The following is a 57,671-nucleotide window of genomic DNA, read 5'->3' on the forward strand; positions in this document are numbered from 1 at the left end:
ATGGCGGCGGCGATCGCCGCGGCGGTGGGCTCTGGCACCTCCACGCTCGCGGCGATCGGTCGGCCCTTCTGGCGATCGCCGATCAGCACAGAGGGGGTCCCGAGGACCGGCGCCTCCAAGACGGTGCTGGAGGAGTTCCCCGCGACGACGGCAGCCGCCCTCATGGCGCTGAGATAGCCGCGCTGTCCGAACGATTCAACATAGTCGACGCGCTCGGGGTGTTCGGACACGAAGCGCGCGATCCGTTCCCGGACCGCATCCGTGCCGATGTCCGAGTTTGACCCCGTGATGACGATGTGGAGCTCGTCTACCGCGAGCAATCCGTCGAGGAGCTCCTCGACGAGGTGCTCGGCCGGTGCCACGTCCATGATCGCCGGATGGAAGGTGACGAGCGCCGTCGGCTCGGGCAGCCGGATGCCGAACCGTTCCTCGACGTCACGGCGCGGCATCGGCTCGAAGGTCTCCAGGATGTCGACGATCGGCGCGCCGAAGAAGAAGACCCGTCGCGGGTCCTCCCCCAGCTGGATGACCCGCGTGCGGTGCTCAGGCGTCGAGGTGAAGTGCAGGTACGACATCTTGGTGATCGAGTGGCGGAGTGCGTCGTCCATCGCCCCCTCGGTGAGCTCCCCGCCATGGATGTGCGCGACCGGAACCGAGAGGATCGTCGCGGCCGTCGCGACGGCGTAGGCCTCCAGACGATCCCCCAGCACCACGACCACGTCGGGGCCGATGTCCGCCAGCGCCCGCGCATACTCGGGCAGGGCGCGGCCGACGTCCGCGGCGGCAGCGAGAGCGCTATCGTCGCCCGACCAGATCGGAACCGCCGCGGCGACGGTGAACCCGTCCCGCTCGATCTCGGACACCGTCCTCCCGAAGGAGTCCGTGAGATGAGTGCCCGTGACGATGATCCGGAGGTCGAGCTGCGGGTCGTCATCGATCGCCCGGAGCAATCCGCGCAGCAGCCCGTAGTCCGCACGGGTGCCGGTGACGACGGCGATCGTCCTCATGCCGCTGCCAGCGTCGGCGAACTCGGAATGCACACGACGGACGCGTGCAGGGCTTCAGCCACGGGCACCCGGGCGTGCGGCAGCTCACGATAGGGCGCTTGGGCGTGCAGCAGATTCCAGAACGGCCGGCACTGCAGGCCGGCGTCGTTGGTCGCCTCGAGGAACTCATCGCGGCGCGCGATGTCGCCGTCCACGCGAACCGCGCACAGCCAGTAGTTGCTCACGGTCCCCTCCGGCTCGTCGAGGAACTCGATGCCATCGACGTCGGCGAAGGCGGAGCGGTAGCGAGCCGCCAGCCGGCGTTTGTCGGCGAGGAAGCGAGGCAGGCGTTCGAGCTGCGCGACGCCGAGGGCGGCGTTGAGGTTGGGCATCCGGTAGTTGTACGCGACCTCGTCGTGCTCGAACTCCCAGCGGTGCGGCAGCTTCGCCGTCGTGGTGAGGTGGCGCGCCCTGTGGGCGAGCTCGTCGTCGTCGGTGAGGATCATCCCGCCGCCACCGGTCGTGAGGATCTTGTTCCCGTTGAAGCTGAGAATGCCCATCCGGCCGAACCTGCCTGTGTGGACGCCGTCGACCCGGCTGCCGAGCGACTCGGCGGCATCCTCGACCACGGGAACGCCGTACTCGGTCGCGAGCGCGACGAGCTCGACGATGCGCATCGGGTGGCCGAGCGTGTGCATCGGCACGATGGCGGCGATGCGTCGTCCGGTGACGGCGTTCACCAGGCCCTCGGACGTGGATCGCGCGGAGCGGAGCACGTCCGAGACGGCATCGACAGACAACCCAGCGGACATCTCATCGCTGTCGACGAAGTACGGCTGGGCGCCCGCATGCGAGACCGCGTTCGCGGTGGCCACGAAGGACAGGGTCGGGACGATCACGTCGTCGCCCGCGCCGACTCCGACCAGTTCGAGCGCGACCTGCAAGGCCGACGTTCCGTTGGACACCGCGATCGCGTGACGGGCACCGGTGAACTCGGCGATGCCCCGCTCGAACTCGGTCACGAAAGCGCCGACACTCGAGACGAAGGTCGAGTCGAGGCATTCCTGCACCCGCAGCTTCTCGACCTCGGTGATGTCGGGGACGTGCAGGCCGACGAAAGGCTCATCGCCCACCACGCGGCGGATCGTGCGGACGAAATCTGCGGGGGTGATCATACGACGTACGCGTCGGTGCGGTAGCGCGCCAGGTTGCCCGGGTCGGTGAACCACTCGGCGGTGGCGCGCAGGCCCTCGCGGAAGCCGTCCACACCCTCGTACCGGGGCGCCCACCCCAGGATCTCGCGCGCCTTCGCGTTGTCGGAGAAAAGCCGCTCCACCTCCGAGTTCGCCGGGCGCAGCCGCGCGGGATCCTCGGTGGCCACGGCATCGACGCCCATCACCTCGGCGATGAGATCGAACGTCTGCCCGATGGAGACCTCGAAGCCAACACCGAGGTTGATCACCTCTCCGACGCCGGCGGTGCTGGTCAGCGCCGTCGTGAATCCGGCGACCGTGTCCGGGACATAGGTGAAGTCGCGGGTCGGAGTGAGTGCCCCGAGCTGGACCTCCCGCTTGCCGGCGGCGAGCTGGCTGATGATCGTGGGGACCCCGGCGGGGCCGGCCTGCCGCGGCCCGAGGGTGTTGAACGGGCGGATCGTCACCGCGGGGAGCCCGAACGACGAGTGGTACGCGTTCACCATCTGGTCCGCCGCGATTTTGGATGCGGAGTAAGGCGACTGCCCCTGCAGCGGGTGCCCCTCATCCATCGGTACGTACCGGGCGGTGCCGTAGACCTCGCTGGTCGACGTGTGGATGAAGCGGCTCACGTCAGCGGCACGCGCTGCATTGAGCAGGTTGAGCGTGCCCTGGATGTTCGTCTGCACATACAGGTCAGGAGCCGCGTACGAGTAGGGGATGGCGATGAGCGCGGCGAGATGCAGGACCGCATCACGGTCACTGACCGCCGACATCATCAGCGCAGGATCACGGACATCACCAGGCAGGAACTCGATCTCTTTCGCGACCTCGTCCGCGATGCCATCGAGCCAACCGCGCGAGTCGAACGAGTTGTACAGCACCAGGGCTCGGACGTCGTGACCATCTCTGACGAGCTGCTCCGCGAGGTGCGATCCGATGAATCCGTCAGCTCCTGTGAGCAGTACCTTCATGCCGCCAGTCTATCGGACCTCCTCCTTCTCACCTGCTGAACGAAAGCGTGCCGTTGGCGAAGGTCTGCGTGCAGGTGGTCGCGGTGCAGATCTCCGGGCCGGTCGGCCAACCGAGGTCTCCGCGGATCCATCCCCGAGCGCTGTAGAGCTTCATCATCGCCGCGGAGGTCGCGAACGTACCGTGAGTCGAAGAATGGATCCATCCGCCCGTGAAGCCCTGAGCGAAGCCGTTCCCGTTGGGATCCGAGACGACCTGCAGATCGGTCGAGGCGTAACCGAGCGCACTCTTCGCACCACCCATGGACGTATAGAGGTTCTGGATCGCCGCGTTCTCGTTCGTGAGGAACACGTCATCCTTCGATCCCGTGAGGCGGATGGTGCCTCCGGTGAAAGCCTGCTGACAGATGTCCCCGCCGCACGTCTCTGCGCCGACCGGCCACCCGAGCGCGCCGCGGAGCCAGCCAGCGTCGCTGTAGGCGTCCATCACCGCCGTGGAGGATGTGAACGTTCCCGCCGCGGACGAGTGGATCCAGCCGCCCGTGAACTTCTGGGCGAAGCCGTTTCCGTTCTTGTCGGAGACGGTCTGGACCGCGGCGAGAGGGTGACCCATCGGTCCGCCGGCCCCGCCGGCGGCCTGATACACCTTCTGGATCGCCGCATTCTGATTGGTCAGGATCGCGACCGCAGGCGAGCCCGCCTCGTAGCGGATCGAGCCGCCCATGAACGGTTGCCCGCACGAGCCGTTCTCGCACTTCTCCGGACCGATCGGCCAGCCCAACGGACCCCGAAGCCAGCCGGCGGCGCTGTACGCCTTCATGACCGTCGCGGAGGACGAGTACGACCCGTGCGAGGACGAGTGGATCCAGCCACCGGCGAACTTTTGGGAGAGCCCGTTCCCGTTCTTGTCGGTCACGGTTGTCTCCGCGCCCGTCGGCCATCCGAGGGATCCCCGGATCCAGCCCGCGGCGCTGTACGCCGACATGACCGCCGAGGAGGAGGCGAACGATCCGGCTGCCGAGGAGTGCACCCAACCGCCGGCGAACTGCTGCGTGAGGCCGTTGCCATTGGGGTCGGTGACGGCCTTCTCTTCGGCGATCGGCCAGCCGAGGGAGCCGCGCACCCATCCAGCTGCACTGTAGCCCGACATGATGGACGACGAGGACGAGAAGGTCCCCTTCGCCGACGAGTGAATCCACCCCTTCGCGAACTTCTGGGCGTCACCGTTGCCCTGAGGATCCGTGACGTGTTGCACGAGGGCGGCAGGCGCGCCGATCCATCCCGCTGTACCGCCGATCGCGTCGTGCAGGGTCCGGATCGCTGCGGCCACCTTGGTGCCGTCCGAACCCGCACTCGGTACCGTCAGGGTGCCCTTCGCGAAGGCCTGCGTGCAGCCCAAGTCCGTGCACTTCTCCGCGCCGGTGGGCCAGCCCAGGCTCCCGCGGATCCATCCTGACGCCGAGTAGAGCGTCATGATCGGCGACGAGCTCGCGAAGGTCCCGTAAGCGCTCGAGTGGATCCATCCACCCGCGAACTGCTGGGCGAAGCCGTTTCCGTTCTTGTCCGTCACTGTCTGGACGGACTTCAGCGGGTAGCCGAGCGGTCCTGTCACACCACCGGACGCGTCGTATACCGCCTTGATCGCGGTGTTGGTGACACTCGCCGCGGGACCCGCCGAGCCGCCCTTCGTGTACTGGAGCGCACCGCGCTGGAACGGCTGCGTGCAGACGTCTCCCGCGCACTTCTCCGGCCCGGTGGGCCAACCGAATGCGCCACGGACCCAGCCCGCCTTGCTGTACGCCGTCATGATCGTCGTCGACGAGACGAAGGTGCCTGCTGCGGAGGAATGGATCCAGCCTCCGTCGAAGCGCTGCGCCTTTCCGTTGCCGTTCGGGTCCACCACGGTCTGCGTCGCCGCCGCGGCATATCCGAGGTCGCCGTCCGACCCGCCCTGCGCGGCGTAGACAACGCGGATGCTCGCGTCGTCGACGGACGGCACGACGTACGCGGCCTTCCCCGTGTCGTACCTGATCGTTCCCCCGGCGAAGGTCTGCAGGCACCGTCCGGACGCGCAGCTCTCCGCACCCGTCGGCCACCCGAGGGAGCCGCGCAGCCAGCCTGCGGCGCTGTACGCCTTCATCACGGTGGACGACGACGCGTACGTTCCTTTGTCGGAGGAGTGGATCCACCCCTTGTCGAACTGCTGGGAGATGCCGTTGCCGTTCGGATCCGTGATCGCCTTGGGGGTCACGGCCGGATACCCGAGCTTGCCACCGAGGCCGCCCTGCGCGGCATAGGCGGTGTAGACGTCGCCGTACACCGTCAGAGCTCCGAGCGCCCGGGTCCAGGTGATCAGCCCCTTCGCGTAGTTCCACGTGCACCGCGTCGTCGAGGCCGTGCACGAAGGCTTGGAGCCCGCCGCTCCCAGGACGCCCGCGGCGCCGCCGAGCTTCGTGTAGAGCTGGTTGATCGTGAACACGGGGTCCACGGCCTGCGTGGAACCGAACCAATCCGTGAAGTAGTTGTAGAAGTTCCGGTTGCCGTAGGACGAGCAGCTGTTGCCTGTGCCGTATCCGGCCTTCAACGCCGCAGAGTTCGGCTGGTAGGGCGTGTAGTAGTAGAGCGCCGAAGTCGCCTTGTTGGCGACACGGACGGGTGCCGAGCCGCACGACGAGTTCGGGTGCCAGAGGATGTTCCAGGTGCGCCCCGGCGCGTACCACTGGAACCACTTGCCCTCCATGTAGATCTGCATCTGGCGCGCGGCACCGTAGATCTGGTGGAAGAAGCCGATGTAGTTCGGGTCGCACGGCGCGGTGTCCGGGCAGCCCTGCCCGAGCGCGATCCGGTACCGCCAGGCGCTCGGCCAGGTGTGGGTCACGAGCCCCTGCTCCTTCTGGAGCATGACGATGAGCACCTGCGGGTTGATGTTGCAGGCCTGGGCCACGCGATAGATGATGCGCGCAGCGGACTCGTTCGCAGCACCGGAGTATCCGCTGCAGTACTGGTCCCCCGGACGGGTGACCGTGTTCATGCGGAAGTCCTTGAGACAGACGATCGGCTCGTTGTTCTCGTCCCGTCCGCCGAGGCAGCGGGAGACCTTGCTGTTGAAGAAGGTCTGGATCTGCGCTTCGGTCATCGTGCTCTTGTTGGTGAACACGGCGTCGCTGATGATGTTGCCCGGCGTGAACCCGACCAGAGTGGTCTTGACCAGCCCGGTCTGCGCGGGATCGGCGGCGGTACGCGCGACGGTCGGTGCGACGGAGGTCGCGGCGGAGGCGGCGGTGGCGGGGACCACCGTGCCGATCACCAGGGCGGAGGCAGCGAGGAAACAGGTGAGAAGGCGGGTGACCTTCGTGGTGTTTCGAGAGCGTGGGGCACGTCGAGACATGTGACCAGTGTGACGGAAGTTGCGGGATGATGCCACTGTTGCCACGGAAACGCGATCAGCTCCCGGCGTGTCGCGTGGATGCGAAGCTGGCGTTCAGGTGATCAGAGGTCTGCGTGCAGACTCCACACCCGCTCCGCGGCACTCGCCCAGGAGAAGGCCCGCGACCGGTCGGCGGCGAGCACGCGCAGGCGCTCCCTTCCGGCGCCCGCCGCGTCCTCGATCGCCTCCGGCAGCGCCTCCTCGGCGACCACCGCTCCCCCGTCGGCGAGGACGTCGTGATGACACCCGGACTCCACGGCCACGACGGGGACGCCCAGCGACATCGCTTCCACAGCGCGCCAGGGCCATCCGGTGACGGCGTCGGTGGATACGAAGACGCGAGCCCCGGCGACGACGGCGGCGCGGTCCGACACCTCGAGGGTCCCTCGGACGTGCGCACGGCGCTCGGGCAGTCCGGCGGCGGCGGCGATCTCGGCGATACGCGGTTCCGTGCCTTCCGCCGCTCCGATCACCACGGCGTCGAGACCGGCCGCGACCGCCCCGCGGAAACCGGCGGCCAGGGTGTCCTGCGGGCCGGACAGGACGAGGTACTCCGACGGCAGGCCGAGTGCGTCGCGTCGCGACGTGGCGTCCGCCGGGAGGACGAGACCCTGGGGTGGAGCCCCGGCGATGACGCGGATGCGGTCGCCGAGCTTCACGAGGCCGGACAGCCGCTGCGCCATCGAATGCGAGGGGACGACCACGGCATCCGCATGTTTCACGGCACGTCGGAGCATCCCGCGCTGCCAGGCGACGGCGCCCCTGGACAGTTGGGACGGCGCCTCCCAGGCCCGCAGATCCCACAGCGTGACGGTTGTCTGGTCGTTGTCGTGCACGCGGTCATGACGCACCAGCGGAGCGAGCAGCGTGGGTGCGTGGATGAGGCCGCCGCCGACGCCAGGGGCGATACCGAGCTGCCAGGACGCGGCGAGCTCACGGCGGCCGACCGCGAGGGTGCGCACCTCTCCGATGCCGCGCAGGTCGACGTCCGCCCCCGACGGCACGATCGCGTCGACCGTGCAGTTCGGTGGGGCCGTCTGGACGAGCCCGGCGGCGAGATCTCGCGACGCCGCCGCCTGATCGGGGTCGACGACGTGCACGAGCTGATCCAGAACAACACGCAGTCGAGCACCCATGCGATCAGGCTAACCGCGGGATGCCGACGACCCCGGGAGCGCATCACCTGTCCACACCGCTACTCAGCGTTCCCACAGCATCGGGAGCGCGGCGGGCAGCCTCGCCGTGCTTGAATGCCAGGGTGAGCGATGGTCGCCTTCCCGTCCGCCGCCGATGGGTCGGGTGGACCGTCGGCCTCGTCCTCGTGTTCCTCGTCCTCGCACTGGGCTGGGTCACGGTGCGCGGCATCGGCGCGGTCGACAACCTCCAGCAGATCTCGAAAGCGACCAGTCAGCTCAAGCAGTCCATCGCCGATGGCGATCTCGATGGGGCAGCCCCGGTCGCCGCCCGCATCTCCCGCAACGCGGAGTCGGCCCGATCGCTGACGGGAGACCCGATCTGGCAGGCGTTCGCTGTGCTGCCCTGGATCGGCCCGAACTTCCGCGCGGTGAGCGAGGTCGCCGAGATCGCCGACGACGTCTCCAGGGACGCCCTGGGTCCGCTGCTCGACGTCGCCGACGACGTCGACCTCACGAGCCTCGGCTTCGCGGGCGGGGCGATCGACCTCGCCCCCTTCGCGGCCGTCGAGAAGCCGCTCGGCACCGCGAGCGCGGCGTTGACCGTGGCGGAGGAGCGGGCCCGCCGCATCGACGCCGACGCCACCCTTCCGCCGCTCGCTGACGCGGTGCGGGAGATGCGCGGCGCCGTCACCCAGGCCGCCACGGCGGTCGGTGCGCTGCACGGCGCCTCCGTCCTGCTGCCGACCATGCTCGGCGGCGAGGGCCCCCGCACCTACGTCCTCGCGATGCAGAACAACGCAGAGCTGCGGTCATCGGGCGGCATCATCGGCTCGATCGCGCTCCTGCGCGCGGAGAACGGCAAGGTCACGCTGCAGCGGCAGGCGTCGACGCGCGACTTCCCCCCGCTGGACACGGCGCTGCCGGTCAGCGACAGCACCGTCGCGCTCTTCGAGGACCGCCCCGGCCGTTATCTGCAGAACATCACCAGCATCCCCGACTTCCGTGAAGCGGGGCAGACCATCGCCGCCCGGTGGGAGGGGCGCTACGGGGGGAAGGTCGACGGGGTGATCGCGGTGGACGCCGTGGTCGCCGCACACCTCATGCGAGCCACCGGGGATCTCTCCTTCGGACCCTTCACGGCGACTGCGGACACCGTGACCGATCTGCTCCTCTCGGAGATCTACGCGGCGATCCCCGATCCCGCGGCTCAGGACGCGATCTTCGCCCAGGCCGCCGGCGGGCTGTTCTCGGCCGCTCTGTCCCACGCGGAGCCGCAGGCCCTCGTCCGTGCTCTCGCCGACGCCGCCGGCGAAGGCCGCATCCGGATCTGGAGCGCGCACGAGTCGGAGGAGTCGCTCCTCGCCGCCAGCGCGCTCGGCGGCGCCATGCCGCAGGACGACGAGGACGCCGCGGTGGTCGGCGTCCTGATCAACGACGGGACCGGCGGGAAGATGGACTACTACACCCGCGCCTCGATCGCGACGGCGGTGGGGACCTGCGCGGGGGTGCCGACGACCCAGGTGCGCGTCACCTGGTCGAACACGGCCCCCGCCGACGCCGCCACTTCTCTGCCTCCGTACGTCACCGGCGACGGCATCTACGGCGTGCCGGCCGGCAGCGTGCGCACCCTGATCGCCGTCTACGGTCCGGACCGTGCCCTGCCGTCGCATATCGACCGGGACGGCAAGGAGGAGGGCGTGCAGACGACGACCATCGGCGATCGCTCCGTCGTGCAGCACGAGGTGCTCCTCGCCCCCGGCGCCTCCACCACGATCACCGTGGAGTTCCAGGGCGAGGGCGCCGGAGCGCGCCTCACCGAGGTGCAGCACACCCCGTTGATCGTCGCCCCGAAGCTGACCCGCGACACCCTGCAGTGCGGCTCGTGACAATCGCCGACGGATGAGGTACTGTCATCTCACTGGGGAATAACCGGGGTCCGTGAACCTGCCGTGGGGGCAGAGGACTCCGCGCAGTCGGACGCAGGGGTGTGTCCGGAGGCGATTCCGCGTGAAATTCTGGGGAGAAATCATGCTGAAGAAACTGGCTGCCATCAGCCTTACCGCTGGCGCGCTCATCTTGGCCGCGCCGACCGTCGCCTCTGCGGCACCGAGCGACTCCTACCCCTCGCCTCCAGGCGCGAAGGTGGGCGACGCGATCATCGACACCTGTGAGGTCTCGACCGTCGCCTTCGGCGCCGGGTACTTCGAGCCCTCGGAGACCGTCGGAGTGTCCGTCTCGGGGCAGAACGCCGGCGCCGCCGCCATCTCGGGCAACACCGCCGCATCCGACGGCAGCCTGAGGGTCACGTTCCGCCCGCCCTCCGACGGGCAGGGGGCCTACGCCCTCGACTTCGCCGGTTCCCGGGCCTACACCGCGACGGTGACGGTGTCTCACGGGAACGCCGCCGCTTCCAGCTGCGACCACGATCCCGGCACCGCCGCGCCCGCCGGGACCGAGCTCCCGCTCACCGGCGGCACGGAGCTCGCCCTCACCGGTGGATCGGTGTCGCCGTGGATCATCGGCGGCGGAGCAGTCGCTCTGGTCGCCGGTGGTGCGCTCGTCGCCGTCGGAGCCGCGCGTCGCAAGCGCGCCTGAGTCGCGCGCCGCATGCGCGCCTGAGCCAGGTCGCCGCCTTGCGCGGTGGCCGGCTGGACGACGGTGATCCCTCCCCCTCCGATCACCGTCGTCTGGCGAATCCGGTCATGCACCGGACGGCCCACGGGCGATGTTCCCGGGAGCATCGCCCGTGGGCTGCGTCGTTCCCCGCTGTCTCAGGGAGCCGGAACCGGGGTCTCCGTCGGCGGGTGCAGCTTCTGCTGCATGAGCTCGTGGATGAAGTCGTAGTTCGGGTCGAACTCGTCGACGCCGTTCTCGGGTGTCAGCTCGACGGTCTGGACCGGCTGCTCCTTGGCCTTCAGCATGAGGTCGAAGAACTCCGGCAGCTTGCCCTGCGGAAGATCGGTGCTGATGAGTGCCGTGCCCGCAGCGGCCACCTCGTTGAATCGGGTGAGGACGGTCTGCGGAGTGAACTGGGCGAGGATCGCCTCCTGCAGTTCGCGCTGCCGCTTCATGCGGTCCCAGTCGCTGGTCGTGTACCGCGAGCGGGCGTACCACTGAGCCGTGTCGCCGTCCATGTGATGCTGCCCGGGCTCGATCCAGCCGATCGCCCATTCGTTCACGTCCGTGCCGGACCAGCCCTCCGGCGGGCCGCCCTTGGGCAGGCGCTCCGTGACGGTGATGTCGACGCCGCCGAGGGCATCCACGAGGTCGGCGAAGCCGTGCATGTCGACGAAGACGTAGTACGGGATCTCGATGCCGAGCACGCCCTCCGCCGCATCCTTGGTCGCCTCGATACCCGGCGCCGAGCCCGTGGCCTCCGCGTCCGGATAGAGCCCGGTCCCCTTGTCCTCCCGGCATACCTCCGCGGCGTTGCGGACATGGTTCATCCACCCGTTCCAGCCGCAGGTGGACGACCCGTGGCCCTGGAAGCCCTCGGGATAGAGCTCTTGCATCGGGCTGCCGTCGCTGAACGGCGCATGCGGGAGCTCACGCGGGATTCCGGTGATGGTCACTGCTCCGGTCTCGGCGTTGACCGAGACGACGGAGATGCTGTCGAAACGCATCGAGTCGCGGCCGTCTCCGCTGTCCGCGCCGAGCAGCAGGATGTTGTAGTAGCCGTCGCTGGGCGGGAGGCTCGGGCCGCTCTGCCCGAAGATCGCCCCGACACTGCCGCGCACAGAGCCCACCGCGGTGGCCGCGTAGCCCATGACGCCTCCGACGAGCCCCAGCAGGACGAGCGCGACGACCGGCACGAGGAACCGCGACGGCGCGGGGACCCTGACCAGGCGGACGAGGCGGAGCGTGTCGAACGTGAGGACGATCCAGAGGACCACGACTCCCACGAGGAGCACCTGCACGAGTGTGAGCAGCGCCGCCGATACGAACCCGCCACCGATCGTGAGCCAGAGGAAGACGGGGCGGGCGAACAGCACGAGCCCGACGGCGACGAGGGCCAGGAACCACGTCGTCAGGGTGACGCCGAGCCCGAATCTCCCCAACCGTCGATTACCCGCCAGGACCTGCGCAGACCCCGGCAGCAGGAAGTTGAGACCGACGAGCCACCAGGCGCGTTTCGACATGAGCCCGGCATCGGCCGTATCCGGGTGTCGCAGCGGCCGCGTCTCGATGAGCGGACGTCGCGTCGCGCGCGGGGGCGCAAGGGTCACAGCGAGCCCTTCAGCCGATCGTTCTTCTCCTCGACCTGGGCCTCGAGGTCGGCGGCGTACGCCTCGACACGGTCGGCCAGCTCGTCGTCCGCGGCACCGAGGATCCGGGCCGCGAGCAGACCCGCGTTGCGTGCGCCGCCGATCGACACCGCCGCGACCGGGATACCCGCGGGCATCTGCACGATCGACAGCAGCGAGTCCATACCGTCCAGGTATGCGAGCGGCACCGGGACCCCGACGACGGGAAGTGCCGTCATCGACGCGAGCATGCCCGGAAGGTGGGCGGCACCACCGGCGCCCGCGATGATGACACGCAGGCCGCGAGCCCGGGCTTCCCGCGCATAGGACATGAGCTTGTCCGGCGTGCGGTGGGCCGAGACGACCTCGACCTCGTGCGGGATCCCGAAATCGGTGAGCGCCTGGGACGCGTCGCTCATGACGCGCCAGTCGGAGTCGGATCCCATGACGACGCCGACCAGAGGGACGGCGGAGGAGTGCAGTGGCTCGGTCACCAGATCAGGCTACGGTCTCGCGCTGGGAGAACACCCGAGCGGCACACGTCTTTTCTCGTGCGCCGCCGCGGGAATACTCAGACGAAAGCGGCCGCGGCGGCCCTGGCCACGTACACCGCGTCGTCGAGATCGTCCCCGGCGACGTTGACGTGGCCCACCTTACGACCGGGGCGCGGTGCCTTGCCGTACGTGTGGATCTTGGCGTCCGGGTGCGCGGCCATCGCCGCCTCGAAACGGTCCCCCAGCGTGCCCTCTGCGGGCCCTCCGAGGATGTTCACCATGACCGCCCAGGACGCACGAGGTCGAGTGTCCCCCAGCGGCAGGTCCGCCACGGCACGCAGGTGCTGCTCGAACTGCCCGGTGACGGCGCCGTCCTGGCTCCAGTGCCCGCTGTTGTGCGGACGCATCGCGAGCTCGTTCACGAGGATGCGCTCGTCGTCCGTCTCGAAGAGCTCGACCGCGAGCATCCCGGTCACGCCGAGACCCTCCGCGATGCGACGACCGATGTCCTCGGCGACCTCGGCGAGACGCTCGGTCGCCGCGGGCGCCGGGGCGATCACCTCGGCGCAGACGCCATCGCGTTGCACGGTCTCGACGACCGGATACGGGATCATCTCTCCTCCAGGTCGGCGCGCGACCTGCTGGGCGAGCTCACGGACGAAGGGGACGAGCTCCTCGGCGAGCAGGGCGTCGGAGCCCTCGAGCGCATCGAGCCAGTCCTGCGCCTCAGCACCGGACCGCACGACCCGCACGCCCTTGCCGTCGTACCCGCCCCGCGGCGTCTTGACCACCGCGGCACCGTCGTGCTCGTCGAGGAAGCGCTGCAGGTCATCGGCGGAACGGACCGGCGCCCACTCCGGCTGCGGCACGCCGAGCTCCGCCAAGCGGGCGCGCATGACGAGCTTGTCCTGGGCGAACTGGAGGGCATCCGGTCCGGGATGCACCGCGATCCCCTCGGCGACGAGGGCGCGGAGCACTTCCTGCGGCACATGCTCGTGGTCGAAGGTGAGGACGTCGACGTCGGCGGCGAAGGCGCGCACGGTGTCGAGGTCCCGGTAGTCGCCGACCGCTGTGGCGGCCAGGCCCGCGGCCATGCCCTCCTCCTCGGCGAGCACCCGCAGTTCGAGACCGAGCTCGACCGCCGGAGCGATCATCATCCGTGCCAGCTGTCCTCCGCCGATCACGCCCACACGCAGCGCCATGTGCCGCCTCCATTCGTCATGCCCATTCTTCCGCACGCTCACCGGTCCGGGGAACGGCGAAGCGAACGGGCCGCGAGGCGGCCGTGAGTTCGCGCTCAGGCGATCTCGTCGCCGCTCGCCTGCGCGTCGCGATGGGCGAGGATCTGCCCGACCTCGATCTGATCTGCGAGCGTCTCGTGCACGAGGGTGACGTTCGGGACGTTCACGAGACGGAGAGGTGCGTCCACGCCGTTCGAGAGCGTGATGGTCCCGCAGCCCCACATCCGCTGCAGCGGACCCCGGCGGACACCGATCGTATAGCCGCGGGCATGCGACATCTCGCGGCGGTTGCGCGCGCCCAAGCCCTGGGCTGCGATGACACGTCGGGTCGTGATCGTCGTCGTCCGCGAGTACCAGACGATGAAGGGGATCACGACGGCGACGAGGACGACGACTCCGGCGGCGGCGAGCAGCATCCAGTCCTCGAACCCGGCCGGAAGGTTGCCGTAGAAGTAGGCGGTGGCCCCGAAGGCGGCGATGAGCACGAGCGCCGACCAGAAGAGCCGGCGAGCGTGGCCGCGGAAGCGCGCGATGAGCAGCTCCTCGGCGGGAGTGCCGGGCGGCGGCATCAGCGGGCGTCCGCCGAGCGTCACGGGCTGGGTCACACCCCCATTGTGCCCGCGATCGCCGACAACACCGTCCGCGGGACGGCGTGTCCCCGCGTCACGCGGGCCGGACGTGCACGACGTCACCCGCGGAGACCGCGTGCACCGTCCCCTCCGCCGCGACGAGCAGACGCCCCTCGTCGTCGATGCCGACGGCCACGCCCTCGAGCAGGGACCCGGCGGGGAGCGAGACGCGCACGGCTTGTCCGACCGTCGCGCACCGCGCGGTCACCGCCGCATGCAGACCGCTCGCGGTCGCGTCGTCCGCCGCGGCGAGCGCGCGGAGGTGACCGTCGAGCGCCGACACGTAGGAACGGAGCAGCTCGTCCTCGTCGACGACGACCCCCTGTACCGCGAAGGAGGTGGCCGTGGGAACCGGAAGCTGGGTCGCGGTCATGGCGGTGTTGACGCCCGCCCCGACGATCACGGCCGTCGGCGTCGCCTCGGCGAGGATGCCGCAGATCTTCCGGCCGTCGACGAGGACGTCGTTCGGCCACTTGAGGACGACGGTGGCCTCAGGAAGCTGTGCGGCGACGGCCTCGGCCATGGCCGCCCCGGCGGCGAGCGGGATCCAGCCTCGCGCTGCCGGCTCGGCAGGCAGATCGCGGAGGAGGACGCTCACCGCGAGCGCCGAACCCGCCGGGGCGATCCACCGGCGATCCAGCCGCCCCCGTCCGGCCGTCTGGTGCCGGGTCAGGAGGACCGAGAGGTGCGGCCAGGCGTCGGCGTCGTCCGCGTTTCCCCGGAGGTCGGCGTTCGTCGAGCCGGTCGCGTCGACGACCTCGAGACGTGGTAGGAGCGCAGCGGAGCGCGGGAAGTCGCTGCTCATGCGTCCTCGTCGTCCGCCTCGTCGTCGTCATCGTCCGCATCACCGCGGACGGCACCGATCTCCCGGTCGCGCCACCGCTCCCACTCCCCCATGAGCCGGTCGACGGCGGCGTGGAACTTCTGCGTCGCCACGCCGGGGGTCGTGTCGCCGAAGTAGTGGCGCACCCACATCTGCAGTCGCGCGACGGCCGCTTCGTCCTCCCGTACGCGCTCGACCTCGGCGACGATGTCGTCCGCCGCCTCCGCGGACAGCCATTCGCAGTCGGAGAGGTAGCCGGTGGTGTCGACGGCGGCCTCTTCGTCGACCGGGCGCGTGATCATGAGCGGCTTTCCCGCCGCGAGGCGGTCGTACACCATGGCCGAGATGTCCACGACGGCGACGTCGGCGGCGGCGAGCTGCCAGCCGAGCTCGGGGCCGTCGTCGTACACGTGCTGCGCGGTCGGGTCGGCGGCGTTCGCGGCGGCGATGGCCGCGACGATGCGGCGATGCGCCGCCCCGTAGGCCTCGTCGACGACACCGCTGCGCGGGTGCGGGCGGTAGATGACCCGGTGCTCGCCCGTCGCGAGCAGTCGCGCCACCAGGCGCTCGCCGTGCGAGGCGATGGAGCCGTAATGCGCGCTGGGACGATCGCCTTCCCACGTCGGGGCGTAGAGGACGACGAGACGGTCGTCCGGCGTATACGGGAGCGAGCCGGAGTAGTGGTCCGCCTGGGGGCGTCCGATCTCGATGGTCCGGCTCTCCACGTCGTAGTCCCACAGCGTCCGCGACAGCCGATCCCTGGCCGCCTGACCGGCGACGAAGGCGTAGTCATAGGCCTTGTACTGATTCGTGGTCATGTACATCTTGTCGGACTCGCCGTGGTTGATGAACACATGCCAGCGACGGCCGTACCGGAACATCTGGAAGTTACGGGTGTTCTGATTCACGTAGAGGACCACCCGGATGTCCTGTGTGGCGAGGAATCGCTCGAGGTCGCGCACCTTCGGCACGAACGCGACGGGCGGGCCGTCCTCCTCCAGCAGCTTCTCCGCGCCGGTCGCCTGGCGCGCGAGGACCACCACGGGCCACCGCTCGGCGAGCGCGGCCAGCGGGCGGTACCACTGCCGCATCTGGTACATGTTGACCGCACCGTCGGCGAAGTACACGGCGACCCGGAAGTGATCTGCCGGGTACGGCGCCTGATCCGCCAGCCGGCGGCGGACACGCTGCACCGCGGAGCGCGAAGCGAGCGCCCGCCGCAGGAGACGGTATGCCTTCTTCGCGTCAGACAGTGCACCCATCCCTTCAGGATAGTTCGTCCGCTCGCGGCCCCCGCTGAGCCGCGACGACGGCGCTCTGCCTGGGAGAGCGGGGCAGGAGCGGCGTGACATGATCGACGTGTGCCAGCCAACGGATCCCCCGCCCCCGTCACCGGGGTGTCCTTCGTGATGCCGGTGCTCAACGAACGCGCCTACCTGGAGCACGCGGTCGCGTCGGTGCTCGCTCAGGAGGTCGGGGTTCCGGCCGAGCTCGTCCTCGCGCTGGGACCGTCGTCGGACGGCACCACGGCCCTCGCCCGCCGACTGGCCGCTGCCGACGACCGGATACGCCTCGTGGACAACCCCGCCGCGCACATCCCGGTCGGACTCAACGCCGCGATCCGGGCCAGCCGCTACCCCACCGTCATCCGGGTCGATGCGCACTCCGAGCTCGCCCCCGGCTACGCGGCCCGTGCCCTGCAGACGCTGCAGCGCACGGGGGCGGCCAACGTCGGCGGCGTGATGCACGCCGAGGGTCGGACTCCCTTCCAGAAGGCCGTCGCCCGGTTGTACAACTCCCCCGTCGGCCTGGGCGGCGGCGCGTATCACGGTGGCCGCGTCGAGGGCGAGGCGGAATCCGCCTACCTCGGCGTGATGCGGCGGGAGGTGCTCGATGAGGTCGGCTTGTTCGACGAGACGATCCGCCGCGGCGAGGACTGGGAGCTGAACCTGCGCATCCGTCAGGCCGGCCACCGGGTGTGGTTCGATCCCGAGCTGTCGGTGACCTACTGGCCGCGGGAGAGCTGGCTGCGACTGGCCAGACAGTTCCGCGCGACCGGTGCCTGGCGAGGGGAGCTGGTGCGCCGCTTCGGCCGCCGCAACAGTCTGCGCTACTTCGCCCCGCCGGTGCTCCTGCTGTTCGTCGTGCTCGCCGTCGTCCTCGGCATCCTGCAGCTCACCGGCGCGGTGTCCGGCACCGCCTCGCTCATCGCCTCTGGCCTGGTCTACGTCCCGCTCGCGCTCTACGTCCTGCTCGTGGTCGGCGTGGCTCTCTCGCCGGGCGGGGGTGGCCTGCGGCAACGCCTGTGGACGCTCCTCGTGCTGCCCACGATGCACCTCTCGTGGGGCCTCGGCTTCCTCGGCGGCGTGCTGCGCGGAGCCGGCGACACGGTGGACGCATCGCGGCTCGGCACGCGGAACACTCCCCTGCCCTGAACGCGGACGGCTACGGGGTGACGAATCCGAGGTCGAGGATCCGGTCGACCACCCGCTGCGCGGCCCGGCCGTCGTCGAGCGCGTTGAACTGCCGCTGCCACGCGGCATAGCGTTCCGCGTACCGTTCCCGGTGCCCCTGGTCGTCCAGCGCGGCCACGAGCTCGTCCTGCGTACGGACCAGCGGGCCCGGCGCGCGTTCCGCGAGATCGAAGTAGAACCCGCGGAGCTGACCGCGATAGTGGTCGAGGTCGGGCACGAGGAAGTACATCGGCTTGCCGGTCACCGAGAAGTCGAACATGACGGAGGAGTAGTCCGTGACGAGGGCGTCGGCGGCGAGCAGGAGCTGCGACGTCTCGGGGTATCCCGTCACGTCGATCACCCGCGCGCCGGCACGGTCCCTGCCCTCCCCCAGCGTGCGCGAGTGACCGCGCACGAGCACGACGGCGTTGGTCTGCCGCGCCAGGAGTTCCGGATCGACGAAGTCGACCATCTCCGCACGGTCGTCACGCCACGTCGGGGCGTAGAGCAGCACGCGTTCGTCGGCGCCGATGCCGAGCGCCGCGCGCACGGCGACCGGATCCCCGGTGCGCAGCGCATCGTTGCGGGGGTAGCCGTCGACCCAGATCGGCCGCCCGAAGAACGCGTAGGCCTTGCGGAGGATGCGCGCGGAGTAGGTGTTCTGCGCCAGCAGCACGTCCCACCGCCGGGACTCCTTGACCACCGCCGCCATCCGCCGGGGGTCGAACCCCGGGCGGTGCAGCGCCAGACGCTTGAGGGGCGTGCCGTGCCAGGTCTGCAGCACCTTCTGTCCGGGCTTGCGCGCGAAGCGACGGCGCAGCCAGTCGTTCACGATGAGCAGTCGAGCAGCACCGCGGGCGCGCCACCATTCCGGGCTGCCCTCGATGACCGCTATCGCGCCGTCCGGCACCTCGACCGAGAGATCGGCGACGCTCCAGTACCGGCGCACCTGCGGAGCACGCCGCGCCAGCTCCCGATCGATGGCGCGGGGGTTGCACCCGACGCTTCGGCCGTAGAAGCTCTCGAAGAACACGGCGTTCTCCGTCCCGCCGGTCTGCGCCACATAGCGCTCCTCGAGCGTCGAGCGCCCTTCTGCCGTGTCATACACGGGATCGACGGGTGCCGCGATGCGGACGACCGCACCATCGACGGCGATCCGCACTCCCGGGAGCACGACCGGCGCGAGACGCAGCTCCGACAGATCGGCGCCGCCGATGCGCAGCTCGTACTCGCCTGATGGCAGGGGCAGCTCCGGGCCACCCCACCGGGATGCGCGGAGCGCGAACGTCGCCTTCCAGGTCTTCCCCCCGCCGGTGACGCGGGCCTCCACCCGCGCCCGCGGTCCGGCGAGCTCGGCACTCTCCGGACGCTGCCCGGTCCCTGCGATGACCAGCGCCTGTGCCGTGTCATCGATGCGGGCCGTCGTCATGCTGCTCCCTTCGGCGCGGGGATCCCCCGCGCGCGGATCGTCCGGTATACCCGACGAGTGTTCTGACCATCACGGAACGCGTGCATCTCCGCGCTGAGCGTAGCGGAACGTCGGGCAGCCTCGTCGAACGCGGCGGGGTCGCCGAGAAGCGACGCCAGCCGGACGAGCGCCGCCTCCCATCCCGTCGCGACGCCTGAAGCGGCGACCTCCTCGAAGCGCCCGTAGAAGCCGCGGGTGCGGGCGTACTCCCTCACATCGGGTGCGAGGAAGACGACCGGCATGTCGAGGAGTCCCACGTCGTAGGCGAGCGAGGAGTAGTCGGTGATGAGGACGTCGACCGCGGCCAGCACCGGAGTGACGTCGCTGACGACCGTGCTGGGCAGCGCGCGCACTCGCGCCGTCGGCAGCGGCGGCGTGTAGCTGCCGTCACCGAGCGGATGCGAACGCACGAGGAGGACGGCGTCGTGCTCCTCCAGCACCCGGATGATCTGCATCCATTCCTCGGCCGTCGGCACGGAGGGGTCGGGGGCGCCGTCCCGCCACGTCGGCGCGTAGAGGACCAGTCGTCGGGCGTCGCCGATCGCGCCCACGGCCTCCACGAGCAGGGCCCGTGCATGCGCGCGGCGTTCCTGGGGCGTGCCGAGGGAGAGCACATCGACGCGCGGCTCGCCCGTGACCACGACCCGGTCGTCGCTCAGCCCGAACGCGGACTCGAGGCGCGCCCTAGCCCGGTGCGAGGCGGCGGGGAGCACGCGGATCCGCCGCGCGGCGCCGCGGTACAGCAGCCCGACGAGGCGCCGGAGGATCGGGGCGCCGGGGACGGCGGGCACCTGCGTTGTGGCCGGCGAGTCGAGGCCGATGCGCTTGAGCGGGATGCCGTGCCAGAGCTGCACGACGAAGGCGCCACCGCTGCCGTAGCGGTTCACGTCGCCGAGGCCGTGCGTCACGATCAGCACGCCGGCGCGCGCGGTCGCCCACCATCCGCGGAGCCCGCCCCGCGGGACGGTCCGCAGGCCGAGGGCCTCGGCGTCGGCCGCTTCGCGCGCCGATCCGGTCAGCCAGAGGGTGTCATGCCCCTCCCCTGCCGCATACTGCTGCAAAGCCAGAGCACCGTCGCCGACGCCGGCGCCGCATCCGAAGACCCAGCGCCGACCGCGCGGCACGACGAGGGTGCCGAGACGACCGAGGGCGTACAGCGGGATCCGGAGCAGCTTGGCCGCGTTGCCGGTGCCGAAAGAGAAGGACGCCACCCGGCGAGCCTATCGCGCGGGTGGCGTCCTTCTCTGACCGTCGGGATCAGCCGGCGAGCGTGCCGAGCGTCACCTCGATCTCACTCTGCTTGCCGTTGCGGACGTAGGTCACGTCGGCCTTGCTGTCGGCCGCCGCCGCGCGCACCTGCGCGGTCAGGTCGGTCGCGCTCGTGATGGGCACCCCGTTGAAGCTCGTCACGACGTCGCCGGCCTGGAGGCCGGCAGCCGCGGCCGCACCCCCGTCGGTGACCTCGGCGATGTACGCACCGGCCTCGGTCGCGCCCTCGACGCCGGAGGCATCACGGACCGACGCGCCCAGCAGGCCGTGGGTGGCCGCGCCGTCGGCGATGATCTCGTCCGCGACGCGCTCGGCGATGTTCGACGGGATGGCGAAGCCGATGCCGATCGAGCCCGACTCCTCGGAGCTGCCCGAGCTCGCGATCGCGACGTTGATGCCGATCAGCTCGCCCTTGCTGTTGACGAGGGCCCCACCCGAGTTGCCGTGGTTGATCGCCGCGTCCGTCTGGATCACTGCGATCGAGATCGACTCGGTGGCCTGCTGCCCGCTGTTGCCGGGGAGATCGAACTGGAACGGCCCCTCGCCCTGGCCGTCCTCCGGCGCCTGCTCCTGCGGGGCATCCTCGGACGAGGAGTCCGGCAGAGCGGAGGAGGCGATCTGGATGCTGCGGTTCAGTGCGCTCACGATGCCGGTGGTGACCGAGTTCGCCAGTCCCAGCGGGGCGCCGAGAGCTACGGCGGTGTCGCCGACGTTCAGCTTCGACGAGTCTGCGAACTTGATCGGGGTCAGGCCCTCGGCGTCGGTGAGCTTGATCACCGCGAGATCGTAGATGGGGTCGGTGCCGACCACGGTCGCCTCGTAGATGCGGCCATCGGAGGTCGTGACCCGGATCGTCGGGTCCGCCGCCGCCCCGCCGAGCGTGACGACGTGCGTGTTGGTGAGGACGTAGCCGTCCTTGCTGATGATGACGCCCGAGCCGCTGCCGGCCTCCTGGGAGCCGGCGACTTCGATGGTCACGACAGAGGGAAGAGCCTCGGTCGCGACCGCGGTGGTCTCGTTGACCGAGCCGGGGTTGTTCACCGTGACGGTCTGCGGTCCCTGCGCCGACCCGGAGGACGGCGAGTCCTGCAACCCGGTGAGCAGCGCGCCGCCACCGAAGCCGGCGACGCCACCGACGAGGGCGGCCGCGACGATGAACGCCGCGACGCGGGTGCCGCCGCGCGACTTCTCCTTCGTGGCGGCGGGGGCCGGCTCAGCCGGCGGCACCGTGCCGTCGAGCGGGCGGGTGTCCTGCGCCGGGACGCCGAATGCGGCGCCGGGGACGCCGGCCGCGGTCGGTCCGGGCGCGGCCAGCCCGTGCGGCACGGGGGCCACGGTCGGGGCGCCGGCGGCGTGCGACGCGAACGTCGGCGGCATGTGATGTCCCTGCGGGGCGGCCGGTGCGGAAGCAGCCGGGGCCACGGGGGTACCGTCGGCGGCCTGCGACGACGCACCGGACGCGGTCTCCGGGGTCTGGGGGTTCTGTGCGGCCGACACGGCGTCGTCCGACGCCGGTGCCGGGCGGTCCTGCGGGTTGTCCTGGTTCATGGTGTGCTCCTTCAACGCTCCTCCAGGATGCCCCGCATCCCTGTGCGTTCCTTATGCCGAGCTTGAGTTTCAGCTATGGCCTTAGCCTGTTCTTCATGAGTGTCATCCCCGGCGCATGGCGTCGCACGGCGGCCGGTGCCGGTCTGCTCGACGCGGACGGTTCCGTCGCGCCCACCATCTTCGCAGAGATGTCCGCCGCGGCGGCCCGAACCGGCTCGATCAATCTGGGCCAGGGCTTCCCCGACGAGGACGGCCCGGAGGCGGTGCTCACCGCCGCCTGCGACGCGATCGCCGGCGGCCTCAACCAGTACCCGCCGGGACGCGGGTTCCCCGATCTGCTTCTGGCCATCGCGGAGCATCAGCAGCGCTTCTACGGTCTGACGGTCGACCCGGACTCCGAGGTCATCGTGACGGCCGGCGCCACCGAGGCCCTCACCGCGACCCTGCTCGCCCTCATCGACGGGCCGGACGACGAGGTCGTCGTCTTCGAGCCCTACTACGACTCGTACGCCGCGGCGGTGGCGCTCGCGGGTGCTCGCCTGCGGACGGTGCCGCTGCGCGCGCCCGATTTCCAGCCCGACCTGGATCAGCTCGCGGAGGCCGTCACGGACCGGACCAGGATCATCCTCGTCAACGACCCGCACAACCCCACCGGAGCCGTCTTCGACGAGGAGGTGCGCCGTGAGGTGGTGCGTTTGGCGGCGCGGCACGACGCCGTGATCGTCACGGACGAGGTCTACGAGCACCTCACCTTCCACACCCCGCACGTCCCGATCGCCACCGTGCCCGGTGCCGCGGAGCGGACCCTCACGATCTCGTCGGCGGGGAAGACCTTCTCGACCACGGGGTGGAAGATCGGCTGGGTCCACGGTCCCGCCGCGCTCATCACGGCCGTCCTGACCGTCAAGCAGTACCTCACCTACGTCAACGGCGCCCCGTTCCAGCCCGCCGTCGCCGTCGGGCTCCGCCTCGACGACGCGTTCTTCACGGACGCGGCCGCCGTGCTCGCCCGCAAGCACGGGATCCTCGGCGACGGGCTCCGCGCAGCCGGCTTCACGGTCCACGCACCGCAGGGCGGCTACTTCACGGTGGCCGATGCGACGGCCCTCGGCGGCGCCGATGCGGCGGCCTTCTGCCGTGCCCTCCCGGACCGTGCCGGCGTCGTGGCGATCCCGCTGACCGCCTTCGTGTCCCCCGCGCAGCGTCCGGCGTATGCGGGGCTCGTGCGTTTCGCTGCATGCAAGCGCATCGATGTCCTCGAGGAGGCGGCGGCGCGCCTCGCCGGCCTGAACACGTGAGCGGGTCCGGTCAGCGCGGCACCACAGCGTAGCGACGGGCCCGCAGCGAGGGATTGGTCGCACGGACGCGGGCGATCGCCGCGCCGTCGACCACCCCGAGGGCCACTCCCGGCTCCGGCCCGATGCCCGCGCGGACGACCCCCTGCGGGTCGACGATGCGTGAGTGCCCCACGCCGATCGGCGCCGGGTGGTCCGCGGCGATCACGAACACCGTGTTCTCGATGGCGCGCGCCGCGAGCAGAGTGGTCCAGTGCTGCTCCTTGAGCGGTCCGCGCACCCACTCCGCCGGCACCACGAGCGCATCGGCGCCGGCGACCGCGAGAAGCCGCGACACCTCGGGGAACCGCAGGTCGTAGCAGGTCATCAGTCCGAAGCGCAGTCCGCCGACCTCGAACACCGCGGGCTCGCCGATGTCTCCCGGTTCCACCCAGTCCGACTCGGTCTGCCCGAAAGCGTCGTAGAGGTGCTGCTTGCGGTAGACCGCGAGGATGCCGTCGCCGCGCACGGCGACGACCGTGTTGCGCACGCGCCCCTCGTCCGAGGCCTTCTCCGTGACGCCCGCGACGATGACGACGGCGAGCTCCGCGGCCAGACCGATCAGTCCAGTCACGAACTCGCCGTCGAGATCCTCCGCATTGGCCGCGAGGCGTTCGTCCATCGGATCGACGAAGTAGCTCGAGTACTCAGGGAACACGATCAGCTTCGCCCCGAGCCGTGCGGCCTCCGTCGCCAGCTCCGCGATCCGTTCCCGGTTGGCCTCGCGGGAATCGGTGGGGGCGAACTGGCACACGGCGACGGGTACGGCGGTGTTCTCAGACATGACGCCATCCTCTCGCACCCGCCGGCGCCGCGCTCGATTCGACGCCTCCCCGGATCCGTGATAAGTTATCTCTTGTGCCGCGGGGTGGAGCAGTTCGGTAGCTCGCCGGGCTCATAACCCGGAGGTCGCAGGTTCAAATCCTGTCCCCGCAACAAAGGAAAGGCCCTCCGGCCGGGAGTGATCCCAGGCCGGAGGGCCTTTCGCATAAGGCGGGAGCCGACCTCTGCGAGTATCGAGGGGTGAACCGACCGGTCGACATCGATGAGCGGCTCGTCGCCGACCTCGTCGCGGAGCAGTTCCCCCGCTGGGCGCACCTACCCGTCCGCGCCGTGGCGCGTCAGGGATGGGACAACAGGACGTTCCGTCTCGGTCACGAGTTGTCGGTGCGACTTCCTCGTGCCGAGGGCTACGCCGCGGCCGTGCAGAAGGAGAGCAGAGCGCTCGAGTTCCTCGACGGAAGGCTTCCCGTCGCCGTTCCCTCCGTCGTGGCGCTGGGGGAACCCGGCCGGGGCTACCCGTTTCCGTGGTCGATCCGCCGATGGCTCGACGGCGATACCGTCGAGCGCGCCGGGGGGCTCGATCGCGTTCGCCTCGCCGCCGATCTCGGGACAGTTCTCCGCACCGTGAGGTCCCTGCCCGTGGACGCGGGTTCGGCGGCCGGGCGGCACTCGTTCTTCCGCGGTTCGCATCCGAGCGTCTACAGCGATGAGGTCCACGCCGCGCTCCAGCGGCTGGACGGCACCGTGGACGCGGGACTCTGCCGGAGCGTCTGGGTCGGTGCGACGAGCAGCGCGTGGGAGTCCTCGCCGGTCTGGTTCCACGGCGACGTCGCCGTGGGCAACCTGCTCGTCAGCGACGGCCGCCTGTCGGCGATGATCGACTTCGGCACCTGCGGCGTCGGCGATCCCGCCTGCGACCTCGTCATGGCATGGACGTACTTCGACGGGGACGCGCGCGACGCGTTCCGCGACGCTGTCGACCTGGACGCCGCGACCTGGCGACGGGCTCGCGGCTGGGCACTCTGGAAGGCCCTGGTGACTCTCTCCGACGGGTCAGGGCCGGGCGGCGACGACAGCCGACGCGTGCTCCACGAGGTGCTGACCAGCCCGCTCTAGGCCTGCGGCCCCCGGTCAGCGCACGACGGCGGTGGGCGCCACGAGCGCCGCGAGCACCTCGTGGCTGATGGAGCCCAGCAGGAAGCGGGCGACCGCCCCCCGTCCGTGCGAGCCGACGACGGCGAGGCTCGCGGTGGCGGCGGCGCGGTTGATGACCTCGGACGGGTATCCGCGTTCGACCCGGGGCTCGATCTCGAGATCCGGATAGGTCGAGCGCAATCCGCCGAGAGCGACGGCGAGGGTCTCCTCGGACAGCTCCTGCATGGAGGAGAGGTACTGCTCGGGATACGACCTCGCTCCGCGCGGGAGGGGGACGGGAGTCCATACCGTCACCGCGACGAGGGGCTCGCCGAGACGGTCGGCCTCGGCAGCGGCGAAAGCGACGGCAGCCTCCGAGATCGGAGACCCGTCCACCCCGACGACGACACCGCGACGGTCGCTCGTCTCGATGTCGGGGATCACCACGACGGGGCAGGAGGAGTCGGCGACGATGCGCAGCCCATGGGCGCCGCGCCGAGGGCTGTCCGCGTCATCCGGACGGAAGTCGCTTCCGATCACGAGGAGGTTCGCGCCCGCGGTGGTCGACACGAGCTGACGGACAGGGTCGCCGCGGAGCACGACGAGGTCGACGTCCAGGCCCTGATCCTTCAGCGTCTCCGCGTGCTCCTCCAGCAGACTCCGCGCCGCCGCGATCGCGGCGTCCACCACAGGGCCCTCCCCGACGGCGCCGACCGCTCCCCCGACGACGCTCGCGAGGAGCAGAGAGGCCTTCCGCGACCGCGCGCGGTGCGCCGCCCACTCCAGTGCCCGTCGTCCCGCCGACGTGTCCACCACTCCCACAACGATGCGCTCAGCCACGACACCCTCCCTGTTTCCCTCCACCCTCCCATGCCACCCCCTCCGCGCGCGATGGTCCGTCCCGGACAAAACCCTCCGCCTACTCAGGCACTCACGCCGACTCAGGCTTCCTGCCCAGAGGTCGCCTGATCTCGCGGGCCCGCCTGCTGCCGCGAGACCGCCTGTCCTGGCGCGCCGCACGCGGACGCAGGCACCCGCGCGGAATCAGGCTCACGTGCAGGGTGTCGCCTGAAGCGGCGCGAGTGCCTGATGCGGCGGACCGGCTTCCGGCGCACGGGTGCCGGGAATGCGAAAGGGCACCCCGTGGGGGTGCCCTTTCGTGTGCGTGGGGAGGATCACTCTCCCGCGGTGGCCTCCAGCTCCAGGAGCTTCTCGACGGCCGCGGTGAGGCGCTTGTCCGCCTCGCCGAACTTCTCCAGGTCGCCCTCGGCGAGAGCCGCCTGACGATCGAGCAGCGCCTGCTGCGCCTTCGCCAGGGCATCGGCCTGCTCGTCCGTCGGCGTCGGCGTGGTCGGCGTCTCCCCGGTGTCGGGATCGGTCGTGCCCGGATCGGTGGGTTCGACCTCGTCGTCCCCACCGGTCGCGCCGGAGTCGCCGCCGAACAGCGTGTCCAGCGCCTCCGTGAGCGTGTTCTCGAAGGCCACCCGGTCACCGAAGGCGACGAGCACCTTCTGCAGACGCGGCAGCTGCGTCCCCTCGGACGACTGCACGTACACCGGCTGGACGTAGAGCAGACCGCCACCGACGGGCAGGGTCAGCAGGTTGCCGTAGATGACCTCGGACTCCCCCTGCTGGAGCAGGTTGAGCTGCGGGACCACGGCCGTGTCGGAGTTGTAGGTGTTCTGCACCTGACCGGGGCCGGGCACCGTGGTGTCGGTGTCGATCTCGAGCATGCGCAGCTGCCCGTACCCCTCGGCCTTCACGCCCTTCTCGGCGCCGGCATCCGAGTCGACGGCGAGGTAGCCCATCAGCACGTCACGACTGCCGCCCGCGCCCTGGGAGGCGGGGATGAACGTGGAGAACATCGAGAACCGCGGTTCGTCCTGACCCGGCATCTGCATGGTCAGGTAATACGGCGGCTGCAGCATCGCGTCGCTGCGCGGGTCGTTCGGCGTCTGCCAGCGATTGTCCTGCTGGGCGAACGAGCCGGCCTTGTCGACGTGGTAGATGCCGAGGATGTCGCGCTGCACCTTGAACAGATCGGTCGGGTACCGGACGTGGCTCATGAGCTCGCCGGACATCTCGCTGATCGGCTTAAGGGTGGACGGGTAGACCTTCTGCCAGGTCTTCAGGACCGGGTCCTCCTCGTCCCAGGCGTACAGCGTGACCGAGCCGTCGTAGGCGTCGACCGTGGCCTTGACCGAGTTGCGGATGTAGTTGATGTCGTCGATCGCGAGCGACGGCGTCGGGACGTTCGAGTCGGCGATCGCGTCGGACAGGCTCACGCTCGTCGAGTACGGGTAGGTCGAGCTCGTCGTGTAGCCGTCCACGATCCAGACGATGCGGCCGTCCACGACGCTCGGGTACGGGTCGCTGTCGAGCTCGAGGTACGGCGCGACCTTCTGCACGCGCGTCGTCGGGTCGCGGTCGTAGAGGATCTGCGAGTCCTCGTTGACGAGGTTCGAGAACAGGATCTGCTCCGACTGGAACTTGAGCGCGTAGAGCAGCTTGGTGAAGCTGTCGCCGATCTTCGGCCCGCCGTTCCCGGAGAACGTCGTCTTCGTCTCGCTCGAGCCGTCCTTGCCCCGCGGGTAGTCGATCTCGACCGGGTCGGCCCCCTCCGGGGCGCCGACGATGGAGTACTCCGGGGAGTTCTCGCCGAAGTAGACCCGCGGCTCGAAGTCACCCTGCTCGGACAGGAAGCCCGAGGTGGGGATGCCGCGCTCGAGGAAGACGGGCTCGCCGTCGGTCGTGCGCTGGTTGCCCGCCGCGGCGACGAGGCCGTAGCCGTGCGTGTAGACCGCGACCCGGTTGTTCCAGTTGTCGCCGTCGCCGAGACCCGACATGTCGAGGTCGCGAACGGAGACGACCGTGTCCTGCTTCACCCCGTCGATCTCGTAGCGGTCGACGTCCATGTTGGTCTGGAACTGGTAGTAGCCGCGATACTGCTCGAGCTGGCGGACCGTCGGCGGGATGACCTTCGGGTCCATGATGCGGATCGATGCGGTGGTCTCGGCGTCGGCGCGGAGCTGCCCCGCCTCGGCGTCGGTCTCGGCCTCGAAAGCCGTGGTCTCCAGGTCGGCGACGCCGTAGGCCTCCTTCGTGCCGTCGATGTTCCGCTGGTAGTACTCGGCCTGATAGGCGTTCTGGTTCGGCTTCACCTGGAAGGTGGTGACCACCCAGGGGTAGCCGATGCCGATGACGAGCGAGGCCACGATCAGCAGCGCGGTCGCCGCGAGCGGGAAGCGCCAGCGGCCGATGACGGCCGTGACGAAGAAGAGGATGGCCACGACGGCGGCGATGATCGCGAGGATGCCGAGGCCGGGGATGGTCGCGTTGGCGCCCGTGTAGGCGGCACCGGTGATCCGGTCGTCCGGCTCGACGAGGGTCTTGTAGCGGTCCAGCCACAGACTCGCCGCCTGCACGAGCAGGTACAGGCCCGCGATGACCGCGAGCTGGATGCGGGCCGGCTTCGAGATGCGCAGCTCGCCCTGGCCGATGCGCACGGAGCCGTAGAGGTAGGACACGAGCGCGGTGACGAGAAGGCTCAGCAGCAGGACCGCCGAGACGAACGCGAGGAGGATCGAGTAGAACGGCATCGCGAACATGTAGAACCCGGTGTCGACCTTGAACTGCGGGTCGACCTCACCGGTCGCGACGCCGTTGGCCCAGAGCCACACGGTCTTCCAGTTGCCGGCCGCCGCGAACCCCGCGAAGAGGCCGAAGAAGATGGGCATGCCCCACATCGCGAGGCGGCGCAGCGGCTCGATGACCTCCTGGTAGCGGTCGAGCTGCGAGCTCAGCCGGACGTAGACCGGACGCAGCCGGTAGGCGAGCTGGATGACGACGAACAGCGGAACCGCCATGCCGAGGAAGCCGATGACGAACATCACCGCCGTCGCGATCCACTGCGTGGTGAGCACGCCGGTGAACCCGACCTGGTCGAACCAGAGGAATTCGGTGTAGAGCGACGCGAAGACGAAGAACGCCGCGATGAGCGCGGCGATGATCACCAGGGAGATTCCGAGGATGCGTCGGGAGGTTCGAGGCGTGGCCGGGGGCTGGGCTGGGGTCGAGGTCACCCCTCCATCCTAGGCACCGCTCGCTGTGGGCGGGCTGTCACACCGGTCACGGCGGGGTCACGACCCGCGCCGGCTCAGGTGGCCGGGACGTCGCAGGTCGGCAGGGCGTCGACGTCGCCGTCCTCGGCGATGACCTCCAGTGCCGCGAGCGATTCGTCGAGGGTCGCAGTGCGGATGACCTGCAGGCCGTCCGGCACGTGCCCCACGACCTCATCGCAGTTGGCCTCCGGCGCGAGGAAGTAGTCCGCACCGGCGTCGCGAGCACCGTAGAGCTTCTGGCGGATGCCGCCGATCGGGCCGACGGTCCCCTCGGCATCGATCGTCCCGGTGCCCGCGACCTCCTTGCCGCCGTTCAGCTCGCCCGGCGTCAGGGTGTCGATGATCCCGAGGGCGAACATCATCCCCGCGCTGGGGCCGCCGACGTTGTCGAGCTGGATCGTGACGTCGACCTCGAAGTCGTAGTCGGTGCGCAGGGTGATGCCGATGAGCCACGACGTCGTGCCTTCCTGGGTCTGCTCCTCCGGCGTGATCTCGACCGTCTGCTCGTCGCCGTCACGGCGCACCGTGAGTGCCACCGGATCGCCGCCGGCCTCCTGGATGGCTTCGCGGAGTGCAGTCGCCGAGGTGACGGGCGTGCCGTCGATCGCGGTGATCACGTCATCCGCCTGCAGCAGGCCGTCGGCCGGCGACCCTTCGACGGCGTCCACCACCACGACCTCGGCTCCGGTGTCGTAGCCGAGCTCGTTCAGCGCGGCGGCCGTGGCCTCGTGCTGCGAGTCGACCATGAGCATCGCGTTCCGCTCGTCCCGCTGCTCGGTGGTCACGCCTTCGGGGAACACCGCGTCCAGCGGCACGACGGCCCGCGACGCGTCCATCCACGCGAGGGCGAGCTCGAACCAGCTCGGCGTCCGTTCCCGGTTGCCGACAACCTGGACGGTCGTCAGGTCGAGCGTCCCGCCCGTCTCGTACGTCTCGGTCCCGTCGACGCTGATGAGCGGGACCTGCTCGCCGTCGGCGTTCTTCGCCGTGCCGAGGGTGTCGTACACGGGGCCGGGACGCTGGATCACATACGGCGACGGCAGGAAGGTGAGGACGGCGAGCGCGGCGAGCGCGACCACCAGTGCCCAGACACCGAGTCCGAGCTTCCCTGCGCGCGGTCGTTCCACAGCAATCCTCCGTCGTTCGCGAGCGGCGTACAGCGATCTGCCCGCTTCGGGGTCGCGCACTGAAACCTGTGACTAGCGTAGATGCCACGGCTTCAGACGTGCTGAGAGGGCGAGCGACATGGCAGACAACGAACCGAACCCGGAGGACTTCCAGGAGTTCCTGCGACGGATGCTCTCGAACCAGGGCGGCGGAGACATCGACCCCGAGGCGCTGCGCGACGCGTTCCAGGGAATGGACGGCTTCACCTTCGACCCGGCGATGATGCAGACGATCATGGCGCAACTCCAGGGCGCCTTCGGCGGCGACCCGTGGGAGAACTCCCTGCGGCAGGCCCTGCACATCGCGAACCGCGAGGGCCAGGGCATCGGAGACGGCTCGCGGTCCTCCCTCGCCGACTCGTTCGCTCTCGCCGGCCTCTGGCTGGGCGAGGCGACCACCATCTCCGAGCTCGCGGACCCGCCGGTGGCGATGACCCGCGGCGAATGGGTCGAGAAGACGCTCCCGGTGTGGAAGGAGATCGCGGACCCCGTGTCCACCAGCATCGCCGACGCGCTGACGGCTGCCCTCGACACCCAGGTGCCGGAGGAGATGCGCGGCGTGGTGCAGGGTGCGGGACGCCTGATGCGCGGCCTGGGCGGCTCGGTGTTCGCCGCCCAGTTCGGGCAGGTGCTCGGCAACCTCTCCCTCGAGGTCGTGTCCGGCGGCGATGTCGGCATCCCCGTGCTGCCGGCGGGCACGGCCGCCGTGATCCCGCAGAACCTCACCGCTTTCGGGGAGGGGCTCGAGATCCCCCAGGATCAGATCGCCCTCTACGTGGCGACACGCGAGCTCGCCTACGCCCGCCTGTACCGGCACGCCAAGTGGCTGCACCTGCATGTGATGGCGCAGATCACCGACTTCGCCCGGGGCGTCACGGTCGACGTCGACGCTCTGGAGGATGTGGCGAGCCGCCTCGACCCCTCGAACCCCGAGGAGCTGCGTGCGGCGATCGAGGGCGGCGCCCTGCTGCCCACGCAGACCGAGGCGCAGCGCGAAGCCCTCGCCCGGCTGGAGAACCTCATCGCGACGATCGACGGGTGGGTCGACGTCGTCACCGCGGACGCCACCTCCCGGCTGCCGGACGGCGGCAGGATCGCCGAGGCGGCACGGCGTCGGCGGGCGGTCGGCGGTCCTGCCGAGGATGCCCTGGGCGCGCTGGTCGGGCTCAAGATCCGACCACGGCGCATCCGTGAAGCCTCGGCCATGTGGCGTGCGGTCACCGACGCGGTCGGTGTCGCGGCCCGGGACTCCCTGTGGGACTACCCGGACCTCATGCCCACCGCAGAGGACATCGACGACCCGACAGCGCTGATCGCCCGCCTGCAGGCCGCTGAGCGCGGCGAGCAGCCGGAGGCCGACGAGTTCGACGAGGCCCTTGCCCGCCTGCTGGACGGCGACGACTTCTCAGAACAGACGCCCGCCGAAGGCGACGACGCGGCGCCCGACGGCGACGATCCGGAGGGCGGGCGTCCGGTCTGAGTCCTTCTCAGCCGAGCCGGGGAGCACGATCACTCTTTCTCCCCGACCTCGGGCGGAACGCCGACTTCTCCACCGATCCCTCGAATCGACCTGCGCTCCCTCGGTGATCCGCAGAATCGAGAGGTGCCGCTCACCCCGACGACCCTGACCCGTCTCGACCCCGCGCTGCCGCTGCTCTGGCGAGACGGAACGACCCTCCAGGTGGGCGACGACCCCGCCATCCGCATCCCCGCGTCCGCGCCGTGGGTCGAACGGCTCCTCAGCCGCATGCGTCGAGGATTCCGGCGCAGCGCCTTCGACGTCGTCGCCCATCGCGCGGGCGCACCGCGGGAGGACGCCCGCCGACTACTGGCCGTCCTCGAACCGGCCTTGCAGGACGAGCCCGTCCGCCCGCGCGCCGCCCGGGTCTCCGCGCTCGGGCTCACCGACACCCGCGCCGAGGGGCGGCTGTGCGAGACGCTGGCCGACGAGGGGGTCCCGCTCGCATCGGACGAGGCACCGGCCTCGACCACGGTCGCCGTCCTCCTCGTCCCCGGCGCGGCCGCGGCCGTGCAGTTCGCGCCGTTCCTCCGGACCGACCGTTCGCATCTGCCGATCGCCATCGAGCCGTCGCGCATCACGGTGGGACCGCTCGTCTCGCCCGGGCTCACCCCGTGTCTGAGCTGCCGGGATGCCGAGGACACGGCGCGCGACCCTGCCTGGCCGCTGATCCATGCTCAGCTCGTGGGCCGCGACCCCGGGCGCATCACGCTCGCCAGGGTGGCGTCGGCCGGTGCCGTCGCGGCGCACCTCCTGGCCGCGGCCGATCCGGCGCGCATCGCCAGGATCAGCGCGGACGGCGCGATCGTGTGGCGCTCGATGCGGTTTCGCGCAGAATGCCTGTGCCGCGACCCGTCGTCCCCATCTCCGCCAGGAACCGGGACGGCGCCCGTTCGCCGCGCCCTGCCGACCGCGCCCACGAGAGCTCCAGCGTGCGCGCAGCCCGCGTGATCCCGACATACGCGAGGCGTCGCTCCTCATCGACGGCCTCGAACGTCGTCGCGTACGAGATGGGGAGAGACCCCTCCGCCCACCCGGCGAGATAGACGTGCGGCCATTCGAGGCCCTTCGCCGCATGCAGGGTCGAGAGGGTCACCGTCCGCATGGTCGGCTCGTGCTGATCCTTGGCACGGGCCATGAGCTCGTCGCTGAACGACCGGAGCGTCGTCTCCGGACCCGCTTCCTCGGCAAGCCGCAGGATGGCGCGACGCGCTTCCCAGCCGTCGCGCTGCGCTCCCCCGGCCGTCGGCGGCTCCTCGGTCAGCCCCAGCTCCCGAAGCACGCGTCGCACCCCGGGCAGGAATCCGTGCTCGGTCGGCGCGACGGCGGCAGCTCGGAGCGCGAGGATCGCCTGACGCACCTCCGGCATGGCGAAGAACCGCGTGCCGCCGAGCACCGAGGTGGCGATCCCCTCGGCGGCGAGGGCCTGCTGCAGCACCGCGGACTGCGCGTGGGCCCGGTACAGCACGGCGATCTCGGCCGGCGAGGCGCCGTCGGCGATGCGGGCGGCGACGCCGGCCGCGATGCCTGCGGCCTCCTCGGCCTCCGAGTCGTAGGCCGTGATCGTCGGCGGCTCGGCGGTGAACTGCTCCCGGGCAGGGATCAGCTCCAGCGCCCCGGGGCGACCGCGCATCAGCGCGTTGGCCGCCGTCAGGATGGGAGCCTGCGACCGATAGTTGGTCTCCAGTCGTACGACGGTCGCGTCCGGATGCCGCCGTTCGAACTCGAGCAGGAACCGCTGGTCGGCTCCGGCGAAGGAGTAGATCGTCTGGCTGGCATCACCGACGACACAGATGTCGTGACGATCCCCGAGCCACAGCTCCAGAAGCCGGTTCTGCAGCGGCGACACGTCCTGGAACTCGTCGACGGTGAAGTGCCGGTACTGCTCGTGGACGGCGGCTGCGACGCGCGGCTCGGTCTCCAGCATCCCCGCGCACGCGAGCAGCACGTCCTCGAAGTCCAGTTGGTGACGCTCGTCCTTGAGCGCCTCGTAGCCGCGCATCAACTCCACGAGCTGCGTGGGGTCGACCCCGCTGACCGGGCGTCCGAGCTCGGCGTACCGGTCGATCGAGATCATCGACACCTTCCGCCACTCGATCTCCGACGCGATGTCACGCAGGGTCGCCGTTCGAGGACGCAGGCGGATGGCGTCGGCGGCCTGGCCGAGCATGCGCACCTTGTTGTCGATGATCGACGGCGCGGGAGCCCCCGCCAACGTGGGCCAGAAGAAGTTGAGCTGCGCGAGAGCGGCGGCATGGAAGGTGCGAGCGGCGACACCCTCGATCCCCAGGGCACGCAGGCGACCGCGGAGCTCGCCGGCGGCCTTCGCGGTGAAGGTCACCGCCATCACGCGCGACGGAGAATAGGCACCGGTGTCCACCCCGTGCGCGATGCGGTGGGTGATGACCCTGGTCTTGCCCGTACCGGCCCCCGCGAGCACCGCCACCGGTCCTCGCAGCACCGATGCGGCCGCTCGCTGCCGCTCGTCGAGGGCATCGAGTGCGCTCACGGGCGATCCTCGAACCAGTCGACGATGAGAGCGCGCGCGATCGACGCGGGCCCCGGCAGCCCGACGGGGCCGTCCCCGGCGAGCGCGGAACCGATCTCCGCCCGTGTGAACCAGCGCACGTCGATGATCTCCTCACCGTCGGCCCTGGCCGCCGATTCGTCCTCCACGACGGCACGGAAGCCGACCATGAGCGACCGCGGGAACGGCCACGGCTGCGAGGAGACATAGCGGAGGGCCGACAGCCGCACGCCGGACTCCTCCTCGATCTCCCGGTGCACGGTGGCTTCGAGGGACTCGCCCGCCTCGGTGAAACCCGCGAAGCAGGAGTACATGCGTCCGCCCCAGTTGGCGTTGGCGCCGAGCAGCAGCCGCTCGCCGTCCGCGCTCTCGACGGCGACGATCACGGCAGGATCGGTCCGCGGGAAGTGCTCGCGCCCGCACACCAGGCACCGCCGAGACCAGCCCGCGTTGCGCAGCTCCGTCCCTCCGCCGCAGGTGGGGCAGAACGGGGCGTCGCGGAGCCAGCCGGCCAGGGCGACGGCAGCGACCAGGACCTCGGACTCCGCCGCGTCCAGGCGCCCGCCGAGGTCGCGGAGCCCGAGCCAGGTCTCGTCGGGCGCGGTGTCGAGGGCTTCGGTCTCCGGCGGCAGCGCGGCGAGCAGGAGCGCCGTGCCGTCGGCATCCCGGCCGAGCAGCGCCCATGTCCCGTCCGCGACCTCGTCCGCGGAGACGCGCAGCAGCGCGGAGGCCGCCACACGCACACGTCCCTCCCGGACGACGACGACGCGCGAGCCCGCGTCGTCGCGCAGACGCTCGAGCACGCCCTCCTCCTCGCGGAGTTCGGCGGCGCGGTCGAAGAACGGGCGCGGAATGCTCATCGACTCCCCCTTTCACGGGCGTGGCGGAGGCGGGACCGCCCCTGAGCCGACCTACCCTGGGGGCATGGGACGCTCTCCATTCACTCTAGCCGCGGCGGTGACGGCCGCACTTCCCGGCGCGGAGGTCACGGGCACCCGGGCGCTCACCGCGGACGGCGACGGGCGCTTCGACTCCGCCGTCGCCTCCCTCGCCGACGGCCGGGAACTCGCGATCCGCGTGGCGGACGACGACGACGCGGCGCGGGAGCTGGCGGCAGAGGCCCTGGCGCTGCGCGCCCTCACCGACGGCGCGCGTGCCATGCTGCCGTTCCGCGCCCCCGGCTACATCGGCGAGACCAGGGTGGGCGAAGGGCGCGCGCTCGTGACCGAGCTGCTCCCCGGCTTCCAGATCGAGGCGTCGATGGTGCCAGCCGGACGCGGCGCGGCGGAATCCATGGGAGCCGCGATCGCCGCCGTGCACGGGCTGCCGACGTCGGTCGTCCGCGGCGCCGGACTCGTGATGCGCAGCGCCGAGGAGAGCCGCGCCGAACTGGAGCGGCTCGTCGACACCGCGGCCGCCACCGGACGCGTCCCCGCCCGCCTCACGGTGAGGTGGCGGGATGCCGTCGCCGACGACGACCTCTGGCGCTTCGAGTCGACGGTCGTCCTCGGCGGCGCGCAGGCGACGTCCTTCCTCTTCGACGACCACCCCGAGCGCGGCCCCGAGGTCACCGGCGTGATCGGCTGGCACGGTCTCGCGGTCGGCGATCCGGCACTCGATCTCTCCTGGCTGTCCGCGGCTCCCGACGCGGCGGCCGACGTGCACGGCGCCTACGCCCGCACCATGGACCGCACTCCCGACGCCGGGCTCGAGGTTCGCGCGCGCCTGCTCGCCGAACTGGAGTTCGCGCGCTGGCTCGTCCACGGCGACGCCTTGCGGCGCGAGGACATCGTGGAGGATGCCGCGGCTCTGCTCGAGGCTCTGGCCGACGGCCTGCGCCATGACGACCTCGGCGTGCCCGGCGATCGTCGCTCGGACGTCGACTCCGCGATGGACGCGCTCGACCGCGTGCCGGTGGCGGCCGCTCCGGAGGTGGACACCTCGATGCAGACCGACGCCTACAACCCCGAAGAGCTCTGGGCGGCGGAGGCGGACGACGCGGACCGCGACGCGCCGGCCGACGTGTCGGCCGACCTGGATGTGCCTGGGGGTGCACCGTCGCAACCCGACGCGGAGCACCGCGCCGCGGTGGCGAGCATCGAGACCGAGGACCTCTCCGGCGTCGCACACGCGTTCGCCGAGACGCGAGGGGGCGGACGAAGCGAGTCCTCCGCCTCCGCCTTCGCCTCGTCCCCGGCCGCGGACGACGACGACTCCGAAGAGGCTCAGCGCGCGGCGCGGGCGGCGCTCCAGCGCTGGAAGAGCTCCTCCTCGGAGTAGACGCGATCCCCGCGGATGACGAGGTCATCGGCCACGTAGTACAGCGCCACGTCGATCTCCTCCAGCGGGACGCCGAAGCGCCGATGGTACGCGAGCCGATAGAGGGCGAGCTGCAGCATCCGCTCCTCGCGCTCCTGTGGCGTCCGTGGCGCCCGCCCGGTCTTCCAGTCCACGATCTCGATCCGTCCGCCGCGGTCGGCGCGTCGGTACACCGCGTCGAGCTTGCAGATGACGATGTGCGCGTCCGCGCCTGAGTGCAGCCCCGGAAGGCCGGCTCCCAGCGCGAAGTCGATCTCGATCTCCACGGCGAGCGGCTGCAACGGTCCCCACTCGCTCCGCTCGAATGTCTCCTGCAGCGCAGCGAGGTCGGCGGCGTCCGCCGCAGCCCCGGATGCGGAAGCGCCCGGGGTGCTGTCGCCCTCGGGCTCGTCCTCGTCGATCTCCCAGAGCGCCTCGTCGACCCGGGTTCCCACACCGACGAGTTCGGAGCGCTGCTCGACCCACGCGTGGAACAGGGTCCCCAGACGGGTCTGACGGTACGGACGCTCCGGCATCGGACGCACGAGCGAGGACAGGGTGCCGGTGTAGTCGGTGACGTAGTCCTTGAACCGCGACGCGGGAACCCGGGTCGGGGCTTGCGCGTCCGTCCCGCGTTGGCGGGCCGCGCGCTCGTCCAGCAGCCGACGCAGTTCCTCCGTCGGCACGACGGCGTCGTCCTGGAGGGCCTCTTCGACGACTGCGGCCGCGGCACCGACCACCCCGCGCCGTCCTCCGAGCGGATCGAGCGGCCAGTGCAGCGTGGCCCCGGGGCCGTCGTACGGGTTCTCGTCCGGATCGACCGGCGGGATCTCGTCGAGCCCGAGGACGTCGATGGCCTCCAGCAGGTACGGACTCGGGGTGCGTGGTGCCTTCTGACCCGCCCAGTGCGCCCCGCTGAGCAGCAGGTCGCTCTTCGCTCGGGTGATCGCCACGTAGGCGAGACGGCGCTCCTCCTGCCGCTGGTACTCCCGGTAGGCGTCCTTGAACCGCTTGAGCGCGCCGCCGTGCGGGTTCGCCTTCGTCGCGCCGCCCGACAGCGACGCCTGGGCGAGCTTCTGCCGCTTGCCGGGGTCGGTCTCGCCCTCCATCGCCTCCTCCGGATCCCAGACGAAGCGCGGAAGCGCGTCGCGGTCTCCGCGCAGCGCGAAGGGCACCACGCCGAACCCGAACCACCCGGAGGTGTCGGACACCCGCCCCGGCAGCTCGTCGACGACGAGGCGCACGACGGCGACGGCATCCCACTCCAGGCCCTTCGACCCGTGGATCGTGAGCAGCTGCACGACGCCGGCCTCCGGCGGCTCCGGACGGGGCATGAGCTCGTCGGTGCTCTCCGCCTTGTCGAGCCAGGCCAGCAGGCTGCCGATGGTGCCGCGTTCGTCGGCGGCGAGGAACGCCCGCACCTCGTCGGCGAACGCCCGCAACTGTGTGGCTGCGACCCGCGCAGGTCCTCGGGTCTCGTTGGCGGCGAGCTCGATGTCCAACCGCAGCTCCAGCTCGATGAGTCGGATGAGCTCCGGGATGGGCTGGGACGATGCGCGACGCAGGCGTTCCAGCATCTCCCCCGCGGACCGGATCCGGGCGCGCCCCTCCGGGGTGATGCCCTCCAGCAGGCGATAGTCGTCGCGCACCGCGCGCACGATGTCGACCGCGTCCACGATGGAGACGGCCTCGTCGGCGCCACGGGACGAGCGCAGCCGCGCCCGCACCTCCTCGGGAAGGGGCATGAGGGCGGTGTCGCGCTCCGCGATCGCCCGTCCCAGCTCGTAGAGCGCGGCCATGTCCGCCACCCCGACCCCGAAGCGGGGGCCGGTGAGGAGCCGGATCAGCGCCGAGCCGGCCGTCGGATCGTGCACCACCCGCAGCGTCGAGACCACGTCCACGACCTCGGGCGTGGCGAGGAGTCCGCCCAGTCCGAGGATGCGGTGCGGAATCCCCCGCGCGGCGAGCGCGCCGGCGAAGGTCTGCATGTGGCGCTTGGACCGGAACAGGATCGCGCCGGTGTGCGGGGACGTCGAGGTCTCGTCATGGGCGGCGCGGCGCTCGGCGAACCAGGCCGCGACCTCGGCGGCCTCGTCGTCGACGGTGAACGGGTAGCGCACGGCGACCGTGCCCTCCCCCGCGCCCGGCCGCGGCTCCAGCGGCGGGACGTCGAGTCCGGGGCGTTGCAGCGGCTCGAGGACGCGGTTGGCGATGTCGAGGATGCTCCGATCGTTGCGCCAGCTCGTCATGAGGCTGTAGGTGCGCACGTCGCCCGTGCTCGAGAAGGACCGGGGGAACGCGTAGAGGTTGTCGGCGCTGGCCCCGCGCCAGCCGTAGATCGACTGATGCGGATCGCCGACGGCCATCACGGCCGTGTCGCGGAACAACTCGGCGAGGAAGCGGGTCTGGATCACGGAGGTGTCCTGATACTCGTCCAGCAGCACGACCCGGTGCTGCTCGCGGAGCTCGGCGCGGACGTCCGGAGCCGACTCGACGATGTCGAACGCGCCGGAAACCTGGTCGGCGAAGTCGAGCACTCCGCGCCGGTCCTTCTCGGCGATGTAGTCCCGGACGAGACGGGTCAGGGTCGACAGACTCCGGAGGTTGACCGCCGCCTTCTCGACGTCGGCGTGGGAGCGGTAGGGCTCGAACGCCGCGGCCTGCGCCGCGGCGAGGCGCTCCGCCTCCGCGAGGTCGACCCGGTGATCGAGGGCCTCGCCGGCGAGCCGCTGCACGGCGTCGATGACCGTTCCCAGGGCGTAGTCGACCTCCTCCAGCTCCGGCAGGTCGCTGCGGAGCACGACCTCGCGCGCCAGCATCCAGGACGCCGCCTGGCTGAGCATCGCCACATCGGGGTCCCGGCCGATGCGCGCGGCGTGCTCGCGGACGATGCCGTCCGCGAAGGCGTTGTAGGTCGATACGCGAGGACGGATGAGGAGATCCTCGGCCGTGCGGACCGCACCGGACTGCCCGCCCGTGCCGTAGTGCCGCGCGAGGTCATCGAGGACGTGGGCGCGCACGAGTTCACGCTGCCGCCCCGGCGTGGCCTCCGCCACGCGGCGCAGCGCCTCTCCGGCGACGATCTCCGGGAGATGCGGGAGCAGACCCCGCCGACCGTATTCGTCGACGACCGCGAGGCGGGCGCCGATGCGCTCCGCCAGCTCCCCCGCCGCCTTGCGGGTGAACGTGAGTCCGAGGACTTCGTCCCGGCGGACGAGCCCGTTCGCGACGAGCCAGACCACCCGGGCCGACATGGTCTCCGTCTTGCCGCTGCCGGCTCCGGCGACGACGAGGGCGGGCTCGAGGGGAGCCTCGATCACCTGCTGCTGGGGGGGCGTCGGGGTCGGGAGTCCGAGCGCGGCGGCGATGTCGGTCGCCGAGAGCACGGCGTCCGGGGCTCCTGCGGTCATGCGCTCACCGCCGGCACGGTGTGGATCCGGCAGGGATGCACCCGGCGCTGCGTGTCCGCGCAGTGCGCCTCGACCTGGGCCGTGAAGCTCGCCGCCGACATGCCGCGGGCGACCTCGGCGACCCGGTTCAGGAACTGCGACCGCGCCTCGGCGTCCAGCGCGTGCTGGTGCGCGACGCGGTAGTCGCTCTTGGCCAGCGTCTTCGAGACGATGACGAGACGTGCGCCCCCGAGCGAGCCCGGCGCGGCCCCCGGCACGAGGCCCTCCTGCACCGCGATCTGATAGGCCGCGAGCTGGGCATGATCGACCACGCCGCCGTCCGACTCCGGATCGGTCTTGCCGGTCTTGAGGTCGACGACCACCGTGGTCCCCTCCGGCCCGCCGGACATCGACTGCCAGCCGCGTCCTCGGGCCGGGCCGTGCTCGCCCGCCCCGGGCGGGTACGCCTCGACCCGGTCGATGTAGCCGTGCACGATGGCACGATGACCGCGGTCCTCTCCCACCGGGTGCACGGTCGGCTCGGCGGTCTCGCCGGACACGTCGACGGCGAACCGGAACTCCACCTCGCTGCCGAGGATGCGACCGCCGTCTCGCCTCACCTCGCCGAGGTAGCTGTGCAACCGGTCGATGAACAGGTCGGCGCGACGACGCTCCTTGCGACCGATCCACGCCGTCTCGAAGTCGAGCTCCGGCCAGTGCTCCTCGACGATCTCGCGCATGCGCTCGAGGTCGCCGTCCGGTACGCGCTCCATCGCCTCGTGGACGATCGTGCCGATACCGGCCGTCGGCGGCATGACCGTATCGCCTCCGAGGGCCGAGACGACCCAGTTGAGCCCGCACTCCTCGTACGACTCCACGGCCGAGGGCGACACCCGTGCTCCGTTCGCGGCGAGATCGCGCAGCGGCGCGGCCGTCGACGGCGCCGTGACCCCGTACCAGTCGTGCGGATGCGCTCCCGGCACCCCCTCCCTCGCCAGGACGGCGAGCTGGGCGGCGGCCTCGCGCTGCGCCGGTTCGGAGTGGGCCGTGGTGAGCACCCGGCGGTACCGCGCGACCAGCCCACGCAAAGTGAGGGGGTGCTCTGCGGAGGGATGGCGCTCGGACGGCTGCGGCGCGGGAAGGAAGCCGAAGAAGGCGCTGGGCGTCAGATCGTCGTCGTCGACGGCGGTGATGAGCAGCCGGTGGCGGGCGCGCGAGATCGCCCGTACGAACAGCCGCAGCTCGTCGTGGAGCGCGGCGCGACGCCGGTCGAGGACGTCCGGCACCTCGGCCGGCAGGCCGGAGCGAGCCGCGGTCAGCGCGTCCGCCAGCCGCCAGGTCTGCAGGAGCCCGCCGCGCAGTCGCACGTTGGGCCAGACGCCGTCCTGGACCCCGGCGACGACCACGGCGTCGAACTCCGTCCCGAGCGCGGTGGCCGGCGTGAGCAGCGTGACCGTGCCCGGCCGCTCGGGCGAAGACAGCGTGTCTTCCGGCACCTCGCTGTCGAGGATGTCGCGCACGAAGACCTCGGGGCGCTCGTTCGGGGTGCGCTCGACGAAGCGCTTGGCCGCGTCGAAGAGGGCCACGAGGGCGTCGAGCGACCGTGCCGTCTCGGCGCCGGTGGGCAGCAGCGAGATCTCCCGCCACGCGACGTGCAGCCGCCGCCCGTCGACGGCCCTGGCCTGCTCCCAGATGCGCCACAGGAGGTCATGGATCGTCTCTCCCTCCGCCGCGGCACGGGCGACGCCCGCTACGGTCTCGGCGAAGCGCTCGGCAGTCCGTGACTCCGGTGCATCGATGAGGGTGAGGGTGGCCGGTGCCGACATCGCCGCGCGCAGGAGCTCGCGCGCCGGAGTCGACCCGCCCTGGCCGAGTTCGAGGTGGCGGAGCCGCGCGCGCAGCCGACGGAGCGCGATCGCGTCCATGCCACCGAAGGGTGTGCGCAGCGCCTCCTCCCAGGCCTGCACCGTGCGCTCTTCGTCCGGGGTCAACGCGAGCCGCACGATGCCGACGATGTCGCGCACGATCCCCTCGCTGCCGAGCGGGCGCTGCACCCCCGCGGCCCTCGTCGGGATCTCGCGCGCGGCGAGCTCGGTCTCGAGGGCTGTGACCTGACGGGTGTCATGGGCGATGACCGCCATCCGCTCCCAGGGGATTCCGGCCCGGAGATGCCAGTCGCGCATGACCCCGGCGATCCGGTCGAACTCCTCGTAGGGGGACGGGGCGAGGAACGTCGACACCTCGGCCTCGTCGTCCTCCGCCGCCGGTGCCGGCGCCCGCCGGTGCTCGACCCGTCCGGACACCCCGATCGCCTGCGTCACCGTGCGCGTCAGCGCGGTCAGCAGGGGACGCTGGCGGTGCGCGCCGTCGAGCACGTGCACGGCGCCGAGCGCGCCGGTGAGCTGCGCGAACAGCTCGGGACTGGCCCCGCGAAAGGCACCGGAGGAGATGTCGGGGTCGCCGAAGGCCTGCACGGCGATGCCGCGGTCGAGGAGCGCGCGCACCACGCCGATCCCGCCGCGCGTCAGCTCCTGGGCGTCGTCGATGAGCACCACGCGCAGTGGTGCCAGCGCTCCGAGCGTCGCGGCGTCCGCCGTACGGAGGATCCCCGCCGCCTCACCGAGGAGGTCGGCGGCGTCGCGGTGGGCGGACCGCAAGGCGTCGAGCACGGTGCGGTACTCCTCCACGAAGTCGGCGGCCGCTGTCCAGACCGCATCGCCGGTGGCACGCAGTTCCGCCGGGCTCGCCCCCAGCTCCGTGCACTCCGCGAGGAAGGCGCGGAGTTCGGAGCGGAAGCCCTTCGAGGCGCGGACCGGCTCGCTGAGCGCCGGGGGCCAGGAGATCCGGCCGTCTTCGACGTCGCCCGCCAGCAGCTCGGCGATGATGCGATCCTGGTCGGCGCCGGTGAGCAGCGCCGGCGGCTCGGCCCCTTCGCGGACCATCGCCCCGCGGACCAGCTGGAACGCGAACGACCCGAGCGAGCGGGCCAGTGGCCCTGGCGTCGCCTGGCCGATGCGCACGCCGATGCGGTCGCGCAGCGCGGTGGCCGCCTGCCGGCTCGGGGTGAGCGCCAGCACCTCCTCCGGCCGCAGCCCCTCGACCTCGAGGAGCTGCACGACCCGGTCGACGAGCGTGCGCGTCTTACCCGTGCCGGGGGCGCCGATCACGACGCCGGACGCGGTCGGCGGCGCCGTGATCACGGCTCGCTGGGCGGCATCCGACAACATCCCTCCACGCTATCGGGAGGCGCGGACATCGACGTCGAAGGCGACGCTCGTCGCGGGTTGTGCGCTCAGGGCGAAACGGCCGCCGTCGCCGGTCTCCGCCGCCGGCTGCGCGATAGAGTTGGCGAGTCCGACGACCTGCAAGGAGCATCCGTGGAAATCCGCATCGGCATCATCAACACCGGCCGCGAGCTGAGCTTCGACACCGCTGCCACGGCGGACGAGGTCCGCTCCCAGGTCTCCGCGGCACTCGAGCAGAGCGCCTCGCACCTGAGCTTCGCCGACGTGAAGGGCAACTCCTACATCGTGCCGACCGCGAACCTCGCCTACATCGAGCTGGGCACCGAGGAGTCGCGTCGCGTGGGCTTCGTCGCCTGACCCGCGCATGTACATCCTCCTCGCCCTCGTCGGCGCCTGCGTGCTCGGGATCGCCGCGCACTTCCTGATCGGCGGTCGCGAGCTGCGCGGCGTCGCCCTCGCCCCGGCGATCGCGACGGCCGTCTCGGCGATCGTCTACACGAGCCTGCAATGGGCCGGCGTGGGCGAGGACAGCCCCTGGCTGTGGCTCGCGAGCATCCTCGGCGCGGCGGTGGTCGCGGCCCTGGCGACCGCGGCCCTCACCGCAGGGCGTCGACGCGGCGACGCGCAGAGGCGAGCCGCGCTCGGGATCTGACCTAGGACGCGAGGCCCATCGCATCCATGCGGCGGGCGTGCGCTCCCATGAGCTCGGTGTACACCGGCTCGATGCGGGCCTCCTCCACGGCGAGGAGCTCCGGCCGCAGCGCCGCACGGCAGACGAGGATCGTGTCCCCCACGAGGCGTCGTGCCCACATGGACAGCAGCGAGCGCCACTCCTCGTCGCTCTCGATCGTCTCCTGGATGATCGCGACGATCTCGTGGCGCGCGTCGTCCTCGCGCAGGATCTCGGCGACCCGCCGCCCCGTCTCGCCGTAGCTCGAGGCGAGCGCGAGGTAGAAGTCGTCGAGCATGCCTGCCGTGATGTAGACCGCGAGCAGGGTCTCGCGCGGGCGCGCCCCGATGGTCTTGCGCCGGAACGCGTCCAGGTGCTCACGGAACGGGAGCATGAGCTGCGTCGGGTCCTGGCCACGTGCCGCGATGATGTCGACGATGCCCCGGTGCTTGGTGAGCGCGGCCCCGGCGGCCCGCGACAGCGACTCCTTCTCGGCCAGCTCCGGAGTCGCGCGGATGAGCCGCGTCAGCGTCTCGAAGTAGCCGAGCTGGAGGTAGGCCGCCTGGCCGAGGAACCGGTCGAGCTCAGGCGCCAGCTCCGCGAAGTCGACGCGCGTCGCATCGCTCTGCTCGCCCCGGCTGCGCAGCGCCAGGGTGCGTCGCGGCGCGGCGTCGCGCTGCCAGAACCACTTAACCACGAGGTGTTCCTCCCGAGTCGGCCACGTCGTTCACAATACTCGGGCGACGGCGTCCTCCCTGTCCGGAGCCGCCCCTCCGGTAGGCTGGGCGTGTCCCCGCCGTCGGAGCGGGGCCCCGCGCCTGTGGCACACGAGACGGCGTGGCTCCGTTTACGAGGCGATCGCGAGGTCGCCGGACAGGCATCTGAACACAGTGACAAGTTTCGCCGAACTCGGCATCGACCAGGACATCGTCGACGCACTGGCAGCGAAGGGCATCGTCGATGCCTTCCCGATCCAGGAGCAGACCATCCCCCTCGGCCTCCCCGGCCAGGACATCATCGGGCAGGCCAAGACCGGTACGGGCAAGACCTTCGGCTTCGGCATCCCGGTCGTGCAGCGACTCGGGAAGGACCCGGAGCCGGGCGTCAAGGCCCTCATCGTCGTCCCCACCCGTGAGCTCGCGGTGCAGGTCTACGAGGACATCGACCTCCTCACGAGCAACCGCTCCACGAGCGTCGTCGCCATCTACGGCGGCAAGGCCTATGAGGGGCAGATCGACCAGCTCAAGGCCGGCGCGCAGATCGTTGTCGGCACGCCGGGTCGTCTCATCGACCTCGCCGGCCAGCGCCTGCTCGATCTCTCGAACGCGACCGAGGTCGTGCTCGACGAGGCCGACAAGATGCTCGACCTCGGCTTCCTGGCCGACATCGAGAAGATCTTCCAGAAGGTGCCGGCGGTGCGGCACACCCAGCTCTTTTCCGCGACCATGCCCGGTCCGATCGTCGCGCTCGCGCGACGGTTCATGACCAACCCCATCCACATCCGCGCCAACGACCCGGACGAGGGTCTGACGCAGGCGAACATCAAGCACCTCGTCTACCGCGCGCACTCGCTCGACAAGGACGAGGTCATCGCCCGCATCCTGCAGGCCGAGGGGCGCGGCAAGACCGTGATCTTCACGCGGACGAAACGTGCGGCGCAGCGCCTCGTCGACGAGCTCACCGACCGCGGCTTCAACGTGGGCGGGGTGCACGGCGACATGGGCCAAGATCAGCGCGAGCGCTCCATGGCCGCGTTCAAGGCCGGCAAGAAGGATGTTCTCGTGGCGACCGATGTCGCCGCGCGCGGCATCGACGTTGATGACGTCACGCACGTCGTCAACCACACGATCCCCGACGAGGAGAAGACGTACCTGCACCGCGCGGGACGCACCGGCCGCGCGGGGAAGACCGGCATCGCCGTCACCTTCGTCGACTGGGAGGACCTGCACAAGTGGGCCCTCATCAACCGTGCCCTCGAGTTCGGCCAGCCCGAGCCCATCGAGACCTACTCCTCGAGCCCGCACCTCTACACCGACCTCGACATCCCCGAGGGGACGAAGGGCCGGCTCGTGAGCGCGCCGAAGAAGGAGGCGGTCAAGACCGAGCGCTCCCGTCGCCCGGAGCGCGCTGCCGACGCCGCCGCTGAAGGGACCGGGGAGGGCGGCACGCGCCGCCGTCGCCGCCGCCGCACGGGTTCCACGCCCGTCGGCTCGACCTTCGCCGAAGGGGCGAGCGAGGGAGGGTCCGCCGAGGGCTCGACCGCGCAGGCCGCCGACCGCGGCGCCGAGGGCGCCGGCACGCACGACGGCGCCGGCAAGGAGCACCACGATGGCAAGCCCGCTCCGGCGCGTCGTCGCCGCCGTCGTCGCGGCGGCTCCGGCACCGGAGCGGCACCCGTCACGGGCGCCTGATCCGCATCATCATCGTCCGAGGGGCGCCGCACGGTCTTCCGTGCGGCGCCCTTCGTTCTCCAGGAGTGCAGCCGGGACCTGCGGCGGGTAGACCCAGGCGACGAGTACGACCGAGATGATCATCAGCAGGAACCACGAACTGAGTTTGCTCAGGGACACGGGCTGCCACACATCCGCCTGGTCGGGATACGCCCAGGCACCCGCCCAGGTGCCGATGTTCTCGGCCAGATAGATGAACACCGCCACTCCGGCGAAGACGGCCAGGAGCGGCAGCCGGATGGTGCGGCGCCATACGCGGGCATGCATGATCGTGGGCAGCCACAGCACGATGACCCCTGCCAAGAGCACCCAGCGCGCATCCCACCACCAGTGGTGGGTGAAGAAGTTGACGTAGATCGCGGCGGCCAGCACAGCCGTCAACCACCGGCGGGGGTAGCGGGTGAACCCGAGGTCGAACAGCCGATACACGCGCACCATGTAGGAGCCGACGGCCGCGTACATGAAACCGCTGAACAGCGGGACACCGCCGATACGGAGGATGCCGTCCGCCGCGTACGCCCAGGAGCCGACGTCGGTCTTGAACAGCTCCATCGCGGTGCCGGTGATGTGGAAGAGCACGATCACCCAGAGTTCACGTCCGCTCTCGAGGCGGAACACGAGCATCGCCACCTGGATCAGGACGGCCGCGATCGTCAGCGCATCGTTGCGGGCCAGTGCCGCGTCGTCGGGATACCAGAGGCGGGCCGCGACGATCACCACCAGCAGGGCCGCTCCGAACACGCACGCCCATGCCTGTTTCAGCACGAACACGACGAACTCGGCGAGCCCGGCGCGGAAGCCCGTGGTCGGCACCGCGCGGAGGAGTCGGCGAGCGGTCGCGTCGACGCGGCGCTCCAGGGAGGTGGGACGTTGCATGCCTCGGACCGTATCCGTCCGTCTCGACAGAACGCCGGGAGACCGCCGACAGAACGCCGGGGTCAGGGACGCCGCGGGCCGGAGCCGGAGGCGCGATCGATGATCCGGGCGACCATGTCCTCCGCCGTGGTGTTCTCTCCCGGAACGTTCGGTTTTCCGGTGCCGTGGTAATCGCTGGACCCGGTGACGATGAGGTCGTGCCGGGCTGCCAGCTCGCGCAGCAGCTTCTTGCCGGCGGTCGTGTTCTCCCGGTGATCCACCTCGAACCCGGCCAACCCCGCGTCGATCAGACGCTCGATGTACGGCACCGGCATCATCCGGTCCCGGCCGGCCGTGACCGGATGGGCGATGATCGCCACACCTCCCGCCTGAGTGATCAGTCGCACGGCCGTCAGCGGGTCCGGAGCGTAGTGCGGCTCGTAGTAGCCCTCCCGCGGGTGGAGGATGCCGTCGAAGGCCTCGCCCCGATCACGCACGATGCCGCGCGCCACCAGCGCGTCGGCGATGTGCGGGCGGCCGACGGTCGCGTCGAGCGTGGTCTGGGCCAGGACGTCGTCCCAATGCAGGTCATAGTCGCGGCCGATGTTTCGGACGATGCGCTCCGCTCTTCCGATGCGGTCGTTCCGGATCCGGTCGGTCTCGGCCCGCAGCGCCGCGTCGTCCGGATCGAAGAGATAGCCGAGCACGTGCACGCTGCGCCACTCGTGCTTGGCGGAGAGCTCCATCCCGGGAAGGAAGGTCATACCGAGGGCGACGGCGGCTTCCCCGGCCTCCGTCCAGCCGGTGGTGCGGTCGTGGTCCGTGAGCGCGGCGGTCCGCACGCCGTGTCGATGCGCCTGTCTCATGACCTCGCCCGGTGCCTCGGTGCCATCGGAGTGATTGGAGTGCAGGTGCAGATCGGCGGGACCGGCGGGCGGAACGGGCATCCTCCGAGCGTACCGAGCGGCGACGCGCGTGGCGCGGATTCCCGAACCCCGATCGCGGCGTCGGGCCGGCCGCGAGGCAGGGACTTCACAGGCGACGCTTCTAGGCTGAAGGGGATGTTTCGACTCCTGGGGATCCTGCTCACCGTGCTCTTCGCGATCGCGGCGGCGGTCGTGGTGTGGCCGCAGTTCTTCAACCTCGAGCAGACGTACCCGTTCGCGCAGCTCGTGGCCGCCCGCGGCCTCGTGCTCGGCGGGTTCCTGATCATCGCGGTGCTGGCGCTGCTGCTCCTGCTCGCCCGGCCGCTGCGCGGCTTCGCGGCGTCCGTCCTGATCGTCGCCCTGCTCGGCGCCGCCGCGACCGGGGCGATCGGAGCGACGCGGGGGTTCGGCGTGGCCGCCATTCCCGAGCGGACCGACACGAGCCTGCGGGTGCTCACCTGGAACACCGCGGGTGAGGCCGTCTCCGCCGAGCAGATCGCCCAGGAGATCCTGGAGCAGGAGGCCGACGTGGTGGCACTGCCCGAGACCACCGAGGAGGTCGGCGAGCGGATCGCGCTCATGCTCCGCGAGCAGGGGCATCCGATGTGGGTGCATCACGTGCAGTTCCGCCCGGACGTGGAGGACGGCCCGCAATCGTGGCAGACGACGGTCCTCGTGGCCCCCGAGCTCGGCGAGTACTCCGTCATCGAGTCGTCGAAGGACGGGAGCAACAACACCGGATCCGTGCCCAGCGCCGTGCTGATGCCGATCGACGGCGACGGTCCGACGATCGTCGCCGTGCACGCGGTCGCGCCGCGCATGGAGGAGATGCAGCAGTGGCAGAGTGATCTGCAGTGGATCGCCGACCAGTGCCCCGCGGGTGACTTCATCCTCGCCGGCGACTTCAACGCCACCGTGGATCACATGGCCTCCCTCGGCATCGACGGCGGCGACATGGGGTACTGCCGCGACGCCGCCTCCCGGACCGGGAACGGGATGTCCGGAACCTGGCCGAGCTCGTTCCCTGCCCTCGCCGGCGCCCCCATCGACCACGTGATGGCCTCCCCCAACTGGCGACCCACGGGTTCCGCCGTCCTCGAAGATGCCGGCGGGAGCGATCATCGCGCCCTCATCGTGCAGCTCGAGCCGACCGGCTGATCCGCGCCTGGCGCGTCCAGGTGAGAGACTGGACGGATGAGCACCGGAGAAAACGACACGATCGCTGACGAGACCGTCGAAGCCCCCGTCGAGAACAGCTCGACCAACCGCAAGCAGCCGTTCCCGCAGGGGTTCCTCGACACCATCTCCACCGGGTGGGCCGAGCGTCCGGATACCCTGCCCGCGCCGCGCGCCCAGGCCGCGTACGCCGAGCGCCGCCGGGCCGCCGTCTCGGCCGCTTTCCCCGGCAAGCGGCTCGTGATCCCCGCCGGCTCGCTCAAGCAGCGCAGCAACGACACCGACTACGTCTTCCGCGCGCACTCCGCCTTCGCGCACCTCACCGGCTGGGGGTCCGACGCGGAGCCGGACTCGGTGCTCGTCTTCGAGCCGACGCACGACGGGCACGACGTCACGCTGTACTTCCGCGAGCGCGCCGACCGCACGACGACGGAGTTCTATGCCGACGCCACCGTGGGCGAGTTCTGGATCGGTCCGCGTCCGTCGCTGGCCGGCGTCGCCGCCGACCTGCAGGTGGCCACGGCCCACCTGCACGAGTTCGCCCCGGTCGACGGCGAGCTCGTCCTCGAGGAGGATGAGTCCCTCACCCGTTTCGTCTCGGAGCTGCGACTCATCAAGGACGACTTCGAGATCGCCGAGATGCGGCGGGCCGTGGAGATCACCGCGCGGGGCTTCGACGACATCATCCGCGAGCTCCCGGCCGCCGTCGCGCACGCCCGAGGCGAGCGCGTCGTCGAGGGAGTCTTCCACCGACGCGCCCGCGAGGACGGCAACGGCGAGGGGTACGACACCATCGCCGCGTCCGGGCCGCACGCCTGCTACCTGCACTGGACGCGCAACGACGGCACCGTCATCCCCGGAGACCTCATCCTCGTCGACGCCGGCGTGGAGGCCGACAGCCTGTACACCGCCGACATCACCCGTACCCTGCCGGTGTCCGGGACGTTCACAGAGGTGCAGCGCCGCGTCTACGAGACGGTGCGCGAGGCGGCCGACGCCGCCCTCGCCGCGGCCAAGGTCGGCGTCCGCTTCCGCGACGTCCACGCGGCGGCCATGGCCGTGATCGCCGCCCGCACCGCGGAATGGGGCCTGCTCCCCGTCACCGCCGAGGAGGCCCTCGACGCGGACGCGGGCGGCCAGCACCGGCGCTACATGGTGCACGGCACGTCGCATCACCTCGGCATCGACGTGCACGACTGCGCTCAGGCGCGCCGCGAGATGTACTACGACGGCATCCTCACGCCGGGCATGGTCTTCACGATCGAACCGGGACTGTACTTCCAGATCGACGACCTCACGGTACCCGCCGAGCTGCGCGGCATCGGCGTCCGCATCGAGGACGACATCCTGATGACCGAGGACGGCCCGGTCAACCTCTCCGCGGACATCCCCCGCACGGCCGATGAGGTCGAGGCCTGGATGGCCCGTCTGCAGCGCTGAGCTCTGACCGGAGCCGCTGAGCCGAGGCTGGGGAGGACGGAGGGCCGCCGCTCTCCCCAGACCGGCGGCCCGTTCCCCCTCTGCGGAGACGAAGGTCGACCACGGGCCCTCCCCCGAGGATCCCTGGAGCCGCCCCCGGCATGGTGCCCGTGCCGGCGCCGCGTCTCCCCCGAAGACCTGCGGCCGCCTCCCACGGAAGAGATGCGGGAGCCGGCCGTTCATTACGCGGTTCCCCCGGTTCTCCCGATCCGGAGGAGGATCAGCCCCGTCGTGCTGCGACGAAGGCGTCGACCACGGGCGCGATGTCCGCGCCGACCTCGGCCGGCGGGCGCCGGTTCCCCTTGACCTCGAAGGAGTGCCCGCCGCCCTCGACCCAGTGCACCCTGGCGTCCTGGCAGCCGGCGATGGCGTCGTCGAGCTGGGCGATCGGCTGGATGAACGGGTCCGCCGTGCCCTCGATGAAGAGTTGCGGGACGGTGATCGACGGCAGATGGGCGACCCGGGGCTTGTCCGGGCGGCCGGGCGGATGGAGCGGGTAGCCGAGGTAGACGAGGCCCTCCACGACGAGTCCCTCCGCCGCGGCCAGGGACGCCATGCGCCCGCCATAGGACTTCCCGGTGGCCCACACGGCGGCTCGTGGCGCTCGTACGCGGGCGTCGGCGACCACGGCGTCCCACGTCGCGACGGCGTGCGCGGCCGGACCGGGCATGCGGCGTCCCTGCTCGGCGTACGGGAAGCTGAAACGCAGCGTCGCGTACCCGAGCGCCACGAGTGCGCGGTCGTACCCGACGAGGAAGGGGTGGTCCTTCCCGGCTCCGGCCCCGTGGGCGATCAGGACGACATCGTCACGGATGCCCGGTGTCCAGTCGGCGGACACCGTCGTCGTACCGGTCGGCAGTGCGACCTCGATGCGGACCGGCGTGGGCTCCGCGGTCACCGCACCGATCCGGGGGTGCCGGTCTCCGGGTCGGCGGGTCGCGGCGGAAGTCGAGGCTCGGGCGCGGGCTCGGGAGCCGGTGCAGGCTGAGGCGCCGGGGCAGGATCAGCCTCAGGCTCGGGTGCAGGCTCAGGCGAGGGCTGGGGAGGACCGGGCGGGATCCGCTCGCCGTACTTCGGCGGCTCGTCCAGGTTCACCGGCGGACGCACCGGGGCGACACGCTGCGCACCGAGGACCTGGCGAGCCTTCGCCAGCGAACCGGGCTGCACGGTCACCTCGTAGTGATCCGCGGCGAACTGCGTCACGCTCGCGAAGTCCCGACGGCGACGCACGATCGCGTAGGTGATGAGGCTCAGCAGCATGCCCACTGCGACGCCGATGAGGACGAAGCCGACGAACAGCTGGATCGGCACCTCAGGATTGCCGAGGACGAGGATCGCCGAGAGGAACAGGCCGATGAGGATGCCGTTGATCGCTCCCGACCGTGCCGCCGCGGCATAGCCGAGCCGTCCGGTCACCCGCTCGACCGTCCGCACGCTCTGACCGACGATCGCGATGTCGCGCGCGGGGACCTCTCCGGCGATCAGTTTCGACACCGCCTTCTGCGCGCTCTCGTAGTCGCGCATGGAGGCGACGATCTCACCGGTGTCCGTGCCGCTCGCGGGGCGATTCAGCATGCTCATCCGGCTATTCTTCCACGTCGTGCCCCGCGTCCGGCCGAGCGACCGCCGCGACCGCCGTCCCGGCACGGCGCGGGCTACGCTGGTCGAGTGAGCACACAACGGGTTTTCGCCGCGCGCCTGGCAGGGTGTGCCGTCTTCGATCCCGTCGGCGACCGGCTCGGCAAGGTCCGGGACGTCGTCGTCGTGTATCGAAGTACCGCGGCCCCGCGCGTGATCGGACTGGTCGTGGAGATCCCCGGCCGCCGCCACGTGTTCCTCTCGATCGGCCGGGTCACGTCGATCCGGTCCGGTCAGGTCATCACCACCGGCCTCATCAACGTCCGTCGCTTCTCGCCGCGCGCCGGCGAGGTACGCGTCCTCGCCGAGATGCTCGGCCGACGCGTGAGCCTCACGGACGGAAGCGGCACCGCCGTCATCGAGGACGTCGCGATCGAGCCCAACCGCCTCGGCGAGTGGGCGATCAGCCAGCTCTTCCTGCGCCGGCCGAAGACCGGTGCGTCGCCGTTCGCCAAGGGCCCGACGACGTTCGCCGCCTGGAGCGAGGTCACCGAGGAGCACGCACCGGGCGAATCGCAGTCCGCCGAGCAGCTCGTCGCCTCCTACTCCGAGCTGCACGCCGCCGACCTCGCCAACACGCTCCTCGACCTCCCCCAGCAGCGGATGATCGAGGTCGCGGAGGAGCTCTCCGACGACCGCCTCGCCGACGCCCTCGAGGAGATGCCCGAGGACGAGCAGGTGCACATCCTCGACCGCCTCGGCGAGGAGCGGGCAGCCGACATCCTCGATCAGATGGAGCCGGACGACGCCGCCGATCTCCTCGCCCAGCTCCCGCCCACCCAGCTGGAGCAGTTGCTCCAGCGGATGGAGCCGGAGAGAGCCGAGGACGTACGGATGCTGCTGCGCTACGGTCCCGACACGGCGGGCGGTCTGATGACCCCGGAGCCGATCATCCTCTCCGCTGACGCCACGGTCGCCGAGGCACTGGCGCTCATCCGCCGCCACGAGCTGCATCCGGCTCTCGCCGCGGCCGTCTTCGTCACGCTCCCGCCGTTCGAGACGCCGACCGGCCGGCTGCTCGGCCTCGTGCACTTCCAGCGGATGCTGCGCTATCCGCCGCACGAGCGGCTCGGCGCCATCCTCGACGACAGCCTCGAGCCGGTGCCCGTCACCGCCTCCGCCGCCGAGGTCGCCCGCATGCTCGCCAGCTACGACCTCGTCTCGCTGCCCGTGATCGACGCAGCCCACCGCCTCGTCGGCGCGATCAGCATCGACGACGTGCTCGACTACCTGCTGCCGGACGACTGGCGCACCCACGACAGCGACGATGTGACACCGCCCGTGACGGAGGCGCGCTGATGGCGCGCAAGGAGCGGGCCGCCCGCCTCGACGCGCCAGGACGGACGAGCACCCGCCCCCGGTCGACCTCGCGCGACCGCTTCGGTCGCTTCACGGAGTGGGTCGCCCGCGCCATGGGCACCCCGGCGTTCCTCGTCATCCTCAGCCTCTTCTGCATCCTCTGGATCGGCTGGAACACGCTGATGCCCCGCGAGGTGCGCTTCGACGACGCCGCGCTGGGCTTCACCGCGCTCACCCTCATGCTGTCGCTGCAGGCCTCATACGCCGCGCCGCTGATCCTCCTCGCGCAGAACCGCCAGGACGACCGCGACCGCGTGCAGATCGAGCAGGACCGGCAGCGCGCCGAGCGCAACCTCGCCGACACCGAGTACCTCGCCCGCGAGATCGTCGCGCTGCGGATGTCGCTGGAGGAGCGCAACGCGCAGGTGGTCACCCGCGACGTGCTGCGGCAGGAGCTCCGTGCCCTGCTGGCCGAGCTGGGCGACGCCGAGGAGAAGCCCGCGGGCGGCACCGTCTCATGACCGCGGCCGAGAGCGTCAGGGCCGCGGTGGCGGCGGTGACCGATCCGGAGCTGCGGCAGCCGATCGGCGACCTCGACATGGTGCGCGACATCTCGGTCGAGGACGGGGTCGCGCATGTGGGCATCGTGCTGACGATCGTCGGGTGCCCCGCCGCCGACCGCATCGAGCGCGACGTGCGCGGTGCCGCGGCCGCGGTCCCCGGGGTCACGGACGTCGAGGTCGAGGTGGGCGTGATGACCCCGGCCGAGCGCAAGGCCCTCACCGAACGGCTCCGGGCGGGACGCCCCGCCCGGCACATGCCCTTCGGCCCCGACTCCCTCACCCGCGTGATCCTCGTCTCCAGCGGCAAGGGCGGCGTCGGCAAGTCGACGGTCACCGCGAACCTCGCGGTCGCTCTCGCCGACCGGGGCCTCGCCGTCGGCCTGGTGGATGCGGACGTGCACGGCTTCTCGATCCCCGGGCTGCTGGGTATCCCCGCCGGCACGCAGCCGACGCGCATCGACGACCTGATGCTGCCGCCGGTGGCACACGGGGTGAAGACCATCTCGATCGGGATGTTCCTGCGCGACGGGGAGTCCGTCGTGGCCTGGCGCGGACCGATGCTGCACCGCACGGTCTCGCAGTTCCTCACCGACGTCTTCTTCGGCGACCTCGACGTCCTGCTCATCGACATGCCACCGGGCACCGGTGACATCGCGATCTCGATCGGGCAGCTCCTCCCCCACGCCGAAGTGCTCGTGGTCACCACTCCCCAAGCGGCGGCCTCCGACGTGGCCATCCGCAGCGGACTCGTCGCCCGTCAGACCGGTCAGCGCGTGATCGGCGTGATCGAGAACATGTCCGCGTACCCCCTCCCCGACGGCACGGTCATCGACCTGTTCGGCGCGGGTGGCGGAGCGGCGGTCGCGGAGGCCCTGTCCGAGCCCGACGCGCCGGTCCCCCTGCTCGCCTCCATCCCGCTCAGCCCGGCGCTCCGTCAAGGCGGGGACGTGGGCGTCCCGGTCGTCACCTCCGCGCCCGACGACGCCGCCGCCCAGGCGATCCGCACGATGGCCGCCGGCCTCGCCCGACGGGGCCGTGGCCTCGCCGGACGCTCGCTGCCGATGTCGATCGCCTGAGGCCGAAGGGGAGGATGGACGGATGCCGCACCGATCTGTGACCGTGGATGAGAGCCTGCTGCGGCGGATGGCGCGTGACGCCACCGTCTACTCCCTGACCAGGCCCGTCGCGATCGTGATGTGGGTCGCACTGGCAGCCGGACTGGTCCTCTCCGTCTTCACGCTCAACGACCTCCTCTCCCGCGGAGCGGAGGTCAGCACGATCGTCGCCTGGCTGCCCGCCGTGACGGTGGCACTGGGTGCCTACGCGGTGATCCTGACCACCTCGAGCGCCCGCAAGGCCGTCCGTGCCGCGATGCCGGTCGAGAGCGTGGTCTGGGTCGCGCTGGACGAGGACAGGCTGCAGCTGGGAAGCGATCGCCGCCGCTCCGAGATCCCGTACCGCACGTTCCAGAGCCTCCGTGTCGGCAGGGACGCCGTGATCTTCAAGGTGCGCGATGCCTCGGTCGCCACCGCGATCCCGCGCTCGCTGTTCAGCGACGAGGAGCTGACGATGCTGCGGACCCGGATCTCCTGAACCGACGACTCAGGTCGCCTCGGTGTCGAACGGCGGGCGGTTCTCGGCGCTGAAGGTCGGCGGCGCGGTGCGCGGGGCCACCGGCTCCGCGATCGTCGCCGTCGCCTGCGCGGGGGTCGCGGGCTCCGGCTCCTCCAGGAGCGCGTCGCGGATGATGCGCCGGGGGTCGTACTGCCGCGGGTCCAGCTTGCGCCAGTCCACGTCGTCGAGTTCCGGACCCATCTCCTCGCGGACGCGGGACTTCGTGTCGCGGATGTACTCGCCGGCCTTGCGCACGATGCTCGCGAAGGCCTCCGCGGCACGCGGCAGACGCTCGGGGCCGATGATCAGCACTGCGATCAGGCCGATGAGCAGCAGCTTCTCGAAGGTGAGGCCGAACGTCATGTGACCAGGCTACCGCCGCGCCTGCGGGCTCTGCGCGCAGTGAGCGAATACCCTGGACACATCAGCCATGCACGCAGGGAGAGGCAGGTCATGAGCGAGCACGACGCCAACGCGCGCTTCCTTCGCGAGTCCATCGTCGAGCCGGAGACCATCGCCCGCGCTCGCACCCACGCCGTGGAGCTCGGGGCGGCCCCCATCAGCGCCGTCGTCGGTTCGCAGATCGCAGTGCTCGCCGCCGCGGGCACCGCCCGCTCCATCGTCGAGATCGGAACCGGCGCCGGCGTCTCCGGACTCTGGCTGCTGCGCGGGGCCCCGAACGCGGTGCTGACCTCGATCGACAACGAGCCCGAGCACCTCGCCGCCGCCCGTCAGGCGTTCGCGGACGCGAAGGTGCCCGCCACCCGCGCGCGGTTCATCGCCGGACGCGCGATCGACGTGCTCCCCCGCATGAACGAGGCGTCGTACGACATCGTCCTCGTCGACGCCGACCCCGAGAACGTCATCGAGTACGTCTCGCACGGACTCCGTCTCGCTCGTACCGGTGGCCTGGTGCTCGTGCCCCGCATCCTCGCCGGGGGCCGCGTGGCCGACCCGGTCCAGCGCGACGACATCACCTCCGCCTATCGATCGCTCGTCCAGGAGACGCAGGAATCGTCGGCGGTGCTGGCCACGGTCTCGCCCGCGGGCGAGGGCCTGCTGCAGCTGATCCGCCTCGACGACCGCGCCTGAGCGGGACCCCCACACGACAAGAGGGCGAGGGATCCGCGATCCCTCGCCCTCTGCGGTCGCGCTTCAGCGGACCGGGTTCGATCAGGCCGGGGCCACGACGGCACCGAGCACGTCGTGAAGCTCCTTGGCCTCGGCGTCGTTCACGGAGACGACCAGGCGGCCTCCTCCTTCGAGCGGAACACGCACGATGATGAGTCGTCCCTCTTTCACGGCCTCCATGGGTCCGTCTCCGGTCCTCGGCTTCATCGCTGCCATCGTGGCTCCCTTTCCTCCGGTGGTATGGGACGAGTTTATCGGGTGCGACCGCGCCGTGGACGTCACGGGGACACAATCCACTCCCCCGCGTCGTCAGGGCACCTGCCAGAACGTACTGCCGAGGGCATACACGTGGTAGATCCACACCCACTGGCCGACCAGGCACAGTGCCAGCACCCCCAGGCGCCAGGTTCGTGACCGGGGCACCGCGACCGCACCCCACGCCGGGCTGAGCGGCAGCAGCAGGCGGAAGGTG

Annotated in this window: 48 protein-coding genes and 1 tRNA gene (1 of these 49 running past the window's edge); 18 read left to right on the forward strand and 31 right to left on the reverse strand. The window is 71.0% G+C overall.

The features are described 5' to 3' along the window. From neuC to KVS71_RS15325, 5 genes are all read right to left on the reverse strand, one after another. Positions 1-1,007 (reverse strand): UDP-N-acetylglucosamine 2-epimerase (gene neuC / locus KVS71_RS15305; protein ID WP_217584954.1); only part of this gene is annotated, 1,007 nt, incomplete at its 3' end. Next, the gene (locus tag KVS71_RS15310) at positions 1,004-2,161 is read right to left on the reverse strand and encodes a LegC family aminotransferase (protein WP_217584955.1); all 1,158 of its coding nucleotides are present in this window, start codon (positions 2,159-2,161) and stop codon (positions 1,004-1,006) included. The genes neuC and KVS71_RS15310, both read right to left, overlap by 4 nt. Beyond that, positions 2,158-3,153: a GDP-mannose 4,6-dehydratase gene (locus KVS71_RS15315; RefSeq protein ID WP_217584956.1), complete on the reverse strand. Its 996-nt coding sequence runs from the start codon at positions 3,151-3,153 to the stop codon at positions 2,158-2,160. The genes KVS71_RS15310 and KVS71_RS15315 overlap by 4 nt, the downstream gene beginning before the upstream one ends. A gap of 28 nt (positions 3,154-3,181) precedes the next feature. Further along, positions 3,182-6,538: a hypothetical protein gene (locus KVS71_RS15320; RefSeq protein WP_217584957.1), complete on the reverse strand. Its 3,357-nt coding sequence runs from the start codon at positions 6,536-6,538 to the stop codon at positions 3,182-3,184. A 101-nt stretch (positions 6,539-6,639) separates the two neighbouring features. Beyond that, positions 6,640-7,713, reverse strand: coding sequence for a glycosyltransferase (locus KVS71_RS15325; protein WP_060922791.1), 1,074 nt, complete (start codon positions 7,711-7,713; stop codon positions 6,640-6,642). A 122-nt stretch (positions 7,714-7,835) separates the two neighbouring features. Between KVS71_RS15325 and KVS71_RS15330 the strand changes: the two genes are divergently transcribed. Together KVS71_RS15330 and KVS71_RS15335 are read left to right on the forward strand one after the other, a co-directional pair. Next, positions 7,836-9,599: a DUF4012 domain-containing protein gene (locus KVS71_RS15330; protein WP_217584958.1), complete on the forward strand. Its 1,764-nt coding sequence runs from the start codon at positions 7,836-7,838 to the stop codon at positions 9,597-9,599. Between the two features lie 142 nt (positions 9,600-9,741). Further along, a complete protein-coding gene (locus KVS71_RS15335) occupies positions 9,742-10,308 on the forward strand; it encodes a hypothetical protein (RefSeq protein WP_060922789.1) in 567 nt (188 codons plus the stop codon). A gap of 176 nt (positions 10,309-10,484) precedes the next feature. Here KVS71_RS15335 and KVS71_RS15340 read toward each other — a convergent pair whose 3' ends face one another. The 6 genes from KVS71_RS15340 to KVS71_RS15365 all read right to left on the reverse strand — a co-directional run bounded on the left by KVS71_RS15340 (position 10,485) and on the right by KVS71_RS15365 (position 16,406). Then, positions 10,485-11,939: an LCP family protein gene (locus tag KVS71_RS15340; protein WP_217584959.1), complete on the reverse strand. Its 1,455-nt coding sequence runs from the start codon at positions 11,937-11,939 to the stop codon at positions 10,485-10,487. Continuing rightward, the gene (purE, locus tag KVS71_RS15345; protein ID WP_217584992.1) at positions 11,936-12,403 is read right to left on the reverse strand and encodes a 5-(carboxyamino)imidazole ribonucleotide mutase; all 468 of its coding nucleotides are present in this window, start codon (positions 12,401-12,403) and stop codon (positions 11,936-11,938) included. Before purE ends, KVS71_RS15340 begins: the two co-directional genes overlap by 4 nt. Positions 12,404-12,528: 125 nt before the next feature. After that, entirely contained in the window at positions 12,529-13,653 is a 1,125-nt protein-coding gene (locus KVS71_RS15350; protein ID WP_060922787.1) for a 5-(carboxyamino)imidazole ribonucleotide synthase, read from the reverse strand. 95 nt (positions 13,654-13,748) lie between these two features. After that, positions 13,749-14,261: a PH domain-containing protein gene (locus KVS71_RS15355; protein WP_217584993.1), complete on the reverse strand. Its 513-nt coding sequence runs from the start codon at positions 14,259-14,261 to the stop codon at positions 13,749-13,751. Between the two features lie 94 nt (positions 14,262-14,355). Continuing rightward, positions 14,356-15,126: a biotin--[acetyl-CoA-carboxylase] ligase gene (locus KVS71_RS15360; RefSeq protein ID WP_060922785.1), complete on the reverse strand. Its 771-nt coding sequence runs from the start codon at positions 15,124-15,126 to the stop codon at positions 14,356-14,358. Next, positions 15,123-16,406: a CDP-glycerol glycerophosphotransferase family protein gene (locus tag KVS71_RS15365; protein ID WP_060922784.1), complete on the reverse strand. Its 1,284-nt coding sequence runs from the start codon at positions 16,404-16,406 to the stop codon at positions 15,123-15,125. Before KVS71_RS15365 ends, KVS71_RS15360 begins: the two co-directional genes overlap by 4 nt. Positions 16,407-16,553: 147 nt before the next feature. On the opposite strand from KVS71_RS15365, the gene KVS71_RS15370 reads away from it, so the two are divergent. Then, entirely contained in the window at positions 16,554-17,579 is a 1,026-nt protein-coding gene (locus KVS71_RS15370; RefSeq protein ID WP_254635835.1) for a glycosyltransferase, read from the forward strand. A gap of 10 nt (positions 17,580-17,589) precedes the next feature. Here the strand turns inward: KVS71_RS15370 and KVS71_RS15375 are convergent, their stop codons facing one another. From KVS71_RS15375 to KVS71_RS15385, 3 genes are read right to left on the reverse strand one after another with little or no spacing between them, the layout of a single operon-like run. After that, positions 17,590-19,026, reverse strand: a complete 1,437-nt coding sequence (locus KVS71_RS15375; protein ID WP_060922783.1) for a CDP-glycerol glycerophosphotransferase family protein — start codon at positions 19,024-19,026, stop codon at positions 17,590-17,592. After that, a complete protein-coding gene (locus KVS71_RS15380) occupies positions 19,023-20,276 on the reverse strand; it encodes a CDP-glycerol glycerophosphotransferase family protein (RefSeq protein WP_217584960.1) in 1,254 nt (417 codons plus the stop codon). Before KVS71_RS15380 ends, KVS71_RS15375 begins: the two co-directional genes overlap by 4 nt. A gap of 46 nt (positions 20,277-20,322) precedes the next feature. Beyond that, a complete protein-coding gene (locus KVS71_RS15385; protein WP_105950771.1) occupies positions 20,323-21,882 on the reverse strand; it encodes a S1C family serine protease in 1,560 nt (519 codons plus the stop codon). Positions 21,883-21,977: 95 nt separating this feature from the next. On the opposite strand from KVS71_RS15385, the gene KVS71_RS15390 reads away from it, so the two are divergent. Next, a complete protein-coding gene (locus tag KVS71_RS15390; RefSeq protein WP_105949536.1) occupies positions 21,978-23,180 on the forward strand; it encodes an aminotransferase class I/II-fold pyridoxal phosphate-dependent enzyme in 1,203 nt (400 codons plus the stop codon). Positions 23,181-23,190: 10 nt separating this feature from the next. Here the strand turns inward: KVS71_RS15390 and KVS71_RS15395 are convergent, their stop codons facing one another. Further along, the gene (locus KVS71_RS15395) at positions 23,191-24,000 is read right to left on the reverse strand and encodes a carbon-nitrogen hydrolase family protein (RefSeq protein ID WP_144880866.1); all 810 of its coding nucleotides are present in this window, start codon (positions 23,998-24,000) and stop codon (positions 23,191-23,193) included. Between the two features lie 78 nt (positions 24,001-24,078). On the opposite strand from KVS71_RS15395, the gene KVS71_RS15400 reads away from it, so the two are divergent. Further along, positions 24,079-24,152 (forward strand) — tRNA-Met (locus KVS71_RS15400). Between the two features lie 87 nt (positions 24,153-24,239). Continuing rightward, positions 24,240-25,115, forward strand: coding sequence for an aminoglycoside phosphotransferase family protein (locus KVS71_RS15405; RefSeq protein ID WP_144880865.1), 876 nt, complete (start codon positions 24,240-24,242; stop codon positions 25,113-25,115). Positions 25,116-25,130: 15 nt separating this feature from the next. Here the strand turns inward: KVS71_RS15405 and KVS71_RS15410 are convergent, their stop codons facing one another. The 3 genes from KVS71_RS15410 to KVS71_RS15420 all read right to left on the reverse strand — a co-directional run bounded on the left by KVS71_RS15410 (position 25,131) and on the right by KVS71_RS15420 (position 30,381). Then, positions 25,131-25,973: a universal stress protein gene (locus KVS71_RS15410; protein ID WP_060922960.1), complete on the reverse strand. Its 843-nt coding sequence runs from the start codon at positions 25,971-25,973 to the stop codon at positions 25,131-25,133. A 335-nt stretch (positions 25,974-26,308) separates the two neighbouring features. After that, positions 26,309-29,215 (reverse strand): UPF0182 family protein, encoded by a 2,907-nt coding sequence (locus KVS71_RS15415; RefSeq protein WP_217584961.1) that lies wholly within the window; start codon positions 29,213-29,215, stop codon positions 26,309-26,311. A gap of 74 nt (positions 29,216-29,289) precedes the next feature. After that, positions 29,290-30,381: a PDZ domain-containing protein gene (locus KVS71_RS15420; protein ID WP_082750132.1), complete on the reverse strand. Its 1,092-nt coding sequence runs from the start codon at positions 30,379-30,381 to the stop codon at positions 29,290-29,292. Positions 30,382-30,499: 118 nt separating this feature from the next. On the opposite strand from KVS71_RS15420, the gene KVS71_RS15425 reads away from it, so the two are divergent. Next, positions 30,500-31,900 (forward strand): zinc-dependent metalloprotease, encoded by a 1,401-nt coding sequence (locus KVS71_RS15425; RefSeq protein ID WP_105949532.1) that lies wholly within the window; start codon positions 30,500-30,502, stop codon positions 31,898-31,900. 826 nt (positions 31,901-32,726) lie between these two features. On the opposite strand, the gene KVS71_RS15430 is transcribed toward KVS71_RS15425, so the two are convergent. Together KVS71_RS15430 and nudC are read right to left on the reverse strand one after the other, a co-directional pair. Beyond that, on the reverse strand, positions 32,727-34,448 hold the full coding sequence (locus tag KVS71_RS15430) for an ATP-dependent helicase (RefSeq protein WP_144880864.1): 1,722 nt from the start codon (positions 34,446-34,448) through the stop codon (positions 32,727-32,729). Further along, positions 34,445-35,326, reverse strand: a complete 882-nt coding sequence (nudC, locus tag KVS71_RS15435) for an NAD(+) diphosphatase (RefSeq protein WP_217584962.1) — start codon at positions 35,324-35,326, stop codon at positions 34,445-34,447. Before nudC ends, KVS71_RS15430 begins: the two co-directional genes overlap by 4 nt. A gap of 64 nt (positions 35,327-35,390) precedes the next feature. Between nudC and KVS71_RS15440 the strand changes: the two genes are divergently transcribed. Next, entirely contained in the window at positions 35,391-36,746 is a 1,356-nt protein-coding gene (locus KVS71_RS15440) for a hypothetical protein (protein ID WP_254635831.1), read from the forward strand. Here the strand turns inward: KVS71_RS15440 and KVS71_RS15445 are convergent. Genes KVS71_RS15445 through KVS71_RS20315 form a run of 3 tightly spaced genes read right to left on the reverse strand, consistent with a single transcriptional unit; the run spans position 36,692 to position 43,521 of the window. Then, a complete protein-coding gene (locus KVS71_RS15445) occupies positions 36,692-40,174 on the reverse strand; it encodes an ATP-dependent DNA helicase (protein WP_217584963.1) in 3,483 nt (1,160 codons plus the stop codon). The two genes, KVS71_RS15440 and KVS71_RS15445, sit on opposite strands and share 55 nt — an antisense overlap. After that, positions 40,171-43,380 (reverse strand): ATP-dependent DNA helicase, encoded by a 3,210-nt coding sequence (locus KVS71_RS15450; RefSeq protein WP_217584964.1) that lies wholly within the window; start codon positions 43,378-43,380, stop codon positions 40,171-40,173. Before KVS71_RS15450 ends, KVS71_RS15445 begins: the two co-directional genes overlap by 4 nt. Before the next feature lie 9 nt (positions 43,381-43,389). Further along, positions 43,390-43,521 carry a hypothetical protein gene (locus KVS71_RS20315; protein WP_302677651.1) on the reverse strand — a complete coding sequence of 44 codons (132 nt, stop codon included), beginning with the start codon at positions 43,519-43,521 and terminating at the stop codon, positions 43,390-43,392. 9 nt (positions 43,522-43,530) lie between these two features. Here KVS71_RS20315 and KVS71_RS15455 point away from each other — a divergent pair, with 9 nt between their 5' ends. Then, the gene (locus KVS71_RS15455; RefSeq protein WP_060923154.1) at positions 43,531-43,755 is read left to right on the forward strand and encodes a DUF3107 domain-containing protein; all 225 of its coding nucleotides are present in this window, start codon (positions 43,531-43,533) and stop codon (positions 43,753-43,755) included. Between the two features lie 7 nt (positions 43,756-43,762). Then, complete coding sequence (locus KVS71_RS15460) at positions 43,763-44,050, forward strand: hypothetical protein (RefSeq protein ID WP_060923155.1); 288 nt, start codon at positions 43,763-43,765, stop codon at positions 44,048-44,050. 1 nt (position 44,051) lies between these two features. Here the strand turns inward: KVS71_RS15460 and KVS71_RS15465 are convergent, their stop codons facing one another. Further along, a complete protein-coding gene (locus tag KVS71_RS15465) occupies positions 44,052-44,765 on the reverse strand; it encodes a ferritin-like fold-containing protein (RefSeq protein WP_060923156.1) in 714 nt (237 codons plus the stop codon). A 193-nt stretch (positions 44,766-44,958) separates the two neighbouring features. Between KVS71_RS15465 and KVS71_RS15470 the strand changes: the two genes are divergently transcribed. Continuing rightward, positions 44,959-46,479, forward strand: coding sequence for a DEAD/DEAH box helicase (locus tag KVS71_RS15470; protein ID WP_217584965.1), 1,521 nt, complete (start codon positions 44,959-44,961; stop codon positions 46,477-46,479). A 9-nt stretch (positions 46,480-46,488) separates the two neighbouring features. Here KVS71_RS15470 and KVS71_RS15475 read toward each other — a convergent pair whose 3' ends face one another. Together KVS71_RS15475 and KVS71_RS15480 are read right to left on the reverse strand one after the other, a co-directional pair. Then, positions 46,489-47,394 (reverse strand): DUF817 domain-containing protein, encoded by a 906-nt coding sequence (locus tag KVS71_RS15475; protein WP_060923608.1) that lies wholly within the window; start codon positions 47,392-47,394, stop codon positions 46,489-46,491. 62 nt (positions 47,395-47,456) lie between these two features. Further along, a complete protein-coding gene (locus KVS71_RS15480) occupies positions 47,457-48,320 on the reverse strand; it encodes a PHP domain-containing protein (protein WP_144880860.1) in 864 nt (287 codons plus the stop codon). 114 nt (positions 48,321-48,434) lie between these two features. Here KVS71_RS15480 and KVS71_RS15485 point away from each other — a divergent pair, with 114 nt between their 5' ends. Next, the gene (locus KVS71_RS15485; RefSeq protein WP_144880859.1) at positions 48,435-49,457 is read left to right on the forward strand and encodes an endonuclease/exonuclease/phosphatase family protein; all 1,023 of its coding nucleotides are present in this window, start codon (positions 48,435-48,437) and stop codon (positions 49,455-49,457) included. 36 nt (positions 49,458-49,493) lie between these two features. Then, complete coding sequence (locus KVS71_RS15490; protein WP_217584966.1) at positions 49,494-50,915, forward strand: aminopeptidase P family protein; 1,422 nt, start codon at positions 49,494-49,496, stop codon at positions 50,913-50,915. A gap of 259 nt (positions 50,916-51,174) precedes the next feature. Here KVS71_RS15490 and KVS71_RS15495 read toward each other — a convergent pair whose 3' ends face one another. After that, positions 51,175-51,852 carry an alpha/beta family hydrolase gene (locus tag KVS71_RS15495; RefSeq protein ID WP_217584967.1) on the reverse strand — a complete coding sequence of 226 codons (678 nt, stop codon included), beginning with the start codon at positions 51,850-51,852 and terminating at the stop codon, positions 51,175-51,177. Beyond that, positions 51,849-52,535: a general stress protein gene (locus tag KVS71_RS15500; protein WP_254635832.1), complete on the reverse strand. Its 687-nt coding sequence runs from the start codon at positions 52,533-52,535 to the stop codon at positions 51,849-51,851. Before KVS71_RS15500 ends, KVS71_RS15495 begins: the two co-directional genes overlap by 4 nt. Positions 52,536-52,622: 87 nt before the next feature. Between KVS71_RS15500 and KVS71_RS15505 the strand changes: the two genes are divergently transcribed. From KVS71_RS15505 to KVS71_RS15520, 4 genes are read left to right on the forward strand one after another with little or no spacing between them, the layout of a single operon-like run. Then, on the forward strand, positions 52,623-53,891 hold the full coding sequence (locus KVS71_RS15505; protein ID WP_060923132.1) for a CBS domain-containing protein: 1,269 nt from the start codon (positions 52,623-52,625) through the stop codon (positions 53,889-53,891). Continuing rightward, positions 53,891-54,412 carry a DUF1003 domain-containing protein gene (locus KVS71_RS15510; protein ID WP_060923133.1) on the forward strand — a complete coding sequence of 174 codons (522 nt, stop codon included), beginning with the start codon at positions 53,891-53,893 and terminating at the stop codon, positions 54,410-54,412. The genes KVS71_RS15505 and KVS71_RS15510 overlap by 1 nt, the downstream gene beginning before the upstream one ends. Beyond that, positions 54,409-55,530 (forward strand): Mrp/NBP35 family ATP-binding protein, encoded by a 1,122-nt coding sequence (locus tag KVS71_RS15515; protein ID WP_217584968.1) that lies wholly within the window; start codon positions 54,409-54,411, stop codon positions 55,528-55,530. Before KVS71_RS15510 ends, KVS71_RS15515 begins: the two co-directional genes overlap by 4 nt. Before the next feature lie 22 nt (positions 55,531-55,552). Beyond that, complete coding sequence (locus KVS71_RS15520; protein ID WP_060923135.1) at positions 55,553-56,047, forward strand: YcxB family protein; 495 nt, start codon at positions 55,553-55,555, stop codon at positions 56,045-56,047. A 9-nt stretch (positions 56,048-56,056) separates the two neighbouring features. Here the strand turns inward: KVS71_RS15520 and KVS71_RS15525 are convergent, their stop codons facing one another. Next, positions 56,057-56,431, reverse strand: coding sequence for a twin-arginine translocase TatA/TatE family subunit (locus KVS71_RS15525; RefSeq protein ID WP_060923136.1), 375 nt, complete (start codon positions 56,429-56,431; stop codon positions 56,057-56,059). Positions 56,432-56,521: 90 nt separating this feature from the next. On the opposite strand from KVS71_RS15525, the gene KVS71_RS15530 reads away from it, so the two are divergent. Next, the gene (locus KVS71_RS15530) at positions 56,522-57,160 is read left to right on the forward strand and encodes an O-methyltransferase (protein WP_060923137.1); all 639 of its coding nucleotides are present in this window, start codon (positions 56,522-56,524) and stop codon (positions 57,158-57,160) included. Positions 57,161-57,241: 81 nt separating this feature from the next. Here the strand turns inward: KVS71_RS15530 and KVS71_RS15535 are convergent, their stop codons facing one another. Both KVS71_RS15535 and KVS71_RS15540 read right to left on the reverse strand, forming a co-directional pair. Then, entirely contained in the window at positions 57,242-57,415 is a 174-nt protein-coding gene (locus tag KVS71_RS15535; protein WP_071328210.1) for a DUF3117 domain-containing protein, read from the reverse strand. 93 nt (positions 57,416-57,508) lie between these two features. Next, positions 57,509-57,671, reverse strand: partial view of a hypothetical protein gene (locus tag KVS71_RS15540; protein WP_060923138.1) — the end only. 1,055 nt of this gene lie beyond the right edge of the window; only the last 163 of its 1,218 coding nucleotides appear in the window; the start codon falls outside the window, past its right edge; the stop codon is at positions 57,509-57,511.

This window comes from Microbacterium sp. GbtcB4 (assembly GCF_019091465.1).
In the GTDB taxonomy this organism is placed as follows: Bacteria; Actinomycetota; Actinomycetes; order Actinomycetales; family Microbacteriaceae; genus Microbacterium; species Microbacterium paraoxydans.

Bases quoted from the DNA above. Each gene is read 5' to 3' on its own strand.
- KVS71_RS15450 (WP_217584964.1), bottom strand. From the start codon at position 43,380: ATGTTGTCGGATGCCGCCCAGCGAGCCGTGATCACGGCGCCGCCGACC.
- KVS71_RS15485 (WP_144880859.1), top strand. From the start codon at position 48,435: ATGTTTCGACTCCTGGGGATCCTGCTCACCGTGCTCTTCGCGATCGCG.
- KVS71_RS15375 (WP_060922783.1), bottom strand. From the start codon at position 19,026: ATGACGACGGCCCGCATCGATGACACGGCACAGGCGCTGGTCATCGCA.
- KVS71_RS15325 (WP_060922791.1), bottom strand. From the start codon at position 7,713: ATGGGTGCTCGACTGCGTGTTGTTCTGGATCAGCTCGTGCACGTCGTC.
- KVS71_RS15385 (WP_105950771.1), bottom strand. From the start codon at position 21,882: ATGAACCAGGACAACCCGCAGGACCGCCCGGCACCGGCGTCGGACGAC.
- KVS71_RS15500 (WP_254635832.1), bottom strand. From the start codon at position 52,535: ATGAGCATGCTGAATCGCCCCGCGAGCGGCACGGACACCGGTGAGATC.
- KVS71_RS15370 (WP_254635835.1), top strand. From the start codon at position 16,554: ATGCCGGTGCTCAACGAACGCGCCTACCTGGAGCACGCGGTCGCGTCG.
- nudC (WP_217584962.1), bottom strand. From the start codon at position 35,326: ATGAGCATTCCGCGCCCGTTCTTCGACCGCGCCGCCGAACTCCGCGAG.
- KVS71_RS15525 (WP_060923136.1), bottom strand. From the start codon at position 56,431: ATGACGTTCGGCCTCACCTTCGAGAAGCTGCTGCTCATCGGCCTGATC.
- KVS71_RS15320 (WP_217584957.1), bottom strand. From the start codon at position 6,538: ATGTCTCGACGTGCCCCACGCTCTCGAAACACCACGAAGGTCACCCGC.
- KVS71_RS15475 (WP_060923608.1), bottom strand. From the start codon at position 47,394: ATGCAACGTCCCACCTCCCTGGAGCGCCGCGTCGACGCGACCGCTCGC.
- KVS71_RS15425 (WP_105949532.1), top strand. From the start codon at position 30,500: ATGGCAGACAACGAACCGAACCCGGAGGACTTCCAGGAGTTCCTGCGA.
- KVS71_RS15315 (WP_217584956.1), bottom strand. From the start codon at position 3,153: ATGAAGGTACTGCTCACAGGAGCTGACGGATTCATCGGATCGCACCTC.
- KVS71_RS15520 (WP_060923135.1), top strand. From the start codon at position 55,553: ATGCCGCACCGATCTGTGACCGTGGATGAGAGCCTGCTGCGGCGGATG.
- KVS71_RS15395 (WP_144880866.1), bottom strand. From the start codon at position 24,000: ATGTCTGAGAACACCGCCGTACCCGTCGCCGTGTGCCAGTTCGCCCCC.
- purE (WP_217584992.1), bottom strand. From the start codon at position 12,403: ATGGGATCCGACTCCGACTGGCGCGTCATGAGCGACGCGTCCCAGGCG.
- KVS71_RS15445 (WP_217584963.1), bottom strand. From the start codon at position 40,174: ATGACCGCAGGAGCCCCGGACGCCGTGCTCTCGGCGACCGACATCGCC.
- KVS71_RS15390 (WP_105949536.1), top strand. From the start codon at position 21,978: ATGAGTGTCATCCCCGGCGCATGGCGTCGCACGGCGGCCGGTGCCGGT.
- KVS71_RS15310 (WP_217584955.1), bottom strand. From the start codon at position 2,161: ATGATCACCCCCGCAGATTTCGTCCGCACGATCCGCCGCGTGGTGGGC.
- KVS71_RS15365 (WP_060922784.1), bottom strand. From the start codon at position 16,406: ATGGGTGCACTGTCTGACGCGAAGAAGGCATACCGTCTCCTGCGGCGG.
- KVS71_RS15515 (WP_217584968.1), top strand. From the start codon at position 54,409: ATGACCGCGGCCGAGAGCGTCAGGGCCGCGGTGGCGGCGGTGACCGAT.
- KVS71_RS15355 (WP_217584993.1), bottom strand. From the start codon at position 14,261: ATGCCGCCGCCCGGCACTCCCGCCGAGGAGCTGCTCATCGCGCGCTTC.
- KVS71_RS15480 (WP_144880860.1), bottom strand. From the start codon at position 48,320: ATGCCCGTTCCGCCCGCCGGTCCCGCCGATCTGCACCTGCACTCCAAT.
- KVS71_RS15530 (WP_060923137.1), top strand. From the start codon at position 56,522: ATGAGCGAGCACGACGCCAACGCGCGCTTCCTTCGCGAGTCCATCGTC.
- KVS71_RS15360 (WP_060922785.1), bottom strand. From the start codon at position 15,126: ATGAGCAGCGACTTCCCGCGCTCCGCTGCGCTCCTACCACGTCTCGAG.
- KVS71_RS15350 (WP_060922787.1), bottom strand. From the start codon at position 13,653: ATGGCGCTGCGTGTGGGCGTGATCGGCGGAGGACAGCTGGCACGGATG.
- KVS71_RS15460 (WP_060923155.1), top strand. From the start codon at position 43,763: ATGTACATCCTCCTCGCCCTCGTCGGCGCCTGCGTGCTCGGGATCGCC.
- KVS71_RS15535 (WP_071328210.1), bottom strand. From the start codon at position 57,415: ATGGCAGCGATGAAGCCGAGGACCGGAGACGGACCCATGGAGGCCGTG.
- KVS71_RS15440 (WP_254635831.1), top strand. From the start codon at position 35,391: ATGGGACGCTCTCCATTCACTCTAGCCGCGGCGGTGACGGCCGCACTT.
- KVS71_RS15490 (WP_217584966.1), top strand. From the start codon at position 49,494: ATGAGCACCGGAGAAAACGACACGATCGCTGACGAGACCGTCGAAGCC.
- KVS71_RS15335 (WP_060922789.1), top strand. From the start codon at position 9,742: ATGCTGAAGAAACTGGCTGCCATCAGCCTTACCGCTGGCGCGCTCATC.
- KVS71_RS15510 (WP_060923133.1), top strand. From the start codon at position 53,891: ATGGCGCGCAAGGAGCGGGCCGCCCGCCTCGACGCGCCAGGACGGACG.